The sequence below is a fragment of the Kribbella sp. NPDC004138 genome (genome assembly GCF_053603655.1).
The window spans coordinates 114,077-171,453 of record NZ_JBSGFZ010000011.1 but is presented as its reverse complement, the minus strand read 5'-3'; the positions used below and the strand labels follow the sequence as shown (position 1 = coordinate 171,453).

At 70.6% G+C, this 57,377-nt stretch carries 50 protein-coding genes and 1 pseudogene (2 of these 51 running past the window's edge); 23 read left to right on the top strand and 28 right to left on the bottom strand.

Going from position 1 to position 57,377, the window contains the following annotated elements; translation table 11 throughout:
* Both ACWEOO_RS17875 and ACWEOO_RS17870 read right to left on the bottom strand, forming a co-directional pair.
* A protein-coding gene (locus ACWEOO_RS17875; protein WP_363708555.1) for a VOC family protein crosses the window boundary here: on the bottom strand, positions 1-332 show its 5' portion. The gene continues 28 nt to the left of window position 1, outside the view; 332 of the gene's 360 nt are visible here — the first part of the coding sequence; its start codon is at positions 330-332; the stop codon falls past the left edge of the window.
* Positions 333-373: 41 nt separating this feature from the next.
* The gene (locus tag ACWEOO_RS17870) at positions 374-1,555 is read right to left on the bottom strand and encodes an ROK family transcriptional regulator (protein WP_452143900.1); all 1,182 of its coding nucleotides are present in this window, start codon (positions 1,553-1,555) and stop codon (positions 374-376) included.
* A 119-nt stretch (positions 1,556-1,674) separates the two neighbouring features.
* On the opposite strand from ACWEOO_RS17870, the gene ACWEOO_RS17865 reads away from it, so the two are divergent.
* Genes ACWEOO_RS17865 through ACWEOO_RS17840 form a run of 6 tightly spaced genes read left to right on the top strand, consistent with a single transcriptional unit; the run spans position 1,675 to position 8,308 of the window.
* Positions 1,675-2,601 (top strand): ROK family protein, encoded by a 927-nt coding sequence (locus tag ACWEOO_RS17865; RefSeq protein ID WP_452143899.1) that lies wholly within the window; start codon positions 1,675-1,677, stop codon positions 2,599-2,601.
* A gap of 31 nt (positions 2,602-2,632) precedes the next feature.
* Positions 2,633-4,348 (top strand): ABC transporter substrate-binding protein, encoded by a 1,716-nt coding sequence (locus tag ACWEOO_RS17860; RefSeq protein ID WP_452143898.1) that lies wholly within the window; start codon positions 2,633-2,635, stop codon positions 4,346-4,348.
* A gap of 33 nt (positions 4,349-4,381) precedes the next feature.
* The gene (locus ACWEOO_RS17855; protein ID WP_355692103.1) at positions 4,382-5,386 is read left to right on the top strand and encodes an ABC transporter permease; all 1,005 of its coding nucleotides are present in this window, start codon (positions 4,382-4,384) and stop codon (positions 5,384-5,386) included.
* A gap of 3 nt (positions 5,387-5,389) precedes the next feature.
* Positions 5,390-6,319, top strand: a complete 930-nt coding sequence (locus tag ACWEOO_RS17850; protein WP_452143897.1) for an ABC transporter permease — start codon at positions 5,390-5,392, stop codon at positions 6,317-6,319.
* A complete protein-coding gene (locus tag ACWEOO_RS17845) occupies positions 6,303-7,289 on the top strand; it encodes an ABC transporter ATP-binding protein (RefSeq protein WP_452143896.1) in 987 nt (328 codons plus the stop codon). The genes ACWEOO_RS17850 and ACWEOO_RS17845 overlap by 17 nt, the downstream gene beginning before the upstream one ends.
* Positions 7,286-8,308, top strand: coding sequence for an ABC transporter ATP-binding protein (locus ACWEOO_RS17840; RefSeq protein ID WP_452143895.1), 1,023 nt, complete (start codon positions 7,286-7,288; stop codon positions 8,306-8,308). Before ACWEOO_RS17845 ends, ACWEOO_RS17840 begins: the two co-directional genes overlap by 4 nt.
* A 25-nt stretch (positions 8,309-8,333) precedes the next feature.
* Here ACWEOO_RS17840 and ACWEOO_RS17835 read toward each other — a convergent pair whose 3' ends face one another.
* The gene (locus ACWEOO_RS17835) at positions 8,334-11,951 is read right to left on the bottom strand and encodes a GH116 family glycosyl hydrolase (protein ID WP_452143894.1); all 3,618 of its coding nucleotides are present in this window, start codon (positions 11,949-11,951) and stop codon (positions 8,334-8,336) included.
* Positions 11,952-12,085: 134 nt separating this feature from the next.
* Here ACWEOO_RS17835 and ACWEOO_RS17830 point away from each other — a divergent pair, with 134 nt between their 5' ends.
* The 3 genes from ACWEOO_RS17830 (at position 12,086) to ACWEOO_RS17820 (ending at position 16,965) form a co-directional block, all read left to right on the top strand.
* Complete coding sequence (locus ACWEOO_RS17830) at positions 12,086-13,459, top strand: MFS transporter (RefSeq protein ID WP_452143893.1); 1,374 nt, start codon at positions 12,086-12,088, stop codon at positions 13,457-13,459.
* Between the two features lie 111 nt (positions 13,460-13,570).
* Complete coding sequence (locus ACWEOO_RS17825) at positions 13,571-15,562, top strand: heparinase II/III domain-containing protein (RefSeq protein WP_452143892.1); 1,992 nt, start codon at positions 13,571-13,573, stop codon at positions 15,560-15,562.
* 74 nt (positions 15,563-15,636) lie between these two features.
* Positions 15,637-16,965, top strand: a complete 1,329-nt coding sequence (locus tag ACWEOO_RS17820; protein ID WP_452143891.1) for a peroxidase family protein — start codon at positions 15,637-15,639, stop codon at positions 16,963-16,965.
* Here the strand turns inward: ACWEOO_RS17820 and ACWEOO_RS17815 are convergent.
* From ACWEOO_RS17815 to ACWEOO_RS17800, 4 genes are all read right to left on the bottom strand, one after another.
* On the bottom strand, positions 16,943-18,283 hold the full coding sequence (locus tag ACWEOO_RS17815; RefSeq protein WP_359924123.1) for an NAD(P)/FAD-dependent oxidoreductase: 1,341 nt from the start codon (positions 18,281-18,283) through the stop codon (positions 16,943-16,945). The genes ACWEOO_RS17820 and ACWEOO_RS17815 overlap by 23 nt on opposite strands.
* A gap of 62 nt (positions 18,284-18,345) precedes the next feature.
* Positions 18,346-21,078, bottom strand: a complete 2,733-nt coding sequence (locus ACWEOO_RS17810; protein WP_452143890.1) for an ATP-binding protein — start codon at positions 21,076-21,078, stop codon at positions 18,346-18,348.
* A 63-nt stretch (positions 21,079-21,141) separates the two neighbouring features.
* On the bottom strand, positions 21,142-21,633 hold the full coding sequence (locus ACWEOO_RS17805; protein ID WP_452143889.1) for a sigma-70 family RNA polymerase sigma factor: 492 nt from the start codon (positions 21,631-21,633) through the stop codon (positions 21,142-21,144).
* 126 nt (positions 21,634-21,759) lie between these two features.
* Positions 21,760-22,470: an alpha/beta fold hydrolase gene (locus ACWEOO_RS17800; RefSeq protein WP_359924114.1), complete on the bottom strand. Its 711-nt coding sequence runs from the start codon at positions 22,468-22,470 to the stop codon at positions 21,760-21,762.
* Between the two features lie 134 nt (positions 22,471-22,604).
* Between ACWEOO_RS17800 and ACWEOO_RS17795 the strand changes: the two genes are divergently transcribed.
* Both ACWEOO_RS17795 and ACWEOO_RS17790 read left to right on the top strand, forming a co-directional pair.
* On the top strand, positions 22,605-24,335 hold the full coding sequence (locus ACWEOO_RS17795; RefSeq protein WP_452143888.1) for an L-aspartate oxidase: 1,731 nt from the start codon (positions 22,605-22,607) through the stop codon (positions 24,333-24,335).
* Entirely contained in the window at positions 24,332-25,081 is a 750-nt protein-coding gene (locus ACWEOO_RS17790; RefSeq protein WP_452143887.1) for a class I SAM-dependent methyltransferase, read from the top strand. Before ACWEOO_RS17795 ends, ACWEOO_RS17790 begins: the two co-directional genes overlap by 4 nt.
* A gap of 23 nt (positions 25,082-25,104) precedes the next feature.
* Here the strand turns inward: ACWEOO_RS17790 and ACWEOO_RS17785 are convergent, their stop codons facing one another.
* From ACWEOO_RS17785 to ACWEOO_RS17755, 7 genes and pseudogenes are all read right to left on the bottom strand, one after another.
* Positions 25,105-25,587: a hypothetical protein gene (locus ACWEOO_RS17785; RefSeq protein WP_452143886.1), complete on the bottom strand. Its 483-nt coding sequence runs from the start codon at positions 25,585-25,587 to the stop codon at positions 25,105-25,107.
* A 56-nt stretch (positions 25,588-25,643) separates the two neighbouring features.
* Positions 25,644-26,318 (bottom strand): annotated as a pseudogene (locus tag ACWEOO_RS17780) (NADPH-dependent F420 reductase); the annotation flags it as partial.
* On the bottom strand, positions 26,306-27,367 hold the full coding sequence (locus ACWEOO_RS17775) for an LLM class flavin-dependent oxidoreductase (RefSeq protein ID WP_452143885.1): 1,062 nt from the start codon (positions 27,365-27,367) through the stop codon (positions 26,306-26,308). The gene ACWEOO_RS17775 and the pseudogene ACWEOO_RS17780, both read right to left, overlap by 13 nt.
* A 44-nt stretch (positions 27,368-27,411) precedes the next feature.
* Complete coding sequence (locus ACWEOO_RS17770; RefSeq protein WP_452143884.1) at positions 27,412-27,750, bottom strand: hypothetical protein; 339 nt, start codon at positions 27,748-27,750, stop codon at positions 27,412-27,414.
* Positions 27,751-27,790: 40 nt separating this feature from the next.
* Positions 27,791-28,657, bottom strand: a complete 867-nt coding sequence (locus tag ACWEOO_RS17765; RefSeq protein ID WP_452143883.1) for an RNA polymerase sigma-70 factor — start codon at positions 28,655-28,657, stop codon at positions 27,791-27,793.
* Positions 28,650-28,874, bottom strand: coding sequence for a hypothetical protein (locus ACWEOO_RS17760; protein ID WP_355692064.1), 225 nt, complete (start codon positions 28,872-28,874; stop codon positions 28,650-28,652). Before ACWEOO_RS17760 ends, ACWEOO_RS17765 begins: the two co-directional genes overlap by 8 nt.
* Positions 28,871-29,617, bottom strand: a complete 747-nt coding sequence (locus tag ACWEOO_RS17755) for an SDR family oxidoreductase (RefSeq protein WP_452143882.1) — start codon at positions 29,615-29,617, stop codon at positions 28,871-28,873. Before ACWEOO_RS17755 ends, ACWEOO_RS17760 begins: the two co-directional genes overlap by 4 nt.
* A gap of 125 nt (positions 29,618-29,742) precedes the next feature.
* Here ACWEOO_RS17755 and ACWEOO_RS17750 point away from each other — a divergent pair, with 125 nt between their 5' ends.
* The gene (locus tag ACWEOO_RS17750; protein WP_359924088.1) at positions 29,743-30,930 is read left to right on the top strand and encodes a low temperature requirement protein A; all 1,188 of its coding nucleotides are present in this window, start codon (positions 29,743-29,745) and stop codon (positions 30,928-30,930) included.
* Here ACWEOO_RS17750 and ACWEOO_RS17745 read toward each other — a convergent pair.
* Positions 30,920-31,483: a TetR/AcrR family transcriptional regulator gene (locus ACWEOO_RS17745; protein ID WP_452143881.1), complete on the bottom strand. Its 564-nt coding sequence runs from the start codon at positions 31,481-31,483 to the stop codon at positions 30,920-30,922. The genes ACWEOO_RS17750 and ACWEOO_RS17745 overlap by 11 nt on opposite strands.
* An 88-nt stretch (positions 31,484-31,571) precedes the next feature.
* Between ACWEOO_RS17745 and ACWEOO_RS17740 the strand changes: the two genes are divergently transcribed.
* Entirely contained in the window at positions 31,572-32,486 is a 915-nt protein-coding gene (locus tag ACWEOO_RS17740; RefSeq protein ID WP_452143880.1) for an SDR family oxidoreductase, read from the top strand.
* A 48-nt stretch (positions 32,487-32,534) separates the two neighbouring features.
* Here the strand turns inward: ACWEOO_RS17740 and ACWEOO_RS17735 are convergent, their stop codons facing one another.
* Together ACWEOO_RS17735 and ACWEOO_RS17730 are read right to left on the bottom strand one after the other, a co-directional pair.
* Complete coding sequence (locus ACWEOO_RS17735) at positions 32,535-33,527, bottom strand: Gfo/Idh/MocA family protein (RefSeq protein WP_452143879.1); 993 nt, start codon at positions 33,525-33,527, stop codon at positions 32,535-32,537.
* A 12-nt stretch (positions 33,528-33,539) separates the two neighbouring features.
* Positions 33,540-34,520, bottom strand: a complete 981-nt coding sequence (locus ACWEOO_RS17730) for a Gfo/Idh/MocA family protein (RefSeq protein WP_452143878.1) — start codon at positions 34,518-34,520, stop codon at positions 33,540-33,542.
* Between the two features lie 177 nt (positions 34,521-34,697).
* Here ACWEOO_RS17730 and ACWEOO_RS17725 point away from each other — a divergent pair, with 177 nt between their 5' ends.
* From ACWEOO_RS17725 to ACWEOO_RS17715, 3 genes are read left to right on the top strand one after another with little or no spacing between them, the layout of a single operon-like run.
* A complete protein-coding gene (locus ACWEOO_RS17725; protein ID WP_452143877.1) occupies positions 34,698-35,831 on the top strand; it encodes an ROK family protein in 1,134 nt (377 codons plus the stop codon).
* Between the two features lie 59 nt (positions 35,832-35,890).
* Positions 35,891-37,624 carry a DUF4832 domain-containing protein gene (locus ACWEOO_RS17720; protein ID WP_452143876.1) on the top strand — a complete coding sequence of 578 codons (1,734 nt, stop codon included), beginning with the start codon at positions 35,891-35,893 and terminating at the stop codon, positions 37,622-37,624.
* Positions 37,625-37,632: 8 nt separating this feature from the next.
* Positions 37,633-39,033 carry a DUF4832 domain-containing protein gene (locus ACWEOO_RS17715; RefSeq protein WP_452143875.1) on the top strand — a complete coding sequence of 467 codons (1,401 nt, stop codon included), beginning with the start codon at positions 37,633-37,635 and terminating at the stop codon, positions 39,031-39,033.
* Between the two features lie 78 nt (positions 39,034-39,111).
* Here the strand turns inward: ACWEOO_RS17715 and ftsH are convergent, their stop codons facing one another.
* Positions 39,112-41,082, bottom strand: coding sequence for an ATP-dependent zinc metalloprotease FtsH (ftsH, locus tag ACWEOO_RS17710; protein ID WP_452143874.1), 1,971 nt, complete (start codon positions 41,080-41,082; stop codon positions 39,112-39,114).
* Between the two features lie 58 nt (positions 41,083-41,140).
* Between ftsH and ACWEOO_RS17705 the strand changes: the two genes are divergently transcribed.
* Entirely contained in the window at positions 41,141-42,070 is a 930-nt protein-coding gene (locus ACWEOO_RS17705; RefSeq protein WP_452143873.1) for a nucleoside hydrolase, read from the top strand.
* A 75-nt stretch (positions 42,071-42,145) separates the two neighbouring features.
* On the top strand, positions 42,146-42,832 hold the full coding sequence (locus ACWEOO_RS17700) for an ATP-dependent Clp protease proteolytic subunit (RefSeq protein ID WP_452143872.1): 687 nt from the start codon (positions 42,146-42,148) through the stop codon (positions 42,830-42,832).
* A gap of 118 nt (positions 42,833-42,950) precedes the next feature.
* Here the strand turns inward: ACWEOO_RS17700 and ACWEOO_RS17695 are convergent, their stop codons facing one another.
* The 5 genes from ACWEOO_RS17695 to ACWEOO_RS17675 are packed head-to-tail and all read right to left on the bottom strand — an operon-like array spanning position 42,951 to position 47,057.
* Entirely contained in the window at positions 42,951-43,916 is a 966-nt protein-coding gene (locus ACWEOO_RS17695; RefSeq protein ID WP_452143871.1) for a quinone oxidoreductase family protein, read from the bottom strand.
* Between the two features lie 9 nt (positions 43,917-43,925).
* The gene (locus ACWEOO_RS17690; RefSeq protein ID WP_452143870.1) at positions 43,926-44,288 is read right to left on the bottom strand and encodes a hypothetical protein; all 363 of its coding nucleotides are present in this window, start codon (positions 44,286-44,288) and stop codon (positions 43,926-43,928) included.
* Positions 44,285-45,148, bottom strand: coding sequence for a DODA-type extradiol aromatic ring-opening family dioxygenase (locus ACWEOO_RS17685; RefSeq protein WP_452143869.1), 864 nt, complete (start codon positions 45,146-45,148; stop codon positions 44,285-44,287). Before ACWEOO_RS17685 ends, ACWEOO_RS17690 begins: the two co-directional genes overlap by 4 nt.
* 11 nt (positions 45,149-45,159) lie before the next feature.
* Entirely contained in the window at positions 45,160-45,933 is a 774-nt protein-coding gene (locus ACWEOO_RS17680) for a citryl-CoA lyase (RefSeq protein WP_452143868.1), read from the bottom strand.
* Positions 45,930-47,057 carry a CaiB/BaiF CoA transferase family protein gene (locus ACWEOO_RS17675; RefSeq protein ID WP_359924029.1) on the bottom strand — a complete coding sequence of 376 codons (1,128 nt, stop codon included), beginning with the start codon at positions 47,055-47,057 and terminating at the stop codon, positions 45,930-45,932. The genes ACWEOO_RS17680 and ACWEOO_RS17675 overlap by 4 nt, the downstream gene beginning before the upstream one ends.
* A 163-nt stretch (positions 47,058-47,220) precedes the next feature.
* On the opposite strand from ACWEOO_RS17675, the gene ACWEOO_RS17670 reads away from it, so the two are divergent.
* The 3 genes from ACWEOO_RS17670 to ACWEOO_RS17660 are packed head-to-tail and all read left to right on the top strand — an operon-like array spanning position 47,221 to position 49,952.
* Positions 47,221-48,669 carry an amidohydrolase family protein gene (locus ACWEOO_RS17670; protein WP_452143867.1) on the top strand — a complete coding sequence of 483 codons (1,449 nt, stop codon included), beginning with the start codon at positions 47,221-47,223 and terminating at the stop codon, positions 48,667-48,669.
* 21 nt (positions 48,670-48,690) lie between these two features.
* Entirely contained in the window at positions 48,691-49,512 is an 822-nt protein-coding gene (locus ACWEOO_RS17665; RefSeq protein WP_452143866.1) for an IclR family transcriptional regulator domain-containing protein, read from the top strand.
* 8 nt (positions 49,513-49,520) lie between these two features.
* Entirely contained in the window at positions 49,521-49,952 is a 432-nt protein-coding gene (locus ACWEOO_RS17660; RefSeq protein WP_452143865.1) for a VOC family protein, read from the top strand.
* Between the two features lie 12 nt (positions 49,953-49,964).
* On the opposite strand, the gene ACWEOO_RS17655 is transcribed toward ACWEOO_RS17660, so the two are convergent.
* From ACWEOO_RS17655 to ACWEOO_RS17645, 3 genes are all read right to left on the bottom strand, one after another.
* Positions 49,965-50,417 (bottom strand): hypothetical protein, encoded by a 453-nt coding sequence (locus ACWEOO_RS17655; RefSeq protein WP_452143864.1) that lies wholly within the window; start codon positions 50,415-50,417, stop codon positions 49,965-49,967.
* 17 nt (positions 50,418-50,434) lie between these two features.
* Entirely contained in the window at positions 50,435-51,016 is a 582-nt protein-coding gene (locus tag ACWEOO_RS17650) for an RNA polymerase sigma factor (protein ID WP_452143863.1), read from the bottom strand.
* A gap of 66 nt (positions 51,017-51,082) precedes the next feature.
* On the bottom strand, positions 51,083-53,695 hold the full coding sequence (locus ACWEOO_RS17645; protein WP_452143862.1) for a CHAT domain-containing protein: 2,613 nt from the start codon (positions 53,693-53,695) through the stop codon (positions 51,083-51,085).
* 45 nt (positions 53,696-53,740) lie between these two features.
* Here ACWEOO_RS17645 and ACWEOO_RS17640 point away from each other — a divergent pair, with 45 nt between their 5' ends.
* The gene (locus ACWEOO_RS17640; protein WP_452143861.1) at positions 53,741-55,015 is read left to right on the top strand and encodes a S8 family peptidase; all 1,275 of its coding nucleotides are present in this window, start codon (positions 53,741-53,743) and stop codon (positions 55,013-55,015) included.
* 188 nt (positions 55,016-55,203) lie between these two features.
* Here the strand turns inward: ACWEOO_RS17640 and ACWEOO_RS17635 are convergent, their stop codons facing one another.
* The gene (locus ACWEOO_RS17635; RefSeq protein ID WP_363708649.1) at positions 55,204-55,458 is read right to left on the bottom strand and encodes a hypothetical protein; all 255 of its coding nucleotides are present in this window, start codon (positions 55,456-55,458) and stop codon (positions 55,204-55,206) included.
* Between the two features lie 298 nt (positions 55,459-55,756).
* Between ACWEOO_RS17635 and ACWEOO_RS17630 the strand changes: the two genes are divergently transcribed.
* Positions 55,757-57,199, top strand: coding sequence for an alkaline phosphatase PhoX (locus ACWEOO_RS17630; RefSeq protein WP_452143860.1), 1,443 nt, complete (start codon positions 55,757-55,759; stop codon positions 57,197-57,199).
* On the opposite strand, the gene ACWEOO_RS17625 is transcribed toward ACWEOO_RS17630, so the two are convergent.
* Positions 57,168-57,377: the final stretch of a serine hydrolase domain-containing protein gene (locus ACWEOO_RS17625; protein ID WP_452143859.1), read on the bottom strand. It continues 717 nt past the right edge of the window; the window shows 210 of its 927 coding nt (coding positions 718-927); its start codon lies beyond the right edge, outside the window; the stop codon is at positions 57,168-57,170. The genes ACWEOO_RS17630 and ACWEOO_RS17625 overlap by 32 nt on opposite strands.

The window sequence follows — 57,377 nt, the reverse complement described above, 5'->3', positions numbered from 1 at the left end:
CCGGCCGGGTCCAGGAAGACGCGGAACGACGTGCCGGGCTGATGGTCGGGCTTGGTGGCGCCGATCGCGAGGACTTCCGGTTCGGCCTCGTCGAGGTCGCGGACCATGACGTCGAGGTGCAGCTGTTGCGGGACGTCCTGCGTCGGCCAGGTCGGCGGTTTGAAGTCCGCCACCTGCTGGAAGGAGATGCAGTTGCTGCCGTCCTCCGGGCGGATCTCCGCCCAGCCCTCGCGGGACTCGACCTTCCAGCCGAGCAGTTCGCCGTAGAACTGCGCGAGCCGCGCCGAGTCAGGACAATCCAGGACGAACGCTGGATACATTGCGATAGCCATGGCTCGCACCCTAGCCGCGGTTCCGGACGGTCTGCGTCCGGTTAGGCGGCCGAGTTTCCGACCAGCGTCTGCCACGCCCGGTCGACGCCGGCGGCGAGACAGCCCGCCACCACGGTCTCGGTGCCGAGCACGCTCGCCTTCACCTCGGGCATCACCGGCGCGAGCTGGCGCAGCTGCTTGGTGACAGCCTCCAGGAACCCTGGCGCCTGCCCGATACCGCCGCCGAGCACGACCAGGTCCGGATCGACGACGGTGATCACCGTGCAGACCGCCTTCGCGACCAGCAAGGCCTCCTCCGCGACGACCGCAGCGGCCAGTACGTCGCCCCGCGCGGCGGCCGCGAACACCTTCTCCGCCGTCGCGGCGCCGCGGACACCGGCCCGGCGCGCTGCGCGGACGACGGCTGCCGCCGACGCGGAGGCGTCGAACCCGCCCCGCTTGCGCGCGTCGCGGGGGTCGCTGCCGCTTCCTTCGGTGAACGGCAGGTACCCGATCTCCCCTGCCACTCCGTGCGACCCGTGCCGGAGCTTGCCGTCGAGCACCAGGCCCATGCCGATACCGGTGCCGACGCTCACGAACGCGAAACTCTCGACGTCCCTGCCGTGGCCGTGCACCCGTTCCGCGATCGCGGCCGCGTCGACGTCGTTCTCGATCATCAGCGACGGACCGAAGCGTTCGCGCAGCGCGGCCAGCGTCGCCGGCGAGTCCCAGCCCGACAGCCTGCCGGTCAGGGTCAACGCGTCGAGCCGCGGGTCGTAGACACCGGGACTGCCGAGCACGGTCTGCGTGAGTTGCCCGACCTCGATCCCCGCCTCGGCAGCCAGCGTCGCGGTCAGATCGACGAGCTCCTGAATGCGCGCCATCGCGTCGCCGGCCTTGGTCCGCACGCTCAGCCTGCTGCGCACGGTGCCGGCGAGATCCGCGATACCGCCGCGCAGGTACTCGCGCCCGACATCGAGTCCGAGCACGAACCCGGCCTCGGGCCGCACTTCGTACAGACTCGCGGCCGGCCCGGGCACGCCGGTGCGCTGGCCGGTGACGTGCACGAGACCGGTCCGTTCCAGCGACCCCAGCGCGGCGGACACCGTCGGCTTCGAGAGACCGGTGAGCCCGGCGAGCTCGGTGCGCGAGATCGGGCCGGACCGCCTGATGTGGTCGAGCAGCACCTGCTCGTTGATCTCGCGAATCAGCTGTGGTCGCGCCCCGCCGGCGACAACTGTCACGTCGACCCCCTCGCTCGCTAACAACTCGGCCACCAAGTCGGAGTTAAGGCTTGTGGTCCGCTGGTTGTTAAGTTAGTTTCCTATCGATTCTATTGGTCGGCGCGAGGAGGTGCCACCCTGTGGTTTCGACACCGGTCGTCCTCGGGCTGGACTTCGGCGGGACGAAGATCGCACTCGCCGTCGGCGACCTCACCGGCCGCCGGCTGAGCGGGACGGTCATCGACAGCCGGGACGGATCCGGTGACGCCGCCGCGGCGCTCACCCGGAGCCTCGCCGCGGCGCACGAGCTGCTCACCCCCAGCCAGGAGCTGACCGGGGTCGGCGCCGCCACACTGGGCATCCCGTACGACGACCGCGTCGAGCTGGCTCCCACCTTCCCGGGCTGGGGTGAGCTGCCCTTCGGGCGGCTGGTGCGGGACGCGTTCCCCGGCGTACCGGTCCGGCTGGCCACCGACGTGAAGGCAGCCGCGGAGGCCGAGCTGCGGTGGGGCGCGCTGGCGGGTTGCGACCCCGCGCTGTACGTCAATCTCGGCACCGGTCTGGCGGTCGCGATCGTTGCCGGCGGCACCGTGATCACCGGCGCGCACGGCGCGTCCGGCGAGATCGGCTACAACCTGCGCTCCGCCGCGGACGTGTACGCCGGCGGCGACGGGCGCACGATCCTGGAACACGTCGTCAGCGGTCAGGCGCTCGAGACGACCGGCAGCGCCCGGCTCGGGCGACCGGTCACGGCCGCCGACGTCTTCACGATGGCGCGCAGCCAGCCGGCGGCCGCCGTCCTCACCGACGAGTTCGTCCGGGAGCTGGCCCTGCATCTGGCCAACCTGGCCATCGCGGTCGACCCGTCCCGGATCGTCGTCGGCGGCGGGCTGGTCCGGTCCTGGGACCAGCTCGAACCCGGCCTGCGTCGCGCCCTCGACGCCGCCGTCCCGTTTCCGCCGGAGCTTTCGGTGGCACGGTTCCCGACGGAGGCGCCGCTGATCGGGGCGCTCGCCCTGGGCGTCGAGGCAGCAGGCGCCGTCCTCGGCGCGGAAGCATTCGCATGAGCAGGATTCCAGTAGCGAAAGGCAGAAGACGATGAGGGGCATCACACGCATCGCCGTCGCCGCCCTGGCGGTCGGCGCACTGACCGCCGGATGCGGCGGTGGCGACAAGCCGATCGGGAACGCGGCGTCGTCCAACCCGTCGTCGTCGAGCAGCAGCGGCGGCGGGTCCACCGGCGAGCACAAGAAGGGCGGCACCGTCACGATCGCGAACGTCGGCGGGCAGACCTGGCCGTGCCAGTTCAACCCGTTCAACCCGGCGGTCAACCAGGTCGCGCTCGGCTTCGTCTACGAGCCGCTGACGTTCGTCAACGTGCTGAAGGCCGGCGCCACCACGCCGATGCTGGCCACCGCGTTCACCTGGTCGCCGAAGAAGGACTCGATCGACTTCACCATCCGCGACGGCGTGAAATGGAGCGACGGGCAGCCGTTCACCGCCGACGACGTCGTCTACACCTTCAACCGGATGAAGGAGCAACCCGCGCTCGACCTGTACTCGCTGTGGACCGGCGCCGGCCTGACCAGCGTCACGGCCGCCGGCAACAAGGTCACGCTGAAGTTCAAGTCCGCAGCCGAGCCGTACTTCTTCAACTTCGCCGGCCAGGTCGGCATCGTGCCGAAGCACATCTGGTCGACCGGCGAGGCCGCGTCGAAGCCGGCCACCTGGACGAACACCAAGCCGATCGGCACCGGGCCGTTCACCGTCGAGTCGTGCAGCCCCAACAACATCTCGTACGTCGCCAATGGCAGCTACTGGCAGCCGGGCAAGCCGTACGTCGAGAAGGTGCAGTACCCGGCGTACCTGGACAACAACCCGGCCAACCTCGACCTGGCCAGCGGCAAGGCGCAGTGGGGCGGCCAGTACATCCCGAACATCGACAACTTCTACAAGGCGAAGTCGCCGGAGAACAACTACTGGTTCCCGCCGACCGCGAACGTCGCGCTGGTCCCGAACAACGACCCGTCCCGGCCGGCGACCAGCAAGCTCGAGGTCCGGCAGGCGATCGCGTACGCGCTCGACCGCGAGCAGATCTCGAAGATCGGTGAGAGCGGGTACCAGCCGGCCGCGAACCAGACCGGTGTGGTGACGCCGACCTTCGACAAGTACTTCGACAAGGACGCGCTGGCCGCGGCCGGGTACGACAAGCCGAACCCGGACAAGGCGAAGCAGCTGCTGCAGACCGCCGGGTACTCGGAGTCGAACCCGCTGAAGCTGAGCGTCATCACGGTCACCGGCTACACCGACTGGGACGCGTCGCTGGCGGTTGTGAAGCAGCAGCTCGCGAAGGTCGGGATCGAGCTGACGATCCAGGACCTGCAGCAGCAGTCGTACAACCAGAAGCTGTACACCGGTGACTACGACCTCGCGTACTCCAGCCTGTCCGGCGGCCCGACGCCGTACTACGAGCTGCGGCAGCTGCTGTACTCGAAGAACTCGGCGCCGATCGGCAAGCAGGCGAACAGCAACTACTCGCGCTACATGAAGCCCGAGGTGGACAAGCTGTTCGACCAGTACGCCGCCGCGGACCCCGACACGCAGGTCAAGCTGATCAAGCAGATCTCGTCGTACATGATCAAGGACGTGCCGCTCATCCCGACCACCGAGTCGGTCGACTGGTACCAGTACAACACCAAGGACCTGGACGGCTGGCCGACCCAGGACAACCCGTACGCGCAGCCCGCGCCGTACAACATCCCCGACGTCGGCCAGGTGCTGACCAACCTGTACTCGAAGTCCGCCCAGAAGTAGTGAGGATCTGACAAGCGTGAGCACGAGGAGCTGGTGGGAGTGCGATACCTGATACGACGCCTCGGGTTCTTCGTGCTCACGCTGTGGGCGGCGATGACGCTGAACTTCTTCATCCCGCGGATGATGCCGGGCAGCCCCGAGGAAGCACTACGCCAACGGCTGAGCAAGGGCGGCGCGGTGGTGACGCCCGAGCAGTTGCGGACGGTCCTGGCCGAGTTCGGTTTCGACCCGGACAAGAACATCATCTTGCAGTACGGCGAGTACCTGCGGTCGATGGTCACCGGGCACTGGGGCGTGTCGATCGGCAGCAGTCTCGGCGTCCCGGTGACGACGCTGATCGGCGACGCGCTGCCGTGGACGCTCGGCCTGGTCGGTATCGCGACCGTGCTGGCGTTCGTCATCGGCACGCTGATCGGCACCGTGGCCGGCTGGCGGCGCGGCGGCCTGATCGACGGGATCGTCCCGCCGGTGTTCATCGTCACGTCGGCGCTGCCGTACTTCTGGGTCGCGCTGCTGCTGATCTCGCTGTTCGCGATCGGCAGCAACCCGATCCTGCCGAACGACTTCAACTACGACCAGGGCCTGACGCCGGCGTTCACCGGGGAGTTCGCCTGGAGCGTGATCAAGCACGGCATCCTGCCGGCCGCGACGATCCTGATCACCGCGGTCGGCGGCTGGATCCTCACCATGCGGAACAACATGGTGACCACCCTGGCCGAGGACTACGTCCGGATGGCCCGCGCGAAGGGCATCCCGAACCGCAGGATCATGTTCGGGTACGCTGGGCGGAACGCGTTCCTGCCCAACCTGTCCGGGTTCGCGATGTCGCTCGGCTTCGTGATCTCCGGAACGATCCTGGTCGAGTACGTCTTCAACTACCCCGGGCTCGGCTACATGTTCTACAACGCGACGGTGAGCACCGACTACCCGTTGCTGCAGGCCCTTTTCCTCCTGGTCACGCTGGCGGTGCTGATCTGTGTCCTGCTCTGCGACTTCGCGGTCTTCCTGCTCGACCCCCGAGCCCGGACGAAGGGATAACCGATGAGCGCAGTTGTTGCCGGCGCGTCGGCCCCGGTGTCGGGCTCGGCCCGCCGCCCGCGTGGTGGTCTGTTCCGCGCCATCCTGCACAATCGCAAGGCCATGGTGGGGGCGGGTCTGCTGCTCCTCTTCATCCTGCTCGCCGCCTTCCCGGCGCTGTTCGTGCCAGGGGCGCACCACGATCCACAGGCGATCGGCGACCTGCCGCTGCAGAAGCCGTCCGCCGAGCATTGGCTCGGTACGACGGGACTCGGGCAGGATGTGTACGCCCAGCTGATCTACAGCACCCGGGAATCGCTGGTGATCGCAGTGGTCGCCGGCCTCGGCGCCACGATCCTTTCGGTGCTGATCGGCGTCTCCGCGGCATACCTGGGCGGGTTCGCGGACGACGGGCTGTCGATGTTGACCGACATCTTCCTGGTGCTGCCGACGTTCCCGCTGATCATCGTGCTGGCCACCTACGCCGGCAAGGGCAACCTGACCGTGATCATCATCGTGCTGATCCTGACCGGGTGGTCGTACGGCGCCCGGCAGATGCGGGCGCAGGCGCTGTCGCTGCGGAACCGGGACTTCCTGGAATCGGCGCGGGTCCGCGGCGAGCGGCGCTCGTACATCATCGTGGTCGAGGTGCTGCCGACGATGATCTCGCTGATCGTCGCGAACTTCCTCGGCGCCGCGCTGTACGCGGTGCTGACCGCCGCCGGCCTGCAGTTCCTCGGGCTCGGCGATCCCAACTCGCTGAGCTGGGGCACGATGCTCTACTGGGCGCAGAACCAGGGCGCCCTGGTGAACGGCCTGCCCGCGTGGGCGCTCTCGCCGGGCCTGGCGGTCGCCCTGCTCGGTGTGTCCTTCGCCCTGCTCAACTACGCGTTCGACGAGATCAGCAACCCCGCGCTGCGGCCGGTTCGGAGGCGACGTGCACGGCAACACTGAGAGCAGGCAGCTTCTTGAGGTCCGGGACCTGACCGTCTCGTACGACACCGGGGACCGCCCGGTCGTCGCGGTCGATCAGGTCGACCTCGACGTCCATGCCGGCGAGTTCGTCGGCATCGTCGGCGAGTCCGGCTGCGGCAAGTCGACGCTGCTGTTCGCGATCGCGCAACTGCTGTCGTCGCCGGCCGCGATCACCGGCGGCAGCGTGACCTTCCAGGGGCAGAACCTGGTGACGATGACCGAGAAGCAGCTGTCCGCGTTGCGGTGGCGCGACTTCTCGGTCGTGATGCAGAGCGCGATGAACGCCCTGAACCCGGTGAAGAGCATCGGGGCGCAGTTCCACGACGCGATCATGGCGCACGACGAGACGGTCGGCGACAACCGCCCGGCCGAGGTCCTGCGACTCGTCGGCATCGACCCGATCCACCTGCGCAGCTACCCGCATCAGCTGAGCGGCGGGATGCGGCAGCGGGCGATGATCGCGATGGCGCTGCTGTTCACGCCCGATCTGATCATCATGGACGAGCCGACGTCCGCGCTCGACGTGGTCGCGCAGCGGTCGCTGATGGTGCAGATCAAGGAGTTGCAGAAGCAGCTCGGGTTCGCGGTCATCTTCGTCACGCACGACATGTCGCTGGTCAGTCACTTCTCGGACAAGCTGGTGGTGATGTACGCCGGGCAGGTCGTCGAGTTCGGCGACACGCGCGCGGTGTTCGACGCGCCGCAGCACCCGTACAGCGCCGGGCTGCTCGACGCCTTCCCGTCCATCCGCGGGCCGAAGGTGCCGCTGACAGGTATCCCGGGCAGCCCGCCGAACCTGGCCGATCCCCCACCGGGCTGCCGCTTCCAGCCGCGCTGCCCGAAGGCGTTCGAGGACTGCCCGAAGATCGCCCCGGAGCTGTACAACGTGGGCGGCGGGCAGGCTCGTTGCCTGTTGCACGTCCCTGATCTCGTTCGGGAGGCGCAGTGACCACCGCCGACATCTCCCACGTGGAGACCGAGTCCACGGCCGCCGCACCGTTGCTCGAGGCCAAGGGATTGACGCGGCACTTCCGCGTCGGCCGCGGGTTCTCGCGGCAGCTGCTGCACGCGGTCGACGACGTGAACTTCTCGATCGGCCGGCAGGAGATCGTCGCGCTGGCCGGCGAGAGCGGGAGCGGCAAGAGCACGATCGCGCGGCTGCTGGCCGGGGTGTACCGGCCGACGGGCGGCGAGATCTTCTACCAGGGGCGGGCGATGTCGACGTACCGCTCCCGGAAGGACCAGCTGTCGTACCGCGGCGACGTACCGATGGTGTTCCAGGACCCGTTCAGCTCGCTGAACCCGGCGTTCCGGGTGTCGCACGGAGTCCTGCGGTCGCTCAAGCTGCATCGTCCGTCGTTGTCGCGGGCGCAGCGGTTCGAGGAGGCGGAGCGGGTCGTCGAGGCGGTCGGGTTGTCCCCGGCCGGTGACATCATGCAGCGGTACCCGTACGAGCTGAGTGGTGGCCAACGGCAACGGATCGGGTTCGCGCAGGCGCTGGCGCACAAGCCGAAGCTGATCCTGGCCGACGAGCCGGTGTCGATGCTCGACGTGTCGATCCGGATCGGGCTGCTGAACCTGATGGCGGAACTGCGCAGCTCCGAAGGCGTCTCGTTCCTCTACATCACCCACGACATCGCGAGCGCCCGGTACGTCGCCGACCGGTTGATGATCATGTACGCCGGGCACGTCGTCGAGACCGGCCCGACCGAGTCGGTCCTGCAGAACCCGAAGCACCCGTACACGGATCTCCTGCTGGGCGCCGTACCGGATCCGCGGGCACCGTTGACGACCGGCATCGAGGGCGACACCGGCGAACCTCCCAAGGTCATCGACCCCACCCCCGGCTGCCGCTTCCGCTGGCGCTGTCCCCTGGCCGTCGATCGCTGCCACGTGGAAACCCCGGTCCTCCGCACCCTGGGCAAGAACCACCAAGCCGCCTGCCACGTCGCCACGCCTGACACCTGATGCAGATCCTCTCCTCGCTGCCCCCTCAGCTGACGGTCACCTCCAGCGCCTCGCCCGGTGCGACGACCACCGACCGTCCGAGTGTGACGACCGCCCGGTTGCCGTCAGCAACTACCCGCGCGGCCAGCCGCTCACGCCCCAGTCTGACTTCGACGTGGTGGGCCGGCTTGGTGGTGTCGAAGGACAGGGTGTTGAGGGTCAGTCGGCCGTAGCGGACCTCGACCGACGCGGAGAGGTTGCCCGGCGTACGGCGTTGGCTGTACGATCCCCAGCCCTCCGCGGCGGTGAACGCGCAGCGGAAGTTCTCCGGGTGGATGCGTGGTGCGAAGCCGAGGTGGCCGCGGGGGCCGTGGTACTCGTAGCCGCAGGCGGCCAGGTAGACGCCGTAGCCCATCATCGCGCGGGCGTAGTGGTCGCTGGCCTCGATCTCGTTGTAGGGATTGCGCTTCCGGGCCGAGTACCGCTCGTACATCGCCCGGGTGACGGCGAGGGCCTCCTCAGTCATGCCCTCGGCGAACAGCTGCGCTGCGAACTGGTACTCCTGCCCGGTCCAGACCTCGTTGAAGTACATCAGCCCGCGCGTCTCGGACGACCCGCCGTGCGGCCACGTCGCCATGATGACGCCGCTCTCACCTTCGATCGTGTAGACCCGCCCGACCCCGATCCCCGGCGGCCGGTACGTCCCCGGATCCGCCCGGAAGTTGGACTCGTACAGGCGCCGCAGCGCCGTCCGCGCCTGCTCGGCCGGGAACACCCGCGGCAGGCCGAGCTGTGCCGCGTACGTCTGCCCGTACATCTGGTCGACGAACAACCCCCGGTTGCTGTTCTCTGCCGCCGGATGCGCCGGGTCGACCTTCTGCACGTAGTACCCGTACTCGTCGTTCCACAGTGTCGTGGCCAGGTACGCCGACCCGCGCTCGGCGATCGCCGTGTACCGCGCGGCGCTCGCCGCGTCACCGACCTCGCCGGCCATCGCGGCGGCCGCCCGGAGCGCGGCGACGTACAGCCCGCTGATCCACGGCACCTCGCCGAACCACTCGGTGTCGAGCGTGTTCCACTGGCTGCCGCGGAAGATGCCGTCCTCGTCCGGCCCGTCCCGGTGCGTCACCAGGAACTCGACCGCCGTCCGCACCCGCGGCCAGACCCGGCGCAGGAACGCCGAGTCCTTGCTCATCTGGTGCTCGCGGTAGATCCGCAGGATCGTCCCGGTCTGCCCGTCCGCGAACGACGTCGACGCGTCGCCGGCCTCGCCGCGGTTGCCGATCTCGCCGGTCGGCCGGAACGCGATCCCGAGGTCGACCCGTTCCCGGGTGTCGCGCTCGAGCGCAGGGAACAGCCGTGCGATCGCCTGCGCGTAGTTCCACACGTGCTCGCACGTCCCGGCGCAGCAGTACGTCCCCTCCCACGCGTAGAAACGCCCGTCGTCCCAGCGGTAACAGGTGCTCGTCGCGAGCGTGGACGCGGTTGCGAGGGTCCGCTCGAGGAACCAGTGCGGCAGCGTCGAATCGTCGTACCAGGTCTGCACCCAGAGCTTGGTGTCGCGTTCGAGGCGCTCGGCGTGGGCAGCCAGGTACGACACCACGTCGCGCGCGGAGGTGAACCGGGTCGCGTAGTGCCGGCGGAACGTCGAGGCGCCGACGAGTTCGGCGAACAACTCGCGCTCGGGGTTCGGGAAGAACCAGCCGTACGCGAACCGGATCGTCCGCGACTCCCCTGGTTTCAGCGTCACTGTCACGGCTACGGTCCCGGCCTGCGGCCCGTCCGATTCCGCCGGCGCCGCGCCCGAATCGAAGAGCGCGTCGACGGAAGACCACTCGGCGATCGACGGCCGGACCACCCCGCCCGGCGTCAGCGCCGCCAAGGCGAACGTGCCGCCGTCGGGACGCTCCGCCACCGGCTGCCGGCGGATCGGGCGGTCGCTGAACAGGATCCGGTCCACGTTCACGTGACCCCAGCCGCCGGTGTTGGCGTCGACGATCTCCAGGTGCGCCGTCTTCCCGGCGTACGCGCCCACATCCATCGACACCGCGGTCAGCGGCTCGATGTCCGTCCCCGCCGTCGAGGCCACGACCTGCCCGTCGACCACGACGTTGAGACACGTCTCGCCCTGGTGGTGACCGCCGCCGACCCAGGCCGTGACGAACCGCCGCTCGATCACGAAGTCGCGGCTGGTCAGCGAGCCTGTGTACCGGTCCGGGTCGCCGGTGCCGCGGAAGTTGTACGACGTGGCGAACCGCCCGCTGACGTTCAGCTCGGTCCGCACTCCGAACGGCCGCCGGAACCCGTCGGGCGTCTCGGCCGCGGTCACCGGGCCCGCGCCGAACGCCTCACCGGCCACGGTCCACCCGTCGTACGTCGGCTGGTCCCAGGTCTCGAACACGATGTCCGGCCGGTCCGTGAACACGATCGCGTCACAGCTGAGATGACCCCACGCACCCGTCGATGCGTCGACGATCTCGATCCGCGCCGTCCGTCCCGCGGATGCTCCGACGTCCAGCATCTGCGCCACCAACGGCTCGCTCTCGGCACCCGTCGCGGTGGCCACGACCTGTCCGTCGACGACCACGTTCACGCACGTCTCGCCGGGATGACGTCCGCCGCTGACGCCGACCGCGACGTAGCGGCGTTCGATCGTGAACTCGCGGCTCGTCAGCTTCCCGACCGGGACGTCGTACCCGCCGCCGCGGAAGTCGTACGACGTGACGAAGCGCGTCCCCGACACGTTCAGATCGCCGAAGCGCTTCATCAGGTTCGGTACGTCGAGCGGCCGCACCGGGCCGGCGCCGAACGCGTCGCCGGTGACGGTCCACCCGTCGTAGGTGTCCTTCTCCCAGTCCTCGAACACGATGTCGTCCTGCACGGAGTCGTCGTCGACAGCGCCGAACTCGAGACCGTCCCGGAAGCCGCTCGCCCGCAACCTGGTGGGCTGGCGGAAGCGGCTCTCGATGCAGACCGGGTTCTCGGCGTACCCGAGCAGCGACGCGCGGACCGGATCCGGCGACGTGTTCCGCAGGGTGAACGCCATGATCGTCGCCGGCAGCGTCGAGTCCGGCGTGGACAGCGGGACGAACGGCGAGAAGGCCTCCAACCGAACGGACACCGGGCTGTCCGCGTCGCCGTACGCGACCCGGCCGATCGGGTACGAACCGGTGAACTCGACGTCGGCGAACCCGGTCGCGTCGACGCGGCGGGTCGTGGTCCGGCCGCGCGTGGTCGTCCGGAGCGCGAACCCCTGGCCGAACCGCCCGGCGCCGGGCTGGTCGGCGGACAGCGGATCGGCGTAGTTGTGCCCGGAGAAGTCCGCGCCGCCGAGCGGGAACGACGTCGGGTTGAAGATGTCCCAGGCCCATAGCCGCCCGTCGCCGGCCAGGTAGACCTGCCCCGTCGTCCCGCCGCCGACCGGCATCCCGATCCTCGGCAGCGCGGCACCGGTGTACGACGTCGGCGTACCGCGGTCGAAGAGCACCGCCGGATCACGGCGCGGCGGCGCGGCCAGGGCGGCGAGCGCCCGACCGGGAACGGCGAGCGCACCGACCGCGCCGGCGCCGAGAGCGATGAACGTCCGGCGACTCAGCTGGGCCCGGGGACAGTCACCGGCACAGGATCTGCTGGCGCAGCCGGGCGGAAGATCCTGCGTGGTCATTCGGTTCTCCTTCACGGGCGGAGGCGGGAGAAATCGATTTCCGACACCGTAGCCAGCAGCTTGGTCGAGGTCAACGGGTCCCGGTGGGCGAAATACTGTTCGACGCACATCGAACAACGTCGTAAGGTGGCCGTATGCCCCTGGAGCACCGCCGGCCGGTCGTCGCGCTCGCGCTGATCGCCTCGTTCATGGTCTTCGTCGACAGCACGATCGTGAACGTCACCCTCGCCCAGCTCGCCACCCACCTGCACGCGTCCCGCGCCGAGCTCGAGTGGTCGCTGAATGCCTACACCTTGTCGTTCGCGGCGCTGATGCTCGGCGCCGGAGCGATCGCGGACACCCTCGGCGCGAAGCGGGCGTTCCTCGCCGGGCTGCTCGTGTTCACGCTGTCGTCGGCTGTCTGCGCAGCCGCCGGCTCGATGCTGATGCTGAACCTCGCCCGGCTGGTCCAGGGCGCGGGGTCCGCGCTGCTCCTGCCGAGCGCGCTGGTCCTCGCGACCGCGTCCGCGACCGACGAGCACGCACGCCACCGCCTGGTCAGCTGGTGGGCCGCGGCCGGCGGCGCCGGGATGGCGGCCGGGCCGCTGCTCGGCGGCGGCCTGGTCGCACTCGCGGACTGGCGCGCCGTCTTCGCGGTCAACGTCGTGATCGGCATCCCCGCCGCGCTCTGGGCATGGCGTTCGATGCCGGCCGTCGAGCGGCGGTTCCGGCGGCCGGACGTCGCCGGGATGGCCACCGCGACCGCGTTCATCGGCGGCCTGGTGTTCGCGCTGATCGAAGCTCCCGCGCGCGGCTGGCTGGACCCGGCCGTCATCGGTGCGGTCGCGATCACCCTCGCGGGTCTGGCGGGGTTCGTCCTGGTCGAGCGATCCGTCCGGTCGCCGCTGCTGCCGTTGAAGCTGTACGCCGAGCGCGGCTTCGCGACCGCGGCGCTGCAGGGCGCCTTGCTCAACTTCGCCTTCTACGGCGTGCTGTTCACGATGAGCCTGCTGCTCCAGCAAGGGCGGCACCTCAGCGCCCTCGTCACCGGGCTGCTCTTCCTGCCGCTGACCGGCCTGATCTCGATCGCCAACCTGTGCTCCGCGCCGCTCACCCGCCGCCTCGGCAGACCGGCCGTGCTCGCGATCGACCAAGCGGTGCTCACCGTCGCGCTGCTCGCCCTGGCCTGGGCAAGTACGTCGCCGGCGGTGTGGCCGATGGTGCTCGCACTGGTCCCGATCGGGTTCAGCTCCGGCCTGCTCGTACCGACCATGACCGCACAGTCGATCGCCGCGGTCGAGCCCGGCCTGCACGGCGCCGCGTCGGCTGCGTTCAACACGTCCCGTCAGATCGGCGGGGCGATCGGTGTGGCGACGTTCGGCCCACTGCTGGGCACCGCGCACGATCTCGCCCGCGGCTTCGTCACCTGCGCGCTGGTCGCCGCCGCCGCGAGCATCGCCGGCCTGGGAGTCACCGCGTTCGGCCGCCGGACCCCGGTTCTCGTACCCTCGACGGCAGCCGATTCGTGATCGGCGACGCGCTGGAGGAAACTGCTCGCCGGGGTACGAATCGGACAGACCGGGGGCCGGGCGCAACCAATCGGCGGGCACGGAGCGTCTAGCAGGTGGAGAGGGGGGCGAGTGGCGCAGCCGAAGAGGCGGTGGGGTACGACCGTCGCGCTGACGCTTGCCTGCGTCCTGGTCTGCGGTGTCGCCTTCGCCGGCGCGGTCTTCGTGCTGATGCCGGGCGCCCGCAACCGCCCCACCGCCGCGTCCGCCGACGGATCGCCGACCCCTGGCAGCCCACCGCCCAGCCCGACAGCCAGTCCACGGCCGTCTGTCCCCGACACGACCTCTAGCGAGGAGCCGCTGCCCGGCGTCGACACCCCGGCCACTCCCCCGCCGTCGACCCCGGTCGCGAACACCGGCACCTACGCGTGCCCGGGGTTCAGCGGCATCCAGTCCGGCGTCCCGCTGCCGATGCTGCTGCAGGACACGTTCGCGTGGGGCGACGACCCGCCGTACAAGGTCGGCAACGGGAGCGGCGACGTCAACTGGCGCTCGAACCCCTACCAGAAGCCGAGCTGGTACATGTGGCTGCACTCGTTGCGCTGGCTGGGCAACGGCATCGAGGCCGGGCAGCGCGGTGACCGCAAGGCGCTGCGGCATGTGCTGGCGATCATCCACGACTGGGTGCAGGACAACCCGTACTCGTGGAAGGGCGATGTCGGCGCGTGGGAGGCCACGATGCACCGCACCAACGTGTTGCTGTGCGCCCGGCAGGCCGTGCTCACCGGGATGCGGGTCAGTTCGCTGCCGACGCAGTACGCCTGGCTCGACAAGGCGCTCGTGGACCACGCGCAGTTCATGATCGTGAACTGGAGCGGGTCGTCCAACCACGGGACGGACGAGAGCATCGCGCTGTTCGGCGTGGGCTGCACGCTGAAACGTCCGGAGCTGAAGAAGCTGGCCGTGGACCGGCTGACCCAGGCGATCACGACGGCGATCGACCCGCAGGGGTCGACCAACGAGCAGTCGGTCGGGTACGCGATGTTCAACTACCTGCTCTGGGGCCGGGCGACGACGACCCTGCAGCGCTGCGGCGCCAACCCCGGGCAGGTGATCGCCCAGCGGCGCGCCGCGTTGTCGGAGTGGCTGGCGCTCGCGACCAAGTCGACGGGCGAGCTGCAGCAGGTCGGTGACGCCGTCCGGCAGAAGCCGACCGGTGCGGCCGGGACCGCGCTCGACTATGTGGCCTCGCTCGGCAAGCGCGGCACGAAGCCGTCCAAGCGGGTCGCGGTCTACGACGCCGGATACATCTTCGGCCGGACCGGATGGGGCGAGACCCGGCCGTTCGGGCAGGAGGCGACGTACAGCATCCGGTACGGCGTCGCGCGGACGCTGCACGGTCACGACGACCACATGTCGATCACCTACTCGTCGCACGGCCACGACGTCCTGATCGATCCGGGACACTCCGGGTACAAGCTCGACAAGTGGCAGGCGTGGTCGAAGAGCCAGGCCGCGCACAACGTCATGACGATCCCGTCGGCGGAGACCGTGAGTGTGCCGACACAACTGGTCCGCGCGTCGATCACGCCGACCTGGGAGTCGTACTCGCTCGCCGACTCGCCCGCGCCGGGCGTGACCCGCAAGCGCGACGTCCTGGTCCTCAAGGATCCGGACCTGGTCATCACGCTCGACCGCGGCCAGGCGACGAGCACCCAGCGGTACGAGACGCTCTGGCATCTCGCGCCGGACCAGAAGGTGACGGTCCAGTCGCCGACCACCGCTGTCGCCACCGGCGGCAAGTCGAAGACCTACCTGCTGCAGATCCCGTACCAGCAGCAGCCGCCCGCCGACGGCATCACCGTCGTCCAAGGCCGGCAGGATCCGGTCCAGGGCTGGTACTACCCCGACATCTTCCACCGCGAGCCGGCGCCCGTGGTCAAGTTCAACCGCAACGGCAACGCCGCGACCGTCCTCTCCGCGATCGTCCCGGCCGGCTCCACCGAGGCCGTCACGTACAAGACCCGCGCGGTCAGCGGCATGTTCTTCGTCGACCTCACCGTCGGAGCCCGCAAGACCACCATCCGGATCCAGCAGGACGGGCGCCTGACCCGCATCAGCTGATCGCCGGCCGGGTGGTCACAATCGGAACGGTTGCACTGTCTTTCCTGTGGGTTCGAGTCCTTGGGAGGTAGTGGATGAGTAGGCATCCGGCGGCGCGGGATCACTGTCTGAGTCTGGTGCGCAGCGTGGATCGGCCGACTGGTGGAGCGCGGTACGGGCGGATGTTCCCGGAGCTGGAGCCGCTCGGCGCCGACCCGCAGGTGCTGATGCGGGCGGGCGCGGACGGCGGGATCTGTGACGCCGCCGCGGTGCTCGATCCCGGCAGCGGCGGGGACGACGCGGAGCAGGCGGCCGGGTGGCCGTTCTTCGGGCAACTGCTGGCCCACGACACGACCGCGGACCGCTCGCCGATCGCGGGCGGCGTCGAGACCGGCGCGTTGCGGAACGCACGCTCGCCGCGGCTGAACCTGGAGATGCTGTACGCCGACGGCCCGATCGGCTCGCCGTACCTGTTCGACCTGCACGACCCGGCGAAGTTCCTGCTGAACGGGGACGACGTACCGCGGAACCCGCAGGGCGTGGCGCTGATCGGCGACCCACGCAACGACGTCCACCTGTTCTCGTTGACGCTGCACGTGGCGTTGCTGCGGGCGCACAACCGGATCGTCGACCGGCTGCGGGCGAGCGGCATTCCCGAGGACGAGGTGTTCGAGCGGGCACGGATCACGCTCACCTGGCACTACCAGTGGGTGGTGGTCCACGACTTCCTGCCGCGGCTGGTCGGGCAGCCGCTGGTGGACGAGGTGCTGACCGGCGGCGGGAAGTGGTTCACGCCGGAACCGCTGCAGGCGTTCATCCCGTTGGAGTTCGCGGATGCGGCGTACCGCTACGGTCACGGCCAGATCCGGCATACGTACCGCCTGACCGCGGGTGGACCCGAGGTGCCGCTGTTCCCCGATCTGGTCGGCTTCGGGCCGCCTCGGCAGCAGCTCGATCTCACGCAGGTGTTCGACGTCCCCGGTCGTCCGCCGGCGCAACGCGCGAAGCGGCTCGACGGGCGGCTCCCCGCGAGCCTGATCGGGCTGCCGGAAAAGGTCACCGGCGCCGTCGACGAGGCGGCGTACAAGTCCCTCGCGGTCCGGGATCTGCTCCGCGGCGACAGCACCGGCCTGCCGAGCGGTGAGAAGGTCGCCGAGCTGCTCGGCGTACCGCCGCTGACCGAGGGCACCTGGCCGGGCGGTACGCCGTTGTGGTTCTACGTCCTGAAGGAGTCCGAGGCCTTCGGCGACGGCGACCGCCTCGGGCCTGTCGGCGGACGCATCGTCGCCGAGGTACTGCTCGGACTGCTGCGGGCCGACCCGGCCGGCTACCTCAGTCTCGAGCCCGGCTGGCAGCCGACACTGCCCGCCAACGGCGAGACGTTCGGGCTGACCGACCTGCTCATCCCGGACGGCTTGCGCTGAGGCTGCGGGCCTTGGCCTCGGTCTGGAACGCCTCGCGCGGACTCTGGACCGAGGCCAGCGACACGATGTCGCGGCCGTAGAAGAACGACACCAGCCAGATCGACAGCACGCGCATCTTCCGGTCCCAGGTCGGGACCGCCAGCACGTGGTACCCGCGGTGCATCAGCCACGCCGGCAGGCCCTTGATGACGAGCCGCTTGTACTGGAAGATCCCGTGCCCGAGGCCGAGCGTCGCGATCACGCCGAGGCTGTTGTGCACATAGTTCTTCGGCGCCCGCCCGCGCAGCGACCGCAGCAGGTTCTTCGCCAGCAACTTCCCCTGCCGTACGGCGTTCTGCGCGTTCGGGACCGTGTACGCGCCCTCGACCGGCGACGTCAGGTCGGGCACCGCCGCGTCGTCACCGGCGGCCCAGGCGTCGGTGACCACCTCGGCGTCGGTGCCGATCCGCAGGTCCGCCCGGACCTGCACCATGCCGCGCTCGTTGTGCGGCAGGTCGGTGTGGTTGCGCAGCAGCCGGGTCGCGGCGTTGCCCGCGGTCCAGACGATCAGCTCCGAGTCGAACTCGGACCCGTCCGACAGCACCACGTGACCGTCGTCGGCCGACTGCATCGTGGTGTTCAGGTGCACGACCGCACCACGCTTCTCGAGCATCTTCACGACCCAGTCGCCCGGCCGGTCGGTCACCTCCGGCAGGATCCGCGGGGTCGCCTCGACCAGGTGGAACCCGAGCTCGTCCGCGGACAGCTCGGGGTACTTCTTCAGCAGCGCCCGCGCCAGCGACAGCAGCTCCGCGAAACCTTCCACACCGGAGAACCCGCCGCCGACGAACGTGACCGTCAGCAGCTTGCGCCGCGCCGGGCCCGGCTCCAGCCCGGCCGCCTCGTCGAACGCGGTGAACAGCCGGTCCCGGATCGCCACGGCCTCCTCGACGTGCTTCATCCCGATCGCCCGTTCGGCCACGCCAGGGACGTCGAACGTCCGCGTCACCGCTCCGGCGGTCACCGCGATCACGTCGTACGTCAGCTGGTAGTCCGGCCCGTCCGCGGGGTGGATCGTCACGGTCCTGTCCGCGTGCGAGATGTTCGTGACCATGCCGGCCACCAGCTTGGTGTGCCGCAGGTTGCGCCGCAGCGACACGGCCGCGTGCCGGGCCTCGACGGACCCGGCGACCACCTCGGGCAGGAACGGCTGGTACGTCATGTACGGCCGCGGGTCGACCACGACCACCTCGGCCTCGCCGCGCCGCAGCTTCTTCTCCAGCCGCCACGCCGTGTAGAACCCGGCATATCCGCCGCCCACCACCAGGATCCTGCGCACCGCACTCTCCGTCCGTTGAACTTCCCACACGTAAGACACCCGGCCGCGGCCGGTTGTGACATCTACGGGCGGAGCTGCTTGCGGGACGTGATGCCCAGCTTCGCGAAGACCTTGCGCAGGTGCCACTCGACAGTGTGCTGGCTGAGGAACATCTGCGCACCGATCTCGGCGTTCGTCAGCCCCGCGCCGGCCAGATCGGCGATCCGCGCCTCCTGCGCCGTCAACGAGTCCCGGCCCGAGGTGTCCGCCGTACGGCGTTCGTCCAGCACCTCACCGGTGGCCGCGAGCTCCCGCGCCGCCCGCTCCGCGAACGCGCCGGCACCGGCCTCCGAGAACAGCTTGTAGGCCATCCGCAGCTGTCCGCGCGCGTCCTGCCGGCGGCCCTCCCGCCGCAGCCACTCGCCGTACACCAGGTGCGTCCGCGCCAGGTCCATCCGCATCCGCGTGCGGCTCAGCCGCTCGATCCCTTCCTGGTACGCCGCCTCGGCCGCGCGACCGTCCGCCCGCAGCCCGGTCGCCCGCGCCAGGACCCCGAGGCCCCAGTCCGTTCCGGTGGCCTCGGCCTGCGCCTTCAGCCGGCCGTACCCTTCCGCCGCGGCCTCGGGCCGTCCCGCCCGTGACGCCGCCTCGATCAGCTCCGGCAGCGCCCAGCTCGCCGCGCCGAGCTCGGCCGGATACGCCGTCGCCGCGAGACCCGAGGTGAGCGCGGTCTGATACTGCGCCTGGGCGTTGTGCAGCAAGGCGTTGGCCATGTGCGCGAAGGACACGGCACCGCCCTCGCCGCGCGCCGCCGAGTCGTCCAGGCTGGCGGCGATCAGCGCCGCGGCGTCGGTCTGTCCACGCCAGGCCGCCAGGCAGATCTCGCCGTACGACGCCAGGTCCGCGCCGGTCGCATCGTGGATCGTCTTCACCTCTGCGAGCAGCGCGGCGCCCGCCGTGAGCTCGCCACCGAACAGGCTGAGCATCACGCGGTGGTGCAGGACGAGCGGCAGCTGGTTGAGATCGCCGACCTCGCGCGCGATCCGGAGGTGCCGCGCGGTGAGCAGATCCCAGCTCCGGTCGTCCCACAGGTTGACGGCCAGCACCGCGGTCAGCCACATCCAGGTCAAGTCGTCCGTCTCCGGCGTCCCGTTCTCCGCCTCGAACGCGGTCATCGCGTCCCGCGCCGGCGCGACCATGGCCGGATAACCGTCCGCGAACAAGGTCGCGACCGCGTCGTACAGCAGGTCGCGTTTGCGTGGTTCCGCCAGCCGGGGCACGGCCTTGGCGGCGCCGGCGACGTACGCGATGCCCCTGTCCTTGCCGAAGCGGCCGGCGAACTGAGCCGCGGCCAGGGCGTTCAGGTAGGTGTCCCGCGCCAGGCCGAGGTCGAGCGGTTCGAGCCGCCGGGCCGCGTCGAGCAGCAGCGGCGGAGCTTCCAGGCTGTGCCCGGAGGCGAACGTCACCTGCGCGCGCATCAGGTTCACGCGCGCCTGGTGCAAGTCGTCGACCGGCCCCTGGCCGGCGGTGTTCAGGAGTCGCAGCGCGGTCTCGAAAGCGCCCGCCGCCAGGCTTGCCTGCGCCGCGGCGAGGGCCCGGACCGAGCGCGTCGCCGGATCCGGCGTCAGCTCGGTCGCGCGCTGGAGGAACGCGGACGAGGCCGCCATACCGCCGCGCCGTTGCGCCCGGTCCGCCGAGCTCACCAACTCGGCCGCGACGTCCTCGTCCGGGCCGTCGGCGCCCTGGGCGCGATGCCAGGCGCGGCGATCGGGATCGAGCTCCGGGTCGATCGCCTCCGCGAGGGCCTGGTGCGCGGCACGCCGGTCCGCCGGGTCCGCGGCGCGGTACGTCGCCGACCTGACCAGCGGATGCCGGAACCGCACCCGGGCCGCGATATCGATCAACCCGGCGGCCTCGGCCGGGGCCACCGCGCTCATCGGCACGCCGAGCAGCACGAGAGCGCGGACCAGCAGCGGTACGTCGCCGACCGGTTCGGCAGCCGCGGTCAGCAGCAGCCGCTGGGTGTCCTGCGGCAGCGCCTGGACGCGGAGCGCGAAGTTCTGCTCGATCTGGCTCGCCAGCGGCCGGGTGTCCGGTCGCTCGAACCCGCCGGCCAACTGGGCCGCGGTCAGCCCGCGCGGCAGCTCCATCAGCGCCAGCGGATTGCCTCGGGTCTCGGCCACGATCCGGTCGCGGACCGGCGCGTCGAGCCGCCCGGGCACGACCGAGTCGAGCAGCGAACCGGCGTACTCGTCGGCGAGACCGCCGACCGGCAACTCCGGGAACCCGCTCCACTCCGGTGCGGTCACCGGCTCGCGCAGCGCGAAGACCAGTCCGATCCGGTCCGCGAACAGCCGGCGCCCCACGAAGGTCAGCGTCTGGACCGAGGCCTGATCGAGCCACTGCGCGTCGTCGACGACACACAGCAGCGGCTCCCGATCGGAAGCCGCCGACAACAGACTGAGCGTCGCCGCACCGATCAGGAAGCGGTCGGGCGGTCCCCCGCCGCTCAGCCCGAACGCGATCTCCAGGGCGCCGCGCTGCGGACCCGGCAGGCGATCGCTGAGACCGAGGAGCGGGAGGCACAGCTGGTGCAGGCCGGCGAACGGGACCTCCATCTCCGACTCGACCCCGGACGCGCGCGCGACCCGGCAGCCGTCCGCCCGTCCGGCGACGTACTCGAGCAGCGCCGACTTGCCGATGCCGGCCTCGCCGCGCATGACCAGCACCTGTCCGTCTCCGGAGCGCACCCCGGCGACCACGTGGTCGAGGCGTGCGGACTCCGCTCGTCGCCCGCGCAATCGCTGCCAGCCCACCCGTCAGAGGCTACGTGCGAACAGCGATACGGGTACAGAACCCCCCAGTACCGTAAGCGCCGATCAGACGGCTTCCTGCGCCAAGCGGTCGCGGGCGCGCTTGACGAGCTGGCGCGCGTTCGGCGCGCCGATCCGGAGCGTCTCGGCGATGTCACGGTACGGGTAGTCGAAGCCTTCCCGCAGCACGTACGTCGCCCGCTCGGCCGGCGACAGCCGGTCCTTCAACAGCTGGACGGCGGTCGCGAACGCTTCCTGGTTCTCGGCGTACGCGTGCGGATCGGGCCCGGCCGCCACCCGCTCGTCCGGAAGCCAGGGCCCGACCGTCGTCTCGTGCCGGCGCCGCGCCGACTGCACCAGGTTGATCGCCAGCCGCGACACCGCGGTGGCGAGGAACGCCTGCGGGTCGGCCACCGCGGACCGGTCCGTCCGCTGCCAGCGAAGCCAGACGTCCTGCACGAGCTCCTCGGCCTCGTGCGGGTTGCCGACGATCCGCCGCGCGATCCGGAACAACCGCGGCCGAGCCTGCAGGAACTCGTCCAAACCCGCCGTACTCACGATCCGGCCTCCTGACGCTGGGGAACACCTCCAGCGTCGGCCGCCGGCCACGGGGTTCGCGCCCTGGAGACCCCATGGTCGACTGCGTGGCCGATTACGTGGTCGAGTGCGTGGTCGAGTGCGTGGTCAGGCCTCGAGGGCGTTCAGGATCGTGGCCGTGACGGCCTCCGGCTCGGAGACGCTCAGGGCGTGCGAGGCGCCGGCGATCTCGCGGGTGTCCTTCGCACCGGCGCGGTCGGCGAGGAACCGGTGCAGGGCCACCGGGATGTTCATGTCCTGGTCGCTGAACACGAACCAGGACGGGATCGTCTGCCACGCCGGCGTGGAGGTCGGCAGCGGGCCGGTCAGGGCGGCCTCGGTGGCCGGCCGCTGGGTCGCGGCCATCAGCGCCGCCTGCTCGGCCGGTACGTCGGCGCAGAACTGCTGACGGAACACGTCCGGGCGGATCGCCAGCTCGTTGCCGCCGGTGGCCACCGGGTAGGCGTTCAGCGCGTCGCCGAGCGTGCTGCCCGGGAACATCAACGACAGCTGGAACGCGGTCTCGCCGTGGTCGGGTGCGAACGCGCAGACGTACACGAGCGCCTTGACCGCGTCGTTCCCGGCGGCGGCCTGGGTGATCACCATGCCGCCGTACGAGTGCCCGACCAGGACCACCGGCTTGCCGATCCCGGCGATGACGTCGCGGACGTACTGCGCGTCGCCGTCGAGGCTGCGTAGCGGGTTGGCCACCGCGACCGTTTCGATCGAGCGCTCCCGCAGCCGCTCGACGACGCCGTTCCAGCTGGCCGACTCGGCGAACGCGCCGTGGACCAGGACGACGACCGGATTCTCACTCATGGGGTTCTCCTCTTCCCTCGGGTACTGGGTGAGACCGGACAGACAGCCGGGTTGTGACCGGGGCGACAGTCACAGAACGCCACTCTGCGTTGTCCTGGTGGGTGAGGACATCCGCAGCGCACGAAGGAGAACAGATGAGCATCACCGAACAGCAGATCGCCACGTCGGTCCTGGTGATCGGAACCGGTGGTGCCGGCCTCCGGGCGGCGATCGAACTGGCCGAGCAGGGCGTCGAGGTTCTTGCCCTCGGCAAACGCTCGCGCTCCGACGCGCACACCTCGCTGGCGGCCGGCGGCATCAACGCGGCGCTCGCGACCATGGACCCGGACGACAGCTGGCAGCAGCACGCGGCCGACACCCTCCAGGAGAGCTACCTGCTCGCGAACCCGGTCACCGTGCAGGTCGTCGCCCAGGGCGCGGCCCGCGGGATCGAGGACCTCGAACGCTGGGGGATGCCGTTCGCGCGCGAGGCCGACGGACGGATCTCGCAGCGGTTCTTCGGCGCGCACACCTACCGCCGGACGGCGTTCGCCGGCGACTACACCGGGCTGGAGATCCAGCGCACGCTGATCAACCGCGCGGTGCAGCTCGGCGTACCGATCCTGGACACCGTGTACGTGACCCGCATCCTGGTGACGGACAACACGGTCTTCGGCGCCTACGGTTTCGACCTGACGACCGGTCGGCGGTACGTGATCCACGCCGACGCGGTGATCCTGGCCGCGGGCGGTCACACCCGGATCTGGCGGCGGACGTCGTCGCGGCGCGACGAGAACACCGGCGACGCGTTCCGGCTGGCCGTGCTCGCGGGCGGGCGGCTGCGCGATCCCGAGCTGGTGCAGTTCCACCCGTCGGGGCTGATCGAGCCCGAGAACGCGGCGGGCACGCTCGTGTCCGAGGCGGCCCGCGGCGAGGGCGGCCAGCTGCGCAACGCGCTCGGCGAGCGGTTCATGGCCCGGTACGACGCGGAGCGGATGGAGCTGTCGACGCGGGACCGGGTCGCGCTGGCGGAGTACACCGAGATCAAGGAGGGCCGCGGGACGCAGAACGGCGGCGTCTGGCTGGACGTGTCACACCTGCCCCGCGAGACGATCATGCGGCGGCTGCCGCGGGTCTACCAGACGCTGCTCGAGCTGCAGATGCTCGACATCACCAGGCAGCCGATCGAGATCGCGCCGACCGCGCACTACTCGATGGGCGGCGTCTGGGTCCGGCCCGAGGACCACGGCACCGGCGTCGACGGGTTGTGGGCGATCGGCGAGGCCGCGAGCGGGCTGCACGGCGCGAACCGGCTCGGCGGCAACTCGCTGATCGAGCTGCTCGTGTTCGGGCGGATCGTCGCCGAGGAAGCGGCGAAGTACTCGATCCGCCGGCAGGCGCAGCTGCGGTCCGCGGACGCCGTCGCCGAGGCCCGCGCCGAGGTCGACCGGTTGCTGACCAACGACGGGCCGGAGAACGTCCGCGCCCTGCAGCGCGCGCTGCGCGACACGATGACGGCGCGGGCCGGCGTCGTCCGCGACGAGGCGGGCCTGCAGGCCGGCCTCGCGGAGCTGACGGACGTCGAGGAGCGGATCGCGCAGATCGGCGTCCATCCGGACATCGCCGGTTTCCAGGACCTGGCGCACGCGTTCGACCTGAAGGCGTCGGCGCTGGCCGCGCGGGCCACCCTGGATGCGGCGCTGGTACGGCGCGAGACCCGCGGCTGCCACAACCGCTCGGACCACCCGGACCTCGACGAATCCCTCCAGGTCAACCTCGTCTGGTCCGGCCCCGGCGCGATCGAGAAGGAGCCGATCCCCCCGATCCCCGCCGAGCTGCGGCAGCTCATGCGCCACGTCTCGTCCGACGGCAAGCTCGTCGAATGACCGCGCCGGCGATGGTCGCCGAGTTCGACGACGTTGCCGCCTGGACCGCGGAGGCCGTCGAGCAGCTCGGTGACCAGCACGCGATTCCGGCGGCCTGCCGCGGCAGTTCGAGCCCGGCCGCGCTCGCGTGGCTCGCCGAGGCCTGCGAGCTGTCGCCCGGCGACCAGCTCCTCGACGTCGGCGCAGGCTCCGGCGGTCCCGCGGCGTGGGCCGCCCGGCGCTTCGGCGTACGACCGATCCTGCTGGAGCCGATGCCGTCAGCGGGCCGCGCCGCCGCACGCCTCTTCGGCCTGCCGGTCGTCACCGCCGACGGCCGGCACATCCCGCTCCACGACGCGTCGATCGACGTCGCATGGTGCCTCGGCGTCCTGTGCACGGTCGAGGACAAGGGCGCCGTACTGCGGGAGATCCATCGCGTCCTCGGACGGCACGCATCCCTCGGCCTGCTCGTCGTGGTCGCGAACCGTCCCGTCCCGGAGCCACCCGACGGCAACCACTTCCCCACCCAGTCCGAGCTCACCGACGTCCTCGACCACACCGGCTTCGACCTCGTCGAACAAACCGAACGCCCCGCCGCCGTCCCGCTGTCCTGGACCCGCCGCGCCGCCGAGGTCACCGCCCACATCACGGCCCGCTACCGAACCCACCCCGCCTACACCCTCGCCACCAGCCAGGACACCCGCCTCGGCCGCCTCTTCACCGACGGTGACCTGACCCTCCAGCTCCTGCATGCCGTGAAGCGCTGAGAACTGGTCGCCTGATCGGCTGGCTACTGCTCGGCCAGTCCTCCTCGCTCCTGCAGGCGTTCGGCATCGGCTGCGTGATCGCGGCCGGCGTCGGCGCGGAGAGAGCCGTGGGCCAGCGCCGCGAGCAGACCGAGTACGACCAGACCGGCGACGCCGTGGTACCACTGCCAGCCGATGCCCAGCCCGACGAACCCGTCGAGCACCATCACCACCGCTCCGGCGCCGACGCCGATCGCCAGCAGCAGAACGCCGGCCAGCAACAGCTTCCTCGGCACCCGGCGGCCGAACGGGCTCACCGTGGCCAGCGCCAGGGCCGCGCCGGCCAGGCCGGAGATCGCGGCGAAGGCCTGGGCCAGCGCGGGGTTCAGAAAGTACGCCTCCGCGGCCTCGGGCGGGACGATCGGGCCGGAGGGGAATCCCAGCCGGCCCTCGACCGCGAACACCGCCTTCCCGACGGCGTAGCCGATCATCACCACTGCAACGCCGTACGCCGGTATCCTCCGCATGCCTCCACCGTAGGAGTTCGTCCGCCGCGCGAACTCCCTCCTGCGGGTGATCCTTGCTAGGCGGCCGCGCGGGCCCGGGCTACTTCCTGGCCACGGACGGTTTCGGGGTAGCGGGCGAGCATGGCGCGGAGTTCCTCCGCGTCGACGTTGGCGCCGAAGAGTTCCGTGCCGGGCTCCAGACGCTTGCCCTCGGCAAGCGGTCCGGCGAGCACCGGGTCGAACCCGAGCGCGTCGACGATCCTCGCGACCTCCTCGGCGTCGGCCTGCTCCCCCGCGACGGCGATCGCCTTGCGGTGCGCTGCGTGGGCGCCTTCGTCGAGGTCGTGGTAGCCCATGTGGTTGAACGCCTTCACCACGCGGGACTCCGGCAGGAACCGCTGGACGATCTCCGACGACGACGTCCGCGGGTCGGTGAGGTCGTCGCGGATGCCGTCGACCTCCCACCAGTAGTTCATCGCGTCGACGACCAGCTTGCCGCGAAGCGCCTCGACCGGGATCGTGCGGTGCTTGCCCAGCGGCAGCGCCAGGATCACCACATCAGCCTCGGCCGCGGCCTCGGCGGCGGTGGTGGCGATGGCTCCGGGCGTGACGACCTCGACGATCAGCGCGATCCTCTCGACGTCACCCGAGCCGGCGATCAGCACGCGATACCCGGCCGCGACGGCCAGCCGTGCGAGCACGGTCCCGACCTTGCCCGCGCCCAGGATCCCGATCGTGGTCATTCGGACTCCGCCAGGATCTCGCGCACCAGCGGGATCACCTTCGTGCCGTACAGCTCGACGGCCTTCAACCGCGCGCTCGACGGCAGCGGACCGCCCGAGTAGATGAGGTCGAACCGCTCGACGCCGAGCGCCTTGACCGCGCCCGCGATCCGGCGCGCGACGGTCTCCGGCGAACCGACGTACATCGATCCGTGCAGCACCTCGGACTCGAACTCCGCACGCTTCAGCGGCGGCCAGCCGCGCAACGCGCCGATCCGGTCCCGCATCACCTTGTACGGCGCGTAGTAGATCTCCTTGGCCTGCTCGTCGGTCTCCGCGACGAACCCCGGCGAGTGCATGCCGACCGGATGCGCGACGGTCCCGAACTGCTGGGCCGCCCGCTTGTACAGGTCGATGTACGGCGCGAACCGGTCCGGCGACCCGCCGATGATCGCGAGCATCAGCGGCAATCCGTAGTACGCCGTACGCACCACGGACTGCGGCGACCCGCCGACCCCGACCCAGGTCGTCAGCCGGCCGGACTCGGTCTTCGGGTAGACCTCGATGTTGTCCAGCGCCGCCCGCACGGTGCCTTCCCAGGTCACCGGCTTCTCGTCGAGCAACCGCACGAACAACTGCAGCTTCTCCTCGAAGAGCTTGTCGTAGTCGGCCAGGTCGTAGCCGAACAGCGGGAAGGACTCGGTGAACGAGCCGCGCCCGAGGATCACCTCGGCGCGCCCGTTCGACAGCGCGTCGACGGTCGAGAACCGCTGGAACACGCGCACCGGGTCGTCCGAGCTCAGCACCGTCACACCCGACCCGAGCCGGATGTTCGAAGTCTGGGTCGCGATCCCGGCCAGCACCGTCTCCGGCGTCGAGATCGAGAACTCCGGGCGGTGGTGCTCACCGAGCGCGATCGCGTCCACGCCGATCTGGTCAGCGAGCACCGCCTCGTCCACCACCTGGCGGATCGCCGCGGCGGCCGTCACCGGCGCACCGCTGTCGTCCACCGGGATGTCACCGAAAGTATCGAGTCCGAAGGCCGGCTCGGCCATCTCCGCACGCTCCTGTCCACTCACGCACCAAGTCTAGGTTGACATGTCAACACCAGACCGGCCGGGGTTCATTCCCCGGTGCGCCAGTGCCGGAGTTTGTCCGGGTTCAGCACGATCCAGACCGCCGACACCTTCGGGCCGGTGACCTTCAGACTCATAACCGCGACCACGCTGCCGACAGTCCGCAGCACGACCCCCGGCTCGCCGTTGACCGCCTCGACGGTCAGCACGGTCTCCGGGCCGACCAGCTCCGTCACGCACCGTGCGACCTGGTCGGCGCCGCGCACCGGGTCCAACGCGGCCGCCACCCGGCCGCCGCCGTCGCTGACCGCGACCACCTCCGGCGCCAGCAGACTCCGGAGCGCCCCGGCACTGCCGGCCCGGCACGCCGTCGCGAACCGGTGCACGACGGCATGATCGCCTCGCCTGAACAACGTCACCTCCTGCTCAAGCGACCGCGGTGAGCTTCGCCGGGTTCATCTGCCACAACACCTCGTCGATCCCTTCGGTGGACGCGGTCACCGTGCACACCGCGAACACCTCGCCGTCGCGGCGCAGCATCGCCACCGCGCGGCCGTTCGCCGTACCGAACTCCACCTCGACACCGACCCAGAAACGGGTGTGGAACGCCCGGTGGTACTTCGCCACCCGCAGCCCGCCGACCACCGGGAACTTCGATGCCCGGGCCGCGCCGCCGCCGTCGGAGTAGCTGATCGCATCCTTGGCCAGCAACTGCTCGAGCACGGCGAGATCACCGGAGCGCGCCGCCGCGACGAACGCCGTCAGCAACGTCTTCTGCTGATCCCCGCTGACCTCGGTCCGGCGTTCGGCCCGGATCCGCTTGCGGGCGCGACTGACGAGCTGCCGGACCGCGGCCTCGGACGTCTGCAGCATCGCGGCCAACTCGTCGTACGGGTAGTCGAACGCCTCCCGCAGGACGTACGCCGCGCGCTCGGTCGGCGACAGCCGTTCGAGCACGAGGAGAACCGCGAAGCTCAGCGCCTCCCCGCGCTCGGCGCCGAGGTACGGGTCGGCGCTGGTGTCGACCGGTTCGGGCAACCACGGCCCGACGTACGTCTCCCGGCGCGCCCGCGCGGACTGGCTCGCGTTGATCGCGAGCCGGGTCACGGCCGTCGACAGATACGCGACCGGGCTCTGGACCGCGCTGCGGTCCGCGGCCTGCCAGCGCAGCCACACCTCCTGGACCAGGTCCTCGGCCTCGGCGTGGCTGCCCAGCATGCGGTATGCGATCCCCATCAGGCGCGGCCGCACCTGGTTGAAGACCGCGACCGCGTCGTCCAGATCCTCAGTCATCCGCTGGAGGATACGGCCCGGGCTCTCCTTCCAGCGCCTCGATCGCGCTGTGCAGGCTGTTCAGGTCGGCCGCCTCGGCCTGCACCTCGAACGGATCCATCAGCCACTCCTCGGGTGACTCGTCCTCGGGCGGCGTCCCGGCCGCGTTCAGCCGGATGTCCGCCTCCACCTCGACGTCGAGCTCACGCAGGAACTCGGACTCCGGTACGCCGGTCATTGCGCCGCGTACCAGTCCGCGTAGTGCAGCTCGCCCAGCGTGGCCTCGCCGAGCGGGACCAGGCTGCGCTCGGTGAGCTCGGAGCCGAAGTACCGCGCGTGCACGTCGGAGACGACCTCGCGGGTGTCACCGCGCTCGGCCAGCGCCTTGCGGATGAACTCGTCCATCCGCACCTCGTCCGGCCCGGCGATGTCGATCCGCGTGTTCAGCGGCTCGCCGACCGCGGTCCGTCCGAGGATCTTCGCGACGTCCTCGGCGGCGATCGGCTGCCAGGCGACCGGCGCGATGTGCACCTTGCCGTCGTCCCAGGTGGCTTCGTCCGCGGTCGGCCCGACGAACTCGAAGAACTGGGTCGCGTGCACCAGCGAGTACGGGATCCCGGAGGCCTTGATCAGCTCCTCCTGGGCGATCTTCGCGGCGAAGTAGGCGTTGTCCGGCAGCCGCTCGGTGCCGACGATCGAGATGCCGACGTGGTGCCGGACGCCGGCGGCGTCCTCGGCCTGCAGCACGTTCGAGGTGGAGGTCCGGAAGAACTCCATCACCGGCCCGGCCTCGAACGACGGCGAGTTGGCGACGTCGACGACCACGTCGGCGCCCTTCAGCACGTCCGCGAGGCCCTCGCCGGTGATCGTGTTGACCCCGGTGCTCGGTGCGGCCGGGACCGCCTCGTGGCCGTGCTCGGTGAGCTTCGCCACCAGCTTCGTGCCGATCAGGCCGGTGCCGCCGATCACGACGATCTTCATCGCAGATCCCTTTCGATTGTCTTGAGCTGTCATCAGGTAAGACAGGGCACCCCCGGAGCTTGTGACAGTCACATCCGCGACTGCTGCCCTGTCTTGTCTGTGACGTCAGCCGAGAGGAGAGGCAGTTGCCCAACGCCACGGTCCGGATCCGGGTGCGGATGACGGCGCGGCCGATCGACGAGCCGCACCGGGTCGCCAGCCAGCTCGAGCTGCTCTTCGACCTGACCTTCGTGGTCGCGGTCGCCGCGGTCACCGAGCAGTTCGCCCACACCATCGCCGAGGGCCACGCCGGCGACGGTGTGCTGCCGTTCCTGCAGGTGTTCTTCGCGATCTGGTGGGCGTGGATGAACTTCACCTGGTTCGCGTCGTCGTACGACACCGACGACGTCACCTACCGGATCCTGACCATGGTGCAGATGGCCGGCGTGCTGCTGCTCGCCGCCGGCGTCCCGGCCGCGGCGGACCACGGCGACTACCTGATGATCACCTCGGGCTACCTGGTGATGCGGCTCGGGCTCGTCTCGCTGTGGCTGCGCGCGGGCCTCGAGGACCCGGCGTCGCGGCGGACGGCGTTCCGCTACGCGATCGGGATCGGGGCACTGCAGATCGGCTGGTTCGGCCGGCTGTACCTCGCGAACACCGGCGCCTCCGACGGGGTACTGCTCGCCGCCTTCGTTGCCCTGGCGATCCTCGAGCTGTCCGTACCGCTGTGGGCCGAGCGCCCGCGGGCGACGCACTGGCATCCGCACCACATCGCGGAGCGGTACGGGCTCTTCACGATCATCCTGCTCGGCGAGGCGGTGCTGGCCTCGTCCAACGCCGTACGCCGGGCCGTCGCCGAGACCGACGTGAACGCCGAGCTGATCGCGGTCGCGGGCTGCGGCCTGGTGATCCTGTTCGCCTTGTGGTGGTTGTACTTCCTGCATCCGGCCGGTCCGCGGCTGGAGGACCGACGGAATCGCTCGTACCGCTGGGGCTACGGCCACTACGGCCTGTTCGCCTCGCTGGCCGCGCTGGGCGCCGGCCTCGAGGTCGCGGTCGAGCAGACCGGTCATGAGCTGCACCTGTCCCCCACGGGCGCGAGCTACGCGGTCGCCGTACCGGCCGCGTCCTTCATCGCCTTGCTGTGGGGCGTGCACCGAGCCATCGCCGACGTCTCCCGGGTCCACCTCGGTACGGCGGTGGCGGGCATCGCCGTACTGCTCGTGCTGCCGCTCGCGACACCGGCGATCGGACCGGTCGCGGACCTCGCGCTGATGGCCTTGACCTGCGTCGGCGTCGTCGCCGTCGCCTCGTGGGACGCTAGGCGGTGAGCGCGGACAGCGTCTTCAGCGTCGACCGGATGACATCGGCGATCGGTACGTCGTCCGGCGCGGCGATCCAGCGCTCGAACGACACCCGGAACACGGCGACCCCGGTCTCGGCGGCCAGCGCGGCCACGTCCGGCTCGACGCCGCGCGCGAGCAAGCCGTCGGTGAGCGACGTCGTCATCGACGCCATCTTGATCAGCTCGCGTTCGCGCAACTCCGGCGTCGACGCGATCACGGCGGCCCGGCGGCGCGAGTAGTCCCGGCGGAGGTCGTCGAAGAACTCGGCCGAGGCCAGGACGGCGGCCGTCACGGCCTCCATCGGGGATGCGTCCGCGGGCGCCGCGGCGAGCGCCGCGGCCATGTCCTGCCCGAGCAGCTCGGATCCGGCGAACAGCACCTCGCGCTTGTCCGCGAAGTGCCGGAAGAAGGTGCGCGCGGTGACCCCGGCCCGGTCGGCGATCTCGGCAACGGTCGTGCCGTCGTACCCGCGCTCGGCGTACAGCGCCATCGCCGCCTCGCGCAGCCGCCCGGCCGCATCCGGTTCCCACCGTCCCATGATGGCGATCCTAGCCGATGTCATCGAGTGACATCAGGGTGTAGCATCGGTGATGTCAGTCAGTGACATCACCGGAAGGAACCTTCTCATGCGCGTCTTCATCACCGGAGCCTCCGGCCACCTCGGCTCGGCGGTGGTCCCGGAGCTCCTGCACAACGGTCACCAGGTCCTCGGCCTGGCCCGCTCCGACGAGTCGGCGAAACGGCTCACCGACCGGGGCGCCGAAGTCGTCCGCGGCGACATGGCCGATCTCGACCGGCTGCGCGCGGCAGCGGCGGCGGCCGACGGCGTCGTACACCTCGCGTTCCGCCACGACCTGATGGTCGCCGGCGATCTGGCCGGCGCCGCCGAGGCCGACCTCGCGGCGCTGCGCGCACTGGCCGACGCACTGGACGGCACGAACAAGCCGCTCGTCAGCACGTCGGGCACCGGCATGCTCGCCAGGTTCGTCCAGGGCCGTCCGGGGACCGAGGCCGACTTCTCTCCCGCCGGCGGATACCGCATCGACGCGGAGAACCTCGTCGTCGCACTGGCCGATCGGGGCATCCGCTCGTCGATCGTCCGGCTTCCCCAGGTGCACAGCGAACTCGACCACAACGGCTTCGTCCCGGCGCTGATCCAGTTCGCCCGGCGCAACGGCTTCGCGGCGTACGTCGGCGACGGCGCGAACCGCTGGCCGGCCGTCCACACCCTCGACGCCGCGAGGCTCTACCGCCTGGCACTCGAGTCGGCGCCCGCCGGTTCCCGCCTGCACGCCGTCCACGACGAGGGCATCGCCTTCCGCACCATCGCCGAGGCGATCGGTCGCGGCCTCCACGTCCCGGCCCGCTCGATCACCGCCGAGCAGGCACCGGAGTACCTCGGCTTCCTCGCCGGCTTCGCCGCCATGGACAACCCGTCCACGGCGACCCTGACGGGTGAGCTCCTCGACTGGCACCCGGCCCAGCCGACCCTGCTCGACGACCTCGCCAAGCCGTTCTACTTCGAGGACACCTCCCGGTGACCTTGGACAAGTCACGACCTGTCCAAGGTCCCGGCGGGGTGTGGCTGGTTACACCTTGAGGACCGGCGCGACGGTCTTGGACTTGGAGCCTTCGTACGCCGCGAGCAGGATGCCGAGGACGGCGATGCCCTCCTCCTCGGTGTGCAGCGGGCGCTGCTTGCCGAGCAGCGAGTCGGCGAAGTGGCCGATCTCGGCGACGAACGTGTCGACCGACTCGAACTCGAAGGTCTCGGTCTCGCCCGACCGGAGGCTGTAGGACAGCGACGTACCGTCACTGGTCAGCGAGCCGAGCTCGCCGACGGCCGAGAACCGCTCGGTGCCGGCGGCCGGCTGGTACGCCCAGCTGGTCACCAGCTGGCCGACGACGCCGTTGTCGAACCGGATCAGGACCTGGGCGGAGTCCTCGCCCTCCATGAACTTCAACCGGTGCGTGGAGAGCATCGCGGTCGCCTCGACCGGCAGCCCGCCGGCGAGGTGCAGCATCAGATAGGTGGGGTGGTACCCGGTGTCAATGAGCTCGCCACCGCCGCTCGTCTTGCTGCTCGCCCGCCAGCCCATCGACGTCGGGTCGAAGTCGTTGTAGAAGCTGTCCGTCGTGCGGACCTCGTACACCGTGCCGATCGTCCCGGCCTGCAGCAGCTCCCGGGCCTTCGCGACGGCCGGCATGAACAGCTGGTTGTGCGCACACATCAGCGTCACGCCGTTCTCTGTCACCGCCTTGCGGACGTCGGCCGCCTCCTCGGCGGACAGGCACAGCGGCTTCTCGCAGAGGATGTGCTTGCCCGCCTCGGCCGCCGCGACGATCGCGTCCCGGTGCAGATGGTGCGGCAGGCAGATGTCGACCGCGTCCAGATCCTCGCCGGCGAGCATCTCGCGATAGTCCGTGTACGCCGTGGCGTCCAGCTCCTCGCCACGCTTCTTCGCCGTCTCTTCGACCGCGTCCGCGACCGCGGTGACCGCGATCCGGTCCGCGTGCGCCCGGTACCCCTTGATGTGCGCCGAAGCGATGCCCCCGGCGCCGATCAGCCCGACCTTGATCATGCCGTCGTCCTTTCAGCTGTAGGAGATCACTCGGTTGGCCTCGGCCGCCGCGTTCGCCGCCACCACCAGGCGGGTCAGCTCGACGGCGCGCTCGATGTTCTCGTCGGCACGGGTGTCGTTGACGATGTGGTCGACCCACTGCGCGAACGGATCCGGCGAGTGCTCAGGCACCTGGACCTGCTCGCCGTTCACCAGGAGAACGTTCCCGCGGTCGGTGTAGGTGAGCGTGCCCTCGGTCCCGAACAGCTCGATCGTGAACGGGTTGTTGCTGGCGAACCCGGCCTCGATCACCCCGATCGTCTGGTCGCCGTACCCGGCCACGACGACCGCGTTGTCCTCCAGCCCGCGACCGGCCACCGAGCGGTACGTCGCGCTCACGGTCTCCGGCGTCGCGCCGAGGAACAGCTGGGTCAGGTACACCGGGTGGCAGCCGAGGTCGGTGAGCGCGCCGCCGATCGCGGCCTTCGGCTCGAAGAACCGCTGCGGCAGCCAGCCTTCCTTGCCGTCCCGCCCGATCGCGCCGTCGTGCGAGAGCCGGACCCGGCCGTAGGTCACCCGGCCGAGTGTCCCCCTGTCGAGCACCTCCCGGATCGCGGTCGTGTAGCCGTGCGCGAGCCGCGGCAGCGAGACCGTCAGCTTCACGCCGGCGGCGTCGGTGGCGGCGACGATCTCCTCGGCCTCGGCGACCGTCGGCGCCAGCACCTTCTCGGTGTAGATGTGCTTACCGGCCTGAGCGGCCTTGACCATGATGTCGCGGTGCACGTCGGTCGGCGTCGTGATCACCACGCCGTCCAGGTCGTCGCGCGCCAGCAGCGCGTCGAGATCGCCGGTGAACTCCACACCGAACTGGTCGGCCCCGGCTTGGCCGCGCTCGGCGTCGTCGTCCCAGACGGCCACCAACTCCGTCCCCGGGTGCGCCTGGGCCTGCCTGGAGTAGTCGCCGGCATGGACGTGCCAGAAGCTGAGCGTCGCGATCTTCAGCGGATTGGACACGCGGGTCCTCCTCAGTGGAAACCTTCGGAAACGTTTCGGATCGAGCGTCGGCAGATCACGGTACAACGTTGTCATCGGTGCGCAACAGACCCCCGGCGCGCCCGTTCACACGGTGAGACCCGCGCGCAATCGGGATGCTTATAGTTATCCAGGACTCCCGGAGAAGTGAGGTGGCTGATGAGCGAGGAACCGGTCGGCGGGGACCTCTCGCGGCTGCGCCAGCTCAACGCCGCCGCCGTGCTGCGGGAACTGCGCGGTGACCAGCCCCTGACGCTCACCGAGTTGTCGAAGCGAACAGGTCTGTCGCGCGCTTCGACCGAGGACGTGGCGCGGGACCTGCTCGGCCGCGGCTGGCTGACCGAGGTGGCGCCGGCTTCCGGGTCGGTCGGGCGGCCCGCGCGGCGGTACCGGTTCAACGCGGGCGCCGGGCGGTTGCTCGGGATCGACATCGGCGGGCACAAGGCGCTCGCCCTGGTCACCGACCTCGACGGCGAGGTGATCAGCCAGAGCCGGATCGAGATCGCCGCGGAGGCCGGGCGGCGGCAGCGGCTCGCGGCGCTGGACCGGTGCGTGACGAAGGCGCTGGCGGGCGCCGGCGACGGGCAGATCTGGGCGACCGGGGTGGCGACCACCGGCCTGGTCGACGGGACCGGGAAGGTGATGCTCTCGGACTCGTTGCCGGAATGGAGCGGGGTCGACCTGGCCGCGCAGGTCCGGCGCCTGGTCCCCGGCCCGGTCCGCGTAGAGAACGACTGCAAGCTCGCCGCGCTCGCCGAGACCTGGCGCGGCGTCGCCCGGTTCGCGAAGGACGTGGTCTTCCTGCTGGCCGGCCTGCGCACCGGCGCCGGACTGATCATCGACGGCAAGCTCCACCGCGGCTTCGCCAACTGGTCCGGCGAGATCGGCGCCCTCCCCGCCGCCGGCTGGCAACAAGCCCCGCACCACCTGCACGACTGGCTGGAGAACAGCCCCGCAACCGAAACGAACGGCGGGTTCGAGCGGGTGTTTGTGGCCGCTCGCGCGGGCGACGCGGCAGCCCTGGCGGCCGTCGACGCGTACGTGCGGGATCTGGCGCTGGGGGCCTCCGCCCTGGTGCTGACGCTGGACCCGCAGCTGGTTGTGATCGGGGGCGGGTTCTCGCGGTCGGCGGACGTGATGGTGGCGCCGTTGCGGCGCGAGCTGGACCGGTGGTGCCTGCGGACGCCGGAGATCCGGGTGTCCGCGTTCGCCGACGAGGGCGTCGCGCTGGGCGCCGTCCGGCTGGCGCTCGACGAGGTCGAGTCGACCATCACGACCGGGCTCAGGCCTTGACATAATTTTCCTGGACTCCATGATTATCCCCATCGCCACGCCCAGCGAGAGGAAGCATCATGATGCGTCCGTTCCGTCTGCTCACCGTCGCCGCCGCCGCGGGTGCCCTGCTCGCCGCGGTCCTCACCTCCCCCGCCCAGGCCACCATCAGCGGCGCGACCGCGACCAACACCGCGACCACCGTCACCTACCGCTTCTCCTACACCGGCGCCCCGCAGTTCCTCCGGGTGTACGTCGACACCGACCGCAACCCGTCGACCGGATTCGCCCAGGGCGGCACCGGCGCCGACTACCTGCTCGAGAACGGCAGCCTCTACCAGCACACCGGCACCGGCTGGAGCTGGACGCTCGTCCGCTCTGTCACCTTCGGCAACACCGGCGGCGTCGCGCAGTGGACTGTCGGACGCGCTGACCTGGGTGAGACCGCCACGCCGAACGACGCCGACCTGATCTTCCAGGCGGAGGCCCCGCTCGAGACGTCCGCGATGTACACGCAGGTCTACACCGGCGGCAGCGGCGGAGTGACCTACACGCCGTCGACCGAGAACTTCGCCAATCCCGAGCGCGGCTTCTACCACCACACCGGCGACTGCGACAAAGCGGACTTCTCCCAGTCCACCCTGCAGGGCTACCGCACCGGTCAGGGCATCTCGCTGGTGATGTGCGTCTTCTACCTGGCCGAGTACAAGAACGGCCCGATAGCCCAGGCTGCTCTCGACCAGCTGCAGCAGCAACTCGACACCGTCCGCGCGGCCGGCCTCAAGATGGTGCTGCGTCTCGCGTACACCACGTCCACCACAGGCGACGACGCGACGAAGGACCGCGTCCTGGCGCATCTCGACCAGTTGGCGCCGTACCTTTCGGCCGGCAAGGACGTGATCGCCGTCGTCCAGGCCGGGCTGATCGGCGCCTGGGGCGAGTGGTACTACACGCAGAACTTCGGCAACGCCGGCGTCGTGTCGGCGACGGACTGGGCGAACCGCAAGGCGGTCACCGACAAGCTGCTCAGCGTCGTGCCGTCGACCCGGATGATCCAGCTGCGAACCCCCAAGTTCAAGCGCACCCTGTACTCGACCACCCCGGTCCAGCCCGGCGACGCGTACAACGGCTCGACGCTGTCCCGGGTCGGTCACCACAACGACTGCTTCCTCGCCAGCGCCGACGACTTCGGCACCTACGAGAACCCGTCCGTCGAGTACCCGTACCTGCAGTCCGACACGACGTACGTCGCCATGGGCGGCGAGACCTGCGGCGTGAACGCGCCGCGCTCGCAGTGCCCCACGGCGACCAGCGAGCTCGCGCAGTTCCACTGGTCGTTCCTCAACACCGACTACGAGCCCAACGTCCTGAGCTCGTGGAACTCCGGCGGCTGCCTGTCGACCGTCATCAAGAACCTCGGGTACCGCTTCCGTCTCGAGTCCGGCACCTACCCGTCGACCGCCGCACCCGGCGGCAGTCTGCCGGTGTCCTTCACCGTCCACAACGACGGCTACGCGACGCCGTTCAACCCGCGCAACCTCGAGCTGGTCCTGCGGAACACCTCCACCGGCAGCACCTACAAGCTCCCGATGACGTCGGACCCGCGCCGCTGGACCGCGGGGACGTCGACCACGGTGTCGCAGACCCTCACCGTGCCCGCCAGTCTTCCGGCAGGCTCGTACGCCCTGCTGCTCAACCTGCCGGATCCGCTTCTGTCCACTCGCCCCGAGTACTCGATCCGCCTCGCGAACCAGAGCACCTGGGACGCGGCGACCGGGATGAACTCGCTCCTGCACACCGTCAGCATCAGCTAGGAGACGACATGAGACGAAGGCTCGCCGCCGCCGTGTGCGCGATCGGACTGCTGCTGCCTGCCCAGCAGGCGCTCGCGGCACCGTCCACGACGCACACCTACTCCACCAGCGACGAGGTGATCGCCAACCCCGAACGCGGCTTCTACCACCACACCGAGACGCACTTCCGTGCCGACGGCACCGGGTACGTCCCGCTCGACCTCACCACCCTGCGCACTTTCCGCACCCAGGAGAACGTCACGCAGATCCTGCGCGTGTTCTATCTGGAGAAGTTCGCGAGCCAGGACGCGATCGACAAGCAGTACCTCGACCTGGTCCGCGCCGATTTCCGCACCGCCCGGGCGGCCGGCGTCAAGGTGATCGTGCGGTTCGCGTACGCGCTGCCCGGTGCGGGCTGGCCGCCGCCCACGCCGTACGGCGACGCGCCGGTCGCCCGCGTACTCAAGCACATCCAGCAACTCACGCCGGTCCTGCGCGACAACGCCGACGTGATCGAACTCGTGCAGTCCGGCTTCGTCGGGCTGTGGGGCGAGGGCTACTACACCGACCACTTCAGCGACCCGCAGGACCCGAGCCAGGTCTCGGATCAGAACTGGGCCGATCGCAAGGCGGTGACCGACGCGCTGCTGAAGGCGCTCCCGAAGGACCGGATGATCCAGGTGCGCACGCCGTACATGAAGCAACGGATGTACGGCGTACCGACCGGCACCGACGGCGCGCTGACCGCCGAGCAGGCGTACGACGGTTCGCCGGTGGCCCGGATCGGGCACCACAACGACTGCTTCCTGGCCAGCCCGGACGACTTCGGCACCTATCTCAGCGACCCGATCGAGCTGGACAAGGACTTCGTTGCCCAGGACACCAACTACGTGCCCGAAGGCGGTGAGACCTGCGCCGTGAACCCGCCGCGCTCGGAGTGGGACTCGGCCGCCGCGGAGATGGCCCGGCTGCACGTGTCGTTCCTGAACACCGACTACAACAAGGACGTGCTCGGCAGCTGGGGTGACAACCTCGAGGTCGCGAAGCAGAAGCTCGGCTACCGGTTCGCTCTCGACCGGAGCACGGTGACGACCCGGCGCGGGACGGTCCAGGTCGACCTGCAGATGCGCAACGACGGTTGGGCTGCCCCGTACAACCCGCGGCGGGTGCAGCTGATCTTCCAGAGCGCGAAGCACACCTACAAGGTCGACGTACCCGCCGACCCGCGCCGCTGGGGAGCCGGTACGACGACCTCCCTCAGCTGGAAGGTCGCCGCACCGCCCGTGCCCGGCACGTACAAGCTGTTGCTGAACCTGCCGGACCCGCGCCTGTCCACACGGCCCGACTACTCGATCCGCCTCGCCAACAACGGAACCTGGCAGCCGGCCACCGGTTACAACGATCTCGGTCAGACAGTGACCATCGGCTGAGACAAGAAATGGCGGGTTGAGACCTGTTATTACCTGTCTCAGCCCGCCACGTCTTGTCTCAGGTCCCTGCAGCTAGTGCTAGGTGCGGGAGCCGTGGGTGATGCCGGCGGCGGCGTAGGCGTCGGCCTCGTCGAGGGTCTCGTGTTCGAGGAGCTGCTCGGCGATCGAGTCGAGCTTCGGGCGGTTCTCGCGGAGCAGGCGGCGGGCCTCGGCGTAGCACTGCTCGATCAGGCGCCGGACCTCCTGGTCGACGCTGTTGAGCAGCTCGTCGGAGACCCCGGCCATCCGGGCGTCGCCCTCGGACGGGAGGACCGAGACCGGGCCGATCAGGTCGGACATGCCCCAGCGACCGACCATCGACCGGGCGATCCTGGTCGCGGTCTCCAGATCGCTCTCCGCGCCGGTGGTGACGACGCCGAGCACCTCCTGCTCGGCCGCCATCCCGCCGAGCGCGCCGATGATCCGGCCGCGCAGGTAGTCCACGTCGTACCCGTAGCGGTCCGACTCCGGCGTCGACAGCGTCACGCCGAGCGCCCGGCCGCGCGGGATGATCGACACCTTCCGGACCGGGTCCGCGCCCTTCTGGATCATGCCGAGCAACGCGTGCCCGCCCTCGTGGTACGCCGTGCGCCGCCGCTCCTCCTCCGGCATCACCACGTTGCGCGCCGTGCCGAGCTGGACCTTCTCCAGCGCGTCGGTCAGGTCCCGCTGGGTGATCTGCGACTCGCCCTGCCGGGCCGCGGCGAGCGCGGCCTCGTTCAGCAGGTTGGCGAGGTCGGCGCCGGTCATGCCGGGGGTGGACCGCGACAGCGCAGCGAGATCGGCGTCGGCGGCCAGCGGCTTGCCGCGCGCGTGCACCTTGAGGATCGCCTCCCGGCCCGGTTGGTCCGGCGCGTGCACCGTGATCGTCCGGTCGAACCGGCCGGGGCGCAGCAGCGCCGGGTCCAGCACGTCGGCGCGGTTCGTCGCCGCCAGCACGACGACGCCCTCGGTCCCGGAGAAGCCGTCCATCTCGGTGAGGATCTGGTTCAGCGTCTGCTCGCCCTCGTCGTGCCCGCCGACTGACCGGGCGCCGCCGCGGGCGCGGCCGATGGTGTCGATCTCGTCGATGAAGATGATCGCCGGCGCGACCTTCCGCGCCTCGCCGAACAGCTCCCGCACCCGGCTCGCGCCGACGCCCACGATCATCTCGATGAACTCCGAGGCGCTCGCGGAGAAGAACGGGACGCCGGCCTCACCGGCGGTCGCCCGCGCGAGCAGTGTCTTGCCGGTGCCGGGCGAGCCGGCCAGCAGCACGCCCTTCGGGGCCCGCGCCCCGAGCCGCCGGTACTTCTCGGGGTCCTTCAGGTAGTCGACGACCTCTTCGATCTCGGCCTCGACCTCGTCGATCCCCGCGACGTCGGCGAACGTCACCCGGACGCTGGTCGGGTCGACCGGCTTCTTCTGCTGGCCGCCGCCGCCGAGCAGGCCGCCCAGCCCGCCGCCGGCCCGGCTGCGCCGGAACAGCCAGAAGTAGAACGCCGCGATCAGGATGAACGGGCCGAGCGAGATCAGCAGGTTCCACAGCACACCGCGCTGCGCGACCACCGGCGTCGCCCGGACGGTGGCGCCGCCCTTCTGCAGGTCGCCGTACAGATTGTCGTTGGCGAACGTCGGCCGCTCGGTGGTGAACTTCGTGTACGTCTCGCCGCTCTTGCCCGGCACCTCGGCGGCCTCCTTCAGCCGGCCCTCGATGGTGTCGCCGCGGGAGAAGATCTCGGCCACGTTCTGCTTCTGCACCTGAGCGGTGAAATCGGTGTAGGCGATCGTCTGCTCGCCGCCGGCCAGCTGGTCCTGCATCGTGGTGAGCAGGAAGAGCACCAGGTACCCGCCGACGATCCACGCGACCCACTTCCACCACCGCGGCCGGCGCGGCTTGTCGTCGCCGTGCCCGGCCGGCAGCCCCTCGGTCCGCCACGGCTTGTGCGGCGGCCGCTGCGATCCGTTGCTCTTGCGGTCGGCCTGGTCGGGACCGGACTCGTCCTTCGCCGGCGGCTCCTTGTCGCTCATGGAGCCAAACATAGGTGCTGAATCAGCCGGGCCCTAGCAACAACTCATACCCTGGCACATGGTCACACCTCTGATCCTCGACTGCGACCCGGGCCACGACGACGCACTGGCGATCCTGCTCGCGGTCGCCGATCCGGCCGTCGACCTGCTCGCCGTGACGACCGTGGCCGGCAACCAGACCGTCGACAAGTGCACGGTGAACGCGCGGCGTGTGCTCTCCTTGGCCGGGGTCTCGGATGTTCCGGTCGCGCGGGGCGCCGACCGGCCCCTGGTACGGCGGTTGCGGATCGCCGACGACGTCCACGGCACGACCGGGCTCGACGGCCCGGCCTTCACGGGCGAGCCGTCGGTGCCGGAGTCGCCGCACTCGGCGCACGAGCTGCTGGTCGACGTACTGCGCTCTCGGCCGGCGACAATCGTGGCAACCGGGGCGTTGACGAACGTGGCGCGGCTGCTGGCCGAGGAGCCGCCGCTGGCCGGCAACATCACCGAGATCGTGTGGATGGGCGGGTCCACGGACCGCGGCAACATCGCGCCGCTGGCCGAGGCGAACGCGTGCGTGGATCCGGAGGCGGTGGATCTGGTGGTGCGGTCGGGGGTCCCGTTCACGATGTGCGGGCTGAACGTGACGCATCAGGCGCTGGTGACGGACGACGTCCTGGCGCGCCTGGAGCGGATCGGGACGCCGTTGGCGCGGGTCTGCGGCGAGTGGATGACGTTCTTCGCCTCGACGTACCGCGATCTGTTCGGCTTCGAGGCGCCACCGCTGCACGACCCGGTCGCGGTGGCACGGGTCATCGACCCCGCGATCGTGCACTGCGTCGAGGCCAACCTCGTCATCGAGACCAAGGGCGAATGGACCGCCGGCGCCACGGTGGTGGACCTCGACGGCTACACCGGCCGCCCGCCGAACGCCCGGATCGCCCTCACCCTCGACCGGGAAGCCTTCTGGAACCGCGTCGTCACCGCGATCACCGCCCTCGGCTGATTCGTCTGCTGACAGCGGAACCCCTTCACCCCCGTCGCCCGCTGCTCCAGGCTGGAGGTGTCGAGGAGGACACACATGGATGCAGAGAACCGGACGATCACTCTGAGCAGCAACGGTATCCCGGGGCCGGGCGTGCCTGGGCCGGGACGGCCGTGGCCGGAGATTCCCGGGGTGCCCGGGGTTCCGGAGCGGACGGCGCCGCAGCCGATTCTGCCGTCCTGGTACGAACCGACATCGATCACGCTGGAGCGGGAGCTCGCCGACCGGCTGCTGGCGGAGCGGGTGATCCTGGTCGGCGGGCGCCTCGACGACGCACTGGCGAACCACGTCGCCGCGCAGCTGCTCCTCCTGGATGCCCAGAGCAACGACCCGGTCAAGCTCCACCTGTCCGCGCCGGACGCCGACCTGGACGCGGCCCTGTCCGTGGCCGCCGCGATCGACCTGATCAGCGCCCCGGTCCATGTCGTTGCCCGCGGCACCGTCCGCGGCGCCGCGATCGCCGTCCTCGCCGCCGCAGCCCAGCGTGAAGCCCACCGGCACACGATGTTCGTGCTGTCCGCGCCCCACTTCACCGCCGACGGCACCGCGGACGAGCTCGCCGCCGTCGCCGAAGAACACGACCAGCAGACCGCCCGCCTCCGTGACCTCATCGCCCAGGCCACCGCTCGCCCCGCCGACGAGATCGCCGCCGACCTCGAGCCCGGCCGAGTCCTCACCGCCGAAGAAGCCCGCACCTACGGCCTCATCACCAAACTTCTCTGAGTGCGCCGGCCGCTGCAGCTCGACAGTACGTATACGGCTACCAGCCGCACCCCGCCCGCGGGGGCGCCCGCCTCGACGACCGCCAGTGGACATATACGTACTGTCGTCCTGCAGACCCTCAGGTGATGGTGAGGACCAACCGGCCGGCGGTCCTGCCGGTGAACTGGCGGGTCCAGGCGGTGGTGACGTCGGCGAGGGTGACGGTTTCGTAGGCGACGGCGATCGCCCCGACCGCGGCGTGCTGGAGTACGGCGGTCAGCGCGTCGCGGCGCTGGTCCGTGGTGAGGGCGTTGTTCGTGTAGCCGAGCACGCTCGCTGTCCTGCTCCGCAGGACGGACGACGAGAAGACCGCCTCGTCACCCGACGAGCCACCGAGATTCACCAGCCGTCCGCCCGGGGCGAGGACCCGCGAGGCAGCGGTCGCGGCGACGCCGAACACCGGATCGATCACCACGTCGTACGTCGGATCGCCCAGCAGTCTCGTCAGCTCGTCGGTATCCGGGCTGAGCGCGACCACCTCGTCCGCACCCGCCGCCAACGCCCGCTCCCGGGACGCCTCCGACCGGACGACAGCAACGACCCCCGACGCCCCGAGGACCCGCGCGGCCCCGATCGCCACTTGCCCGACCGCACCGCCACCGCCCAGCACCAGGACCCGCTCCCCCGCCTGCATCCGGGCCCGCCACGTCAACGCCATCCACCCGGCGACCCCGGACAACCCGATCGCTGCCACCGCCGCGTCCAGCACCGGCACGTCCAGCGCCACCAAATCCTCGTCCGGTACGGCGGCCCGCTCCGCGAGACTCCCGTCGCCCGCTGTCATCCCGGCCGAGGTCGCGAAGAACACCCGGGTCCCCGCGGGGACCGTCGACGACTCCTCCACCACACCGACACCCTGAACACCCGGGACGTACGGGAGCGCCGGCGGGCCGAAGTACGACGTACCGGAGGCACACAGCAGATCGAGCGGGACGATCGGGGCCGCGGTCACCCGGACGATCGAGGAACCAACACCTGCCACCGGGTCGGGGTGTTCGGCATGCGACGGCGGCTGGCCGTGGGTGTGCAGGACTGCGGCGCGCACGCGGACTCCTCAGGTAGCGATATCGGGGTACGGCAGGGCGTACTGCTGCTGCAGGGCCCGACCGTACGCCTTCTGGTACTCCAGCGGGCCGTGATCCCGCTCGAACATCGCGATGAACAACGTCAGCGTGAGGAACGGATGCGCGCCCAGGCCGAACAGCGCGAGGTGGTCGTGGTCGCGCAACGCCTTCCGCTCGTCGTCGGTGAACGCGAGCCAGGTGGACTTCTCCGCGACCGCGCAGTTCAGGATCTCGTTCGCCTTCTCCCGCTCCCACCAGTCCACCGTTCCGGCGGGATCCTCGCGGTAGCGCTCCACCAGCTCCGGGTCCCGGTCGACCGTGTAGAGGAACTTGTCCAGCAAGTACTTGCTCATGCCGGCACTCCGTTCGGGTACCAGGTGAAATACGCCTCCATCGTATGGAACAGGTCGAGCGAGTCCACGTGGTCCGCCTTCGCGCCGGCGCCTGCCACGCCCATCATCAGCATGAAGTCCATGAAGCCGTGCGTCGCATTGCCCGGCAGATGCAGGCTGTCCAGCGTCACCTCGGACAGGCACCCGTCGACGTCCCCGCTCGCGATCCAGTCCACCGCCTTGCGGTCGAACTCCGGGTCCGGGCCGTGCTCGCCGAACTGCCGCGGCCCGCCCAGCTCGAGCGACAGGTGCCCGGTGCCGATGATCGCGACCCGCTTGTCGATCGGCCACGACTCCACCAGCTGCCGGATCGTCCGGCCGAGCTCGACGAACCGGCCGGGCCGCGGCAGCGGGGGTGCGAAGATGTTGGTGTAGATCGGCACGATCGGCAGGTCCGCGTCCGGGCGCAGCGTGATGATCGGGCAGGTGATGCTGTGGTCGATCCGGAGTTCGTTGCTGAAGGCAAGATCGAAGCCGGCGTCCAGGCCGTTGCGCAGGATGTGCCCGGCGAGCTGCTCGTCACCGGCCAGCCGCATCCGGGGCAGGCCGAACTCGCGCTCCTCGTTGTACCAGTTCGCGTCGAAGTACGGCGCCTTGCCGACCAGGAACTGCGGCATGTTGTCCAGCCACAGCTGGTGGAAGTGGTCGCTGCCGACCATCACCAGGATGTCCGGCCGCGCCTTCGTCAGGGTCTCCCGGAAGGCCTCGATCTTCGCCACCCACGTGTCGGCGAACGGCGGGCGGTCGGCGCCGGTGGCGGTGCTCGCCCGGTAGTAGAACGGATGGTGCGTGGAGGCGATCACCGCGGCGACTGTGGCCATGTGGTGCTCCTTCAGGGTTCGACGTACACGGCGTTGCGATCGACGGTCAGGTAGGCGTCCATGCCGATGGGCCTGCGTCGCTCCTCCGCCAACTGGCCGAGGAGTCCGGCGGCTCTGGCCAGCAGGGCGAAGCCGCGCAACATCTCCACCGGCAGACCGAGGTCGGCGAGCGCGGCGCCGCACACTCCGGCTCCGTTCAGCGGCAGCTTGCGCCCGAGCACCTGCTCGTGCACCCGGCCGATCGCCTGGAACAGCTTGAGATGCGGCCCTTCCAGCCCTTCCTCCCGGGCGATGCGAATCAGTACCGGTGTGCGCGGGTCTTCCACCTTGTGCACCGGATGACCCAGCCCGGGGATGTACGTCCCGTTGGCCCGGGACTGTCGGACAAGCTCCAGCGCGAGTGGGTCCCAGCCGGCGTCGTCCGGCGTCGCGTGGCCTTCCAGAGCTTCGTGCAGGAACATGGCGCAGTCCTCGGTGACGCCCAGGAAGCGGGAGCCTCCGCCCAGCAGGCCCGCGGCCAAGGCGCCCTGCAACGCGTCCGGCGCCGACAGGTACGTCAACCGCGCGGCGATGGCGGTGGGGGTGAAACCGTGGTCGGCGAGGGCGACCAGGACTGCTTCGAAGACGCGGGTCTCGGACGGGGTCGGGCGGCGCAGGGCGACCAGCCAGAACGCCAGCTCGCCGAAGCCGACCTTGCCCATCAGGTCCGCGGTCAGGTCCTGCCCTAGCAGGCGGATCTCGTCGGCGGTCGAGGTCCCGAGCGAGGTGGGGAATTCAGGGCTCATGCGGACAACCACTTCCTCAGCTCGGCGCCGTGTTCATCCAGCTCGGGCGGCGGCAGACGGTACGACGCCGCGCTGCCGGAGAAGGTGATCGGGTTGCGCACCGTCGGGATGTCCCCGACCGTCACCACCGGGTCCAGCCCGATGTCCTCGGCGAACGCGACCCCGGCGTCCACGGTGTTGATCGGCCCGCACGGCACCCCGGCCGCGATGATGTCGCGGAACCACTCGAGCTTGGTCCGCGTCATCAACCGCTCCACGAGCAACGGCCGCAGCTCCTCACGACGGGCCGTGCGCTTCTCGTTCCGGTCGAACCGCGGGTCGTCGGCCAGCTCCGGTACGCCGAGCACCTCGACCAGCTTGCGGAACTGCCCGTTGTTCCCGGCCGTGATGATCAGTTCCCCGTCGGCGCACGGCAGCGGCTCGTACGGGAACAGGCTCGGGTGGCTGTTCCCCATCCGCAGCGGTACGACGCCGCCCGCGACGTACGCGCTCGACTGGTTGACCAGCCCGGACAGCGCCGACGACAGCAGGTTCACCTCGACGTGCTGCCCGCGGCCGGTCTCGTGCCGCAGGTTGAGCGCCGACAGCACCCCGATCGTCGCGTGCAGCCCGGCCATCACGTCGAACACCGAGATGCCCGCACGGTACGGCTCGCCGGACGGGTCACCGGTCAGGCTCATCAATCCGGAGATCGCCTGCACGATCAAGTCGTACCCGGGCAGCGCGGCGCCGCCCGGCCCGGACCCGAACCCGCTGATCGACGCGTACACCAGCCTCGGGTTGCCGGCGGCAACGGTCTCGTAGTCGAGCCCGAACCGCGCCAGCCCGCCCGGCCGGAAGTTCTCCAGCAGCACGTCCGCACGCCGCGCCAGCTCCTGCGCGGCGGCGAGGTCCGACGGATCCTTCAGATCGAGCGCGATCGACCGCTTGTTCCGGTTCACCGCGAGGTAGTACGTCGAGACGCCGTCACGCACCGGCGGCTGCCAGGACCGGGTGTCGTCACCGCCGGGCGACTCGACCTTCACCACGTCGGCCCCCAGGTCGGCCAGCAGCATGGTCGCGTACGGACCGGCCAGGATCCGGGAGAAGTCGGCCACCAGCAACCCGGAGAGCGGACCCTTCACCTGACCTCCCGGATCTACGGACACCTGTCCGCATCAGTCTCGATCTCCTCGTACCACCTGTCAACAGGCTCTTGACACCATCAAACTGCGCTCAGATAGTGAGGCTGACCGCCCCGTTGACCGTCATACGGACGTATGTCCGGGCAAGCTCTTGGAGGCAGCGATGACCACAGTGCTGTTGCGGGGCGGGACCGTGCTGACGATGGACGACCACCACACGGTGGTCCCGGACGGCGACGTACTGATCGACGGCGACAAGATCGCGGCAGTCGGGCAGCAGGGGCAACGACTCGACGTCCCCGAGGGCACCCAGGTGGTCGACGCGTCCGGCGGCATCGTGATGCCGGGGATGATCGACACCCACCGGCACATGTGGCAGACCGCGATGCGCGCGTACGGCGCCGACTGGACGCTCACGCAGTACTTCGTCTGGTACTACCTCGAGCACGGCAAGGCGTTCCGGCCAGAGGACATCCACGCGGGCAACCTGACCTCGGCGTGGGAGTCGCTGGAGGCCGGCATCACGACGACCGTCGACTGGTCGCACGGGCTGCAGAGCGTCGAACACGCCGAGGCGGCGGTCGACGCGCTGACGGCCGTGCCCGGCCGGTTCGTCCTTGCCTACGGCAACATCCAGGCCGGGCCGTGGGAGTGGACCGCCGATCCGTCCGTGCGGGCGTTCCTCGAGCGGCTGCGCGACGACGGCCGGCTCGGTCTGCAGCTCGCGTTCGACGTGACCGGCGATCCGGCGTTCCCGGAGCGGGCCGCGTTCGAGGTCGCCCGCGAGCTCGGGCTCGGCGTCACCACGCATGCCGGCGTCTGGGGTGCGACCAACGACAACGGCATCAAGCTGATGCACGAGAACGGCTTCATGACGCCGCAGAACATCTACGTCCACGCGGCGACCCTGACCACGGACTCGTACCAGCGGATCGCCGCGACCGGCGGTTCGATCTCGGTCTCGACCGAGTCCGAGCAGAGCGCCGGCCAGGGCTACCCGCCGACCTGGCAGGTCCGCCGCCACGACATTCCGGTGTCGTTGTCGCAGGACACCAGCGTGTGGTGGAGCGGCGACCTGTTCAGTGCGATGCGGACCACCCTCGGCGCCGACCGGGCCCGCGAACACCTGGAGGCGCACATGAAGGGCGCCACCGTGACGCACAGCCATCTGCGCGCCGAGCACGTCGTCGACTGGGCGACCCGCGGCGGCGCCCGCGCGCTCGGCCGCGACGACCTGGGCAGCCTCGAACCAGGGAAGACGGCGGACGTGATCCTGATCAAGAACGACGCGTCACCGGTGTCGTTCCCGCTGATCAACCCGTACGGCCAGGTGGCGTTCCAGGCGCAGCGCGGCGACGTCCACACGGTCATCGTCGACGGCCGCGTGGTCAAGCACGACCACCAACTGGTGGACTGCGACCTGCCCGCCGTACGACGGGAGGTCGAGGCGACTGTCGACTACCTGCGTTCGACGCTCGGCGAGGAGGCGTGGAAGAGCGGGATGAACCCGGAGCTGCCGAAGGGCGAGGTCCTGGACAACCCGTACCAGTACACCGACTACAAGTCCGACTCCACCCGCGAGGCCCGTGGCACCATCTTCGGTGAGTCGTAAGTCGAGCGGGAGGATCACCAGATGGCAGGGCGCGGCGCGGGTCCGGATTTCGTCGAGGCACTGGCGCGCGGGCTGGACGTGCTCTCCTGCTTCGACGCCGGCCACCGCACGATGTCGCTCACCGAGGTCGCGACCGCGGCCGGTCTGGCCCGGCCGACCGCGCGCCGGCTGCTGCTGACGCTGGAGGAGCTCGGCTTCGTCCGCACCGTCGGCGGATCCTTCCAGCTCACCCCGAAGGTGCTGACGCTGGGGATGGCGTACGTCGGTTCGCTCGGCCTCTGGGACATCGCGAGACCGCATCTCGAGGCGCTCGTCGCCCGCACCGGCGAGTCGTCGTCGATGGCGCAGCTCGACGGCTCGGACATCGTGTACGTCGCGCGCGTGTCGGTGCCGAAGCTGATCGCGCTCCGCGTCGACATCGGCACCCGGTTCCCCGCGGCGCAGACGTCGCAGGGCAAGGTGCTGCTGTCAGCGCTGTCGCCCGACGACCTGGCCGACGTGCTCACGCAACCGAGCCGCGCCGGACTCCCGCCGTACATCGGCCGGACCGCGGACCAGTTGCGCGACGAACTCACCGAGATCCGGGCGCGCGGGTGGGCACTCGCGGACGAGGAGCTCGCGCCCGGCGTCCGCTCGGTCGCGGCGCCGGTGCGCGACGGCACCGGCACCGTGCGGGCCGCGATGAACGTGACCGTGCACGCGGCCGAGACCTCGGTCGACAAGCTGCTGCACGATCACCTGCCGCTGCTACTGCGGACGGCCGGCGACGTCAGTGCGGAGTGGGCGTTGTGGCAGTCCAGGCCACACGTCGAGGTCGAGCAGCGCGACGAAACGACTGCTTGAATGGAGACATGACTGTTCTCGACTCGCCCATCCCCCGGTTCCACCTCGCGATGCCGGTCGACGACCTGGACGCGGCCCGGCACTTCTACGGCGAGGTCCTCGGCCTCGAACAGGGCCGCAGCTCGCAGACCTGGATCGACTGGAACCTGCGCGGCCACCAGTTCGTCACGCACGTCGCACCCGAGCGGGCGCAGCGGATCCACAACCCGGTCGACGGCCACGACGTGCCGGTGCCGCACTTCGGGCTGATCCTGACCGTCGAGGAGTTCCGGACCTTCGCCGAGCGGCTGCAGGCGGCCGGCACCACGTTCGTCATCGAGCCGTACGTCCGGTTCCAGGGCCAGACCGGCGAACAGTGGACGATGTTCTTCCTCGACCCGGCCGGCAATGCCCTGGAATTCAAGGCCTTCGCCGACGACTCCCAGGTCTTCGCCGCCTGAGCGGATGTCCCGCTAGGGCGTGATCCAGCCGGTCAGGATCGTCGTGCCGGAGCTGGTCTGGCAGACCAAACGGTACGGCACGGTCGGCGGCGGGCCGAGGACGAAGAAGCCGAGTTCGTCGATGTCCGCGGTGGCCAGCTCGCCGCCGTCGCCGCGGGCGCTGACCGTGCCGACGCCGGGCGGGTCGAGCTGTCCGAGGACCGCGTCCGGCGTCAGCTCGAGCTCGACCGTCCAGCCGTCCGAGGCGAACGTGAGCGACCGCAGGATCGCACTCTCCGACCGGATCGCCACCGGTTCCAGCGCGGAGTCGTAGGTGAGCGCCGCCAGCTCGGCGTCGATGGACCGCCACGCGAACGCAGCCTTACCGGCCTCGACGAAAGCCGACGGCACGTCCTCGGCGGAGGCCAAGGCTTCGCGCAAGGCCGCGATCAACTTCTCGTCGTCGTGCCATTCGGGATCCATCACGGGTCTCACCTCCTCGTTCATTCGTCGTTCGGTCCGGGGCCGTCGGCCGCCAGCAGGGCGAGCGCCGGGGTCTGCCGCAGCCGGGTCAGGCAACGCGCCCGGTTCGGCCCGATGCTGCCGACCGGCAAGCTCAGTCGCCGGCTGATCTCGTCGTACGGCGCCGGCGGGTCCTGCATCAGCAACGACAGCAACTGCTGGCATTTCCGCGACAGCTCGCTGAACGCGGTGCGCAGAATCGCGCCGCGTTCGTGCCGCAGTACCTCTTCCTCGGCGATCGCCTGCTCAGGGATGTCGGGCGACTGCAGGAGGTCGACCGGCTCGACCCGGCTGGTCGCACGGATCAGCCGGAAGCACTCCCGTTGCGTCGTGGTCGCGATCCAGCCCGGCAGCGCGGCCGGCTCGCGCAGACCGGGCAGGTGCTCGACCAGCCGCAGCCACACGCTCTGCCCGACGTCGTCGATGTCGGGCTGGGTCAGGCGATAGCGCCTGCACACCGAATAAACGAGCGGCGCGTATCTCTCCACCAGCTCGTCCCAAGCATTCTTCTCGCCGTCCCTGGCCCGGATGACCAGGTCGACGACTGTCGGATCGTCCCGCATGCCGTCCCCCTTTCCTCCGGACCGCTCTCTTACTGATACAGAGCGGTTCGGACCACTGCTGATACATCATGCGCCGAGCGCGACGAACGACCGGCCGGCGGCGTCGGCGACCGGGTCACCTCCTGTCCCGTGACGCGCCGCGGCGTACGCGGCAGCCAGCGGTTGGCCCGCCTGCAGGTTGTCGTGCAGCGCGAGCATCAGCGGAGCGGTCGCCGGGTCGTTCACCGGTACGACGCTCGCGAGAATGCCGGCCGCGCCCAGCGGGATCAGGCTGCTGCTCAACCCGAGCAGCTCGTCCGCGCCGACCGGCTTCGCGAGGCCGGAGTCGCAACTCGACAGCACCATCCGGTACGGCGCCCGGCGCAGGCGCTCGAAGTCGTACACCGTCAACGGCCCGTCGTCGAGCCGCAGCGACGAGAACAGCGGACTGTCCGAGCGGAACGTGCCGTGCGCCGCGATGTGCGCGATCCACGCGCCGTCGAGCTCGCGCAGCACGTTCTCCGCGGTCGCGTCGCCGTCGGCCAGCACGGTCGCGTCCGGGTACTCCTTGGCCAGCCGCAGCACCTCGGCACGACCCGAGGACAGCCCGGGACCGAGGACCAGCACGACCCGCCGGTCCGACGGCGGGCGCAACCTCTGCGCGCGCAACCATGTCGCCGCCGACGGCACCACGTTCACGGCCCGATCGGCCAGCGCCGGCACCAGTCCCCAGGGCAACGCGTGCAATCGACCGGGCGGAACCATCACCACGTCCCGATCCCCCAGCAACTCCTGTGCCGGGCCGAGAATCGCGTCCCCGAGCCGAGTCCCCAACACCTCGAGCGAAGGCCCCGCAGGCCGCGCCGGGCCCTGGGTGCTGCCGGGGCGGGAGCGGCCGTGGGCCAGCCGCCGCAGACGGAATCGGGAGCGCTCGACCTCGAGCGCGGCCGCCGTGAGCGGGCCGACCTCGTGTCTGGTGATTCGCCCGTCCCGCACCACTACCGCGTGCAGCACGCCGTCCACCTCGACCAGCTCCACCAGCACGGTCTCGCCCAACGCCGCCACCAACTCGTCGACGTCGAACCGCCGAGCGCCGGCCCCGCCGCCGCCCGCTGCCCGCAACGTCCGGTCGCGAACCGCCTTCTCCAGACGCCGGCGTTCCTTGTCCAGCGCGGGATCCGGTGCCGCGTCCAACCGCCGTACGACGTCGCGCAACGCGGCCAGCTCACCGACCAACTGCTCGTCGTCGGGCGGCCGCACGGGCGGTACGCCGAGCGCCGTCGCGCGCCACCGCTCACCCCAGCTCAGCAACCGGCGCGGATCGTCGCGCCGCAGTGCGTCCCGCAGCGCCAACTCCGCCAGCTCCGCACCCTGACCGGTCGCCAACGCCCGCAGCTCCGTCGCACCCATCGCCAGCCGGTGCTCGTCCAACGCGTCCAGACCACGCGCGCACGCCGCCAACATGCCGCGCACCTCACCCCGGGCCTCGGCGCGCAACGCCTTCCCCAACCAGGCAGCGCTCCGGGCGATCGGCGGCGCGTCCTTGCTGTGCCGTCCGGCCAGCTCCAGTTGCCGATCCGCCGCCCGCGCACGGCCCGCGGCCAACGCCAACCGGCCCGCGAGCAGAGGCGCGGCCGACGCCTCGGACGCGCCCAACGCGTCCAGCCGGGCCGCCACCGCACTCACCCGGCGCAGGAGCGACTCGCCGCGCTCGCCCGACTGGTACCGCGCCTCGAGCAGCACCATCGACGAACGCACCGACCACCACTCCCGCCGCTGCGCCGAGAACAACCGCCGGGCCTGGTCCGCCCGCTCCCGCGCCGCCGCCGGATCGCCGGCTGCCAGCGCCGCGGTCGCCGCCGCGAACCACAACTCGCCGCGTTTGGTCGCCGTACCGCCCTCGGCCGCGATCGCCTGGTCCATCTCGGCCAGCGCCTCCGCGCTGAGACCGGCGGCCAGCAGCACGCCGCAGCGATCGATCGCGAGGTCCGGCCAGACGACGCCGACCGCCGCGAAGCGCCGGCCCGCCTCGTCCAGATACCGCAGCGCGGCCGGCAAGTCGCCTCGCGAATACGCGACCAGTCCCCGGTTCTGCCGGGCTTCGGCGTACTCGAACTCCTGGCCCGTCGCGGCGTACAACTTCTCCGCGACCGAGAAATCCGCGTCCGCCCGTTTCGTCCCGCCGAGGGCGAGTTGGATGAATCCGCGATAGTTGCGCGACCGCGCCTCCCAGACCTGGTCGCCCGACCGCCGCAGCCGCGTGATCGCCGAGCGCAGGTCCTCGAGCGCCTCGCGGTGCCGCCCGAGCACCAGCAGTACGTCGGCGCGCCGCAGCAGCACCCGGCCGGTCAGGGCTCCGCGGCTGAGGTCGACCGCGCGATCGAGCCGCTCCAGTCCCTCCCGGCTGCGCCCGGCCCGGCCGAGCGTCGCGCCCAGCGTGGCAAGGACATCCGCCTCCCGCTCCGACCGCCCGGACTGCTCCGCCAGCCGCAGCGCGGTGCGCAGCTCCCGGACCGCCCGCGGCACGTCGCCGAGCTGCCGCAGACCGATGCCCCAGGCCTGATGCGCGATCGACGCCTCGACCTGCGGCGGACCGCCTGCCAGCAGGGTCCGCGCGGACGCGATCGCGTCGTGCGGGCGCGACAACGCGAGCGGCAGCAGATTTTCTGCTGCCTCAGCACTCCCCCCTGCCGATGGCACTCTGTAATCATATCGACCATTCATGCATCTGGGGGAAGGAACGAAATGGCGGAGCAAACGAGTGAGAGAAAATACATCTCTCAGATCGAGCTGATTCTGGAGGCATTCGGCAAGGAGGTCGCGGTCCATCCCGAGGACTGGGAGAAACGGCCGGAGGGGGCCGACTACCTGTACCGGACCGGGGTGGTCCTGGTCCGCGACGAGGACGTTCAGCGGGTGGTCGAACTGTTCCGGGGCGGCCGGCCCGACGAGGGCGGGATCGGCGGTGTCACGCGGCTGCTGCTCCCGGAGGAGGTGCCGCCGGACGCGCCCGAGGACCGGTCGCCGACGCAGCGGTTCCTGAAGTACGCCGACCTGCGGCTCGGCCGCGGCGTGGTGACACCGGAGCATCTGTTCTATGTGACGCCGAGCGTCAGCCCGTGCCCGGCGACCGAGCCGGAGGAGGTGCCGCCCGGGATCCCGCCGGACCCGGTGCTGCCGACCCCGTTCCTGGCCGCGGGCGCCGCGGACGGTCGCGGGGTCAAGGTCGTCGTCCTCGACGTCGGCTGGTCCGACGCGCCGGCGGCGTACTGGCTGGCCGGGGTGACCGGCGATCCGGAGAACGCGTTCGACGGCTCCGGGCGGATCCGGCCGTACGCCGGGCACGGGACCTTCATCGCCGGCGTCCTGCGGGCGATCGCGCGGAACGTCGAGGTCGTGGTGAAGAGCTACTTCACCAGCGCGGGCGCGATGTGGGAGTTCGATCTCGCGCAGGCGCTGGACGAGGTGCTCGACCTGGCGCCGGACATCATCAGCCTGTCGGCCGGGACCCGGACCCGGTTCGACCTGCCGGCGCTCGGCCTGGACGTGTTCGTCCGGACCCGGCTGGACCGCGTCAACGGCCTCACGCTGGTCGCCGCGGCGGGCAACGAGTCGTCCAGGGACTACTTCTGGCCGGCCGCGTTCCCGGAGGTCGTCGGCGTCGGCGCGCTCGCCGAGAACGGGCGGGACCGGGCGTCGTTCAGCAACTTCGGCGGCTGGGTCGACGTCTACGCACCGGGCGAGCACCTGGTGAACGCGTTCCTGACCGGCGATTACGAGTGCACCGAACCGCCGAACACCGGCCAGCTGCGCTCGTTCCAGGGTATGGCCCGCTGGAGCGGGACGTCGTTCGCGACGCCGCTGGTGGCCGGCCTGATCGCCGGCCGGATGTCGATCACCGGTGAGAGCGCGAAGCAGGCGTCCGACGCGCTGCTGGCGTTCGCGCTGACCCAGCCCGAGCCGGGCGTCGGGCCCGTTCTGCACGCCGGGGACGCGCTCGCGTCCCTCGGCACGCCCTGACCGGCAGCCCGTTCACACGCCGACGCGGTGCGGACCTCCGGCCTGACCAACCGAACCACCGCACCGCGTCAGCATCCCCCTCTGCACCCTCGTCCCGTCCTCCCCCCTGCGACGGCCCGAGGGCTTGCCCCCACTTCTGCGGAGTCACCCTCGGTGCGGGTTGATACACCGCTCAACCAGGAAAGTTTTCAACGAGCCGGCGGCTGCGGCTGCTCACAAAGGAACGGCGCCCGGTGGCCCCCCGAGTGGTAGTGGTACTGCTTCCCGCCGGCCTCCAGCACGGTCCGGTTCCCGGGCACCAAGGCCTGGGTGTAGTGCATCCCCGGCTCCGGGCAGCCGAGGCTGCCGTCCGGCCAGGTCACGTCCTCGGAGCTGACCACGGTGACGGCGGCGGCGTCGACACCGAGCCGCTTCACGAGGTCGGCCTTCGCCTGGTCGGCCACCCCGCCACCCGGGCTCGCGGGTCCAGAACTGCTGCTACTGCTGCTCGGCGTCATCGACGGTTGTCCTCCTGTTGGGGCTTCATTGCCACATGCAACCAGAAGCACGGCCACGGCGACCATGCCCGTCGTCCTGCCCGCCACCCTCGTCACGCTGCGCATCACCATCACCTCCCACAGTAGACGTCCGGCCGGCGCGATTCGTTGCAGGTCGTTTGTTCAAGTTCTGTTTGCCAGGTGTCAGTCCACGGCGTGAAGGATCTCGACTGCTCGGGAACCGCCTTTCCAAGGAGTCAAACCCATGTCAGTCGATCGTCGTTCCGTCCTCCGGGGCGCCGCCGCCGGTGCCGCCGGGGTCGGGTTCACCACCGTCGGGGCCGTGCCGACGCTCGCGGAGGCCGCGCCGGCTTCGCACGGCGACCGTTCGCCGTTCCCCCAGCACAAGCCGTTCCCGCCGCTGCTGGACGACCCGAAGGGCATCCTGGCGCTGCCGCCCGGGTTCAAGTACAAGATCGTCACCTATGCCGGCCAGACGAAGCTGACCACCGGCCAGCCGACGCCGGACCACCACGACGGCACCGCGGTCTTCAGCACCGGGAACAAGTACCAGCTGATCCAGAACCACGAGATCAGCTCGAACGGTCCGCTCGGCGTCCCGCCGATCGAGGGCACCGTGTACGACGCCGGCGTCGGCGCGGCCGGTGGCTGCACCGTCATCACCGTGGGCAAGGACGGCACGAACCTCGGTGAGTGGGTCGGCATCTCCGGCACCCTGACCAACTGCGCCGGCGGCCCGACGCCGTGGGGCACCTGGATGACGTGCGAGGAGACCGAGAACAAGGCCAACGGCACCACCCGGCTGAAGGACCACGGGTACGTCTTCGAGGTCTGGGGCGACGGCAAGACCGCGCACCCGGTGCCGCTGAAGGCGCTCGGCCGGTACGCCCACGAGGCGCTCGCGATCGACGAGGACCGGACCCACATCTATCTGTCCGAGGACGCCTCCGGCCCGAACGGCAGCTTCTACCGCTGGTCCGCGCCGCGCGGCTACAAGCTCGGCCCGAGCAGCTGGAAGGACCTGCAGAACAAGGACTTCGGCACCCTGGAGGCGCTGGCCATCCTCGGTGACGACGGCAAGCCGATTCCGGACGTCGCGTACCTGACCTCCGCGCAGCTGCTCCGCCCGTTCCGGGTCGCCTGGGTGCCGGTGCCGGACCGCGACGGCGCGACGACCTCGGTGCGCAAGCAGTTCACCGACGGTCAGATCACCCGCGGCAAGAAGTTCGAGGGCGTCTACGGCACCAAGCAGGGCGTGTACGTCGTGAACTCCTACGCCGAGTCCGGCACGGCCGACCTGCCCGCCGACGCGGTCCCGCACGACGGCATGGTCTGGTTCTACAACTACGACGCCGAGACCATCCAGCTGGTCACGTACTTCCCGGACAACGCCGCCGCCGACAAGGGCGCCGAGGCGAAGTACGACGACTACAACTTCGACAGCCCGGACAACGTCACCGTCACGCCGTGGGGCTCGCTGGTGCTCGCCGAGGACGGCAACGCCAGCAGCCACGTGCTGAGCGCGACGCCGGGCGGCCCGACGTACGCCATCGCCCGGAACATGCTGAACGACTCCGAGTTCACCGGCCCGACCTTCTCCGCCGACGGCAAGGTGCTCTTCGTCAACATCCAGACCCCCGGCATCACCCTGGCCATCACCGGCCCGTGGCGCGACTACCTCGGCTGAGTGCTTCGAGAAGGGTGAGCGGGCGGTCGTCGGGGCCGACGCGGACCTCGTTCATCAGGTAGGAGAAGGCGATCTCGCGGTGCGGCCAGGCGCCGTGCCGCGAGCCGCCGGCTCCCGCGTGACCGAACGCGTCGGGCGCGACGCCCATCCGGCCGTCGCCGGTCTGCAGCTCGAAGCC

Bases quoted from the DNA above. Each gene is read 5' to 3' on its own strand.
- ACWEOO_RS17755 (WP_452143882.1), bottom strand. From the start codon at position 29,617: ATGAAGATCGTCGTGATCGGCGGCACCGGCCTGATCGGCACGAAGCTG.
- ACWEOO_RS17735 (WP_452143879.1), bottom strand. From the start codon at position 33,527: ATGATCAAGGTCGGGCTGATCGGCGCCGGGGGCATCGCTTCGGCGCAC.
- ACWEOO_RS17740 (WP_452143880.1), top strand. From the start codon at position 31,572: ATGCGCGTCTTCATCACCGGAGCCTCCGGCCACCTCGGCTCGGCGGTG.
- ACWEOO_RS17640 (WP_452143861.1), top strand. From the start codon at position 53,741: ATGGCGGAGCAAACGAGTGAGAGAAAATACATCTCTCAGATCGAGCTG.
- ACWEOO_RS17705 (WP_452143873.1), top strand. From the start codon at position 41,141: ATGGTCACACCTCTGATCCTCGACTGCGACCCGGGCCACGACGACGCA.
- ACWEOO_RS17820 (WP_452143891.1), top strand. From the start codon at position 15,637: ATGAGTAGGCATCCGGCGGCGCGGGATCACTGTCTGAGTCTGGTGCGC.
- ACWEOO_RS17630 (WP_452143860.1), top strand. From the start codon at position 55,757: ATGTCAGTCGATCGTCGTTCCGTCCTCCGGGGCGCCGCCGCCGGTGCC.
- ACWEOO_RS17650 (WP_452143863.1), bottom strand. From the start codon at position 51,016: ATGCGGGACGATCCGACAGTCGTCGACCTGGTCATCCGGGCCAGGGAC.
- ACWEOO_RS17765 (WP_452143883.1), bottom strand. From the start codon at position 28,657: ATGACTGAGGATCTGGACGACGCGGTCGCGGTCTTCAACCAGGTGCGG.
- ACWEOO_RS17835 (WP_452143894.1), bottom strand. From the start codon at position 11,951: ATGACCACGCAGGATCTTCCGCCCGGCTGCGCCAGCAGATCCTGTGCC.
- ACWEOO_RS17720 (WP_452143876.1), top strand. From the start codon at position 35,891: ATGATGCGTCCGTTCCGTCTGCTCACCGTCGCCGCCGCCGCGGGTGCC.
- ACWEOO_RS17680 (WP_452143868.1), bottom strand. From the start codon at position 45,933: ATGAGCCCTGAATTCCCCACCTCGCTCGGGACCTCGACCGCCGACGAG.
- ACWEOO_RS17685 (WP_452143869.1), bottom strand. From the start codon at position 45,148: ATGGCCACAGTCGCCGCGGTGATCGCCTCCACGCACCATCCGTTCTAC.
- ACWEOO_RS17785 (WP_452143886.1), bottom strand. From the start codon at position 25,587: ATGCGGAGGATACCGGCGTACGGCGTTGCAGTGGTGATGATCGGCTAC.
- ACWEOO_RS17700 (WP_452143872.1), top strand. From the start codon at position 42,146: ATGGATGCAGAGAACCGGACGATCACTCTGAGCAGCAACGGTATCCCG.
- ACWEOO_RS17690 (WP_452143870.1), bottom strand. From the start codon at position 44,288: ATGAGCAAGTACTTGCTGGACAAGTTCCTCTACACGGTCGACCGGGAC.
- ACWEOO_RS17850 (WP_452143897.1), top strand. From the start codon at position 5,390: ATGAGCGCAGTTGTTGCCGGCGCGTCGGCCCCGGTGTCGGGCTCGGCC.
- ACWEOO_RS17715 (WP_452143875.1), top strand. From the start codon at position 37,633: ATGAGACGAAGGCTCGCCGCCGCCGTGTGCGCGATCGGACTGCTGCTG.
- ACWEOO_RS17830 (WP_452143893.1), top strand. From the start codon at position 12,086: ATGCCCCTGGAGCACCGCCGGCCGGTCGTCGCGCTCGCGCTGATCGCC.
- ACWEOO_RS17790 (WP_452143887.1), top strand. From the start codon at position 24,332: ATGACCGCGCCGGCGATGGTCGCCGAGTTCGACGACGTTGCCGCCTGG.
- ACWEOO_RS17800 (WP_359924114.1), bottom strand. From the start codon at position 22,470: ATGAGTGAGAATCCGGTCGTCGTCCTGGTCCACGGCGCGTTCGCCGAG.
- ACWEOO_RS17860 (WP_452143898.1), top strand. From the start codon at position 2,633: ATGAGGGGCATCACACGCATCGCCGTCGCCGCCCTGGCGGTCGGCGCA.
- ACWEOO_RS17665 (WP_452143866.1), top strand. From the start codon at position 48,691: ATGGCAGGGCGCGGCGCGGGTCCGGATTTCGTCGAGGCACTGGCGCGC.
- ACWEOO_RS17745 (WP_452143881.1), bottom strand. From the start codon at position 31,483: ATGGGACGGTGGGAACCGGATGCGGCCGGGCGGCTGCGCGAGGCGGCG.
- ftsH (WP_452143874.1), bottom strand. From the start codon at position 41,082: ATGAGCGACAAGGAGCCGCCGGCGAAGGACGAGTCCGGTCCCGACCAG.
- ACWEOO_RS17725 (WP_452143877.1), top strand. From the start codon at position 34,698: ATGAGCGAGGAACCGGTCGGCGGGGACCTCTCGCGGCTGCGCCAGCTC.
- ACWEOO_RS17760 (WP_355692064.1), bottom strand. From the start codon at position 28,874: ATGACCGGCGTACCGGAGTCCGAGTTCCTGCGTGAGCTCGACGTCGAG.
- ACWEOO_RS17660 (WP_452143865.1), top strand. From the start codon at position 49,521: ATGACTGTTCTCGACTCGCCCATCCCCCGGTTCCACCTCGCGATGCCG.
- ACWEOO_RS17795 (WP_452143888.1), top strand. From the start codon at position 22,605: ATGAGCATCACCGAACAGCAGATCGCCACGTCGGTCCTGGTGATCGGA.
- ACWEOO_RS17670 (WP_452143867.1), top strand. From the start codon at position 47,221: ATGACCACAGTGCTGTTGCGGGGCGGGACCGTGCTGACGATGGACGAC.